Source organism: Pseudovibrio sp. M1P-2-3 (assembly GCF_031501865.1).
GTDB classification, from domain to species: Bacteria; Pseudomonadota; Alphaproteobacteria; order Rhizobiales; family Stappiaceae; genus Pseudovibrio; species Pseudovibrio corallicola.
This window is the reverse complement of the sequence record NZ_JARRCW010000001.1, coordinates 4,472,672-4,529,438: the sequence shown is the minus strand read 5'-3', so window position 1 is coordinate 4,529,438 and position 56,767 is coordinate 4,472,672. Positions and strand designations below refer to the sequence as shown.

The following is a 56,767-nucleotide window of genomic DNA, read 5'->3' as shown; positions in this document are numbered from 1 at the left end:
ACCCGTGCAGTTAACTCACGAGTTTTTTGCGGACCCGTACGACGATTTCAACTCGGGAAATCTCCATACCCTCAGGTGGTTCTGGTATATTATCCAATTGCAGGCCACTTACAGGTATATCAACAACGCGGTTTTCTTCTTCAAAAAAGAAGTGATGGTGGTCTGTTGTATTGGTGTCGAAATAGGTCTTGGTGCCTTCAACAGCCACTTCCCGCAAAAGTCCTACTTCTGTGAACTGGTGCAGTGTATTATAAACCGTTGCAAGAGAGACCGGTACACTCGCAACCATTGCCTCTTCGTGAAGCTCCTCAGCGGAAATATGACGATTTCCCTGCCCAAACAGAAGGTTAGCGAGCGCAACACGTTGGTTTGTTGGCCTTAAACCAGCATGTCTTAGCTTATCTTTTACACCCTGACCTAGGACCTCGCCGACGATACCCATCAATACCTTCACATATTCATTGCTTCTAAGAAGCATTATCATAAACAATTATAACCAGATTGTATAATTCTTTCTCTTAGTTCATAGGAAAACTCAAAGAGGCCCGCTTCTGCGACCAGTTTAACTTACGCATGAAAAATCATCAAATCCCCTTAAAGCTGACATAGCAACAATACTTAAACACCTTCAGAACTACTCGTTAAACACCTGCCGCTAGCGAGACCCTTTCAGTATGTTACAGCATGTGATAGGAGTTGCTCGACAGTTTATAATTGAAATCAAACATCTCATGGTTTTGTAACTGCTCACTATTGTTGCCAAGTCATGATGGTGTAAAACTTTGCGGAAAAAGAATGCACGAACAGCGTTCAAGTTATGATTATGAAGATCTCCTAGCCTGCGGTCGCGGCGAACTCTTCGGACAGGGAAACGCCCAGCTTCCAGTCCCCCCCATGCTCATGTTTGACCGTATCACCCAGATTTCCGAAGAAGGTGGTGAGTACGGAAAAGGTCACATGCGTTCCGAATTCGAGATCAAGCCTGACCTTTGGTTCTTCGAATGCCATTTCATTGGTGACCCGGTAATGCCTGGTTGTCTGGGCCTTGACGCTCTATGGCAAATGACAGGCTTCTACCTTGGGTGGCTAGGTGAGCCGGGTAAAGGTCGTGCCCTTTCTTCAGGCGAAGTTAAGTTCACAGGAATGGTTACTCCCTCCGTCAAAAAGCTGGAGTTTGGTGTAGACATGAAACGCGTTATGCGTTCGCGCCTGAAACTTGCAATTGCTGATGGCTGGGTAAAAGCAGACGGAGAAACAATCTTCACTGCAAAAGATCTACGTGTTGGGCTTTTCCAAGAAGAAGCCACATCCGAAACAAAATAATAGTACTCAAGATAACTTGAGAGATATCTGATAATTATAGGAAAGTTACCATACGTGACTTTCCGTAATCAACCACGGGAGTTCCTCATGAGGCGTGTGGTCGTTACCGGTATGGGTATTGTTTCCTCACTAGGAAACGATGTTGAAGAAGTTCAGGCAAGCCTGCGTGAAGGTAAATCGGGAATTGTGCGCGCTGATAAGTACGCAGAGCTCGGATTCCGCTGTCAGGTCCACGGACAACCCACTCTTGACCCTTTTGAAAAGCTCGATCGTCGTACGACACGCTTTATGGGCGAAGGGTCCGCTTGGGCCTATATTGCCATGGAGCAAGCCATTGTTGATGCTGGACTTTCCGAGGAGCTCGTTTCCAACGATCGCACAGGTCTCATCGTGGGATCAGGTGGCCCCTCTACCCAAGCAATCGTAGAAGCTGCCGACATCACCCGTGAAAAAGGTCCACGCCGCATTGGCCCAACAGCCGTTCCAAAGGCTATGAGCTCAACCAACTCGGCGACCCTTGCAACTCCCTTTAAAATTCATGGAGTAAATTACTCCATTTCAGCTGCTTGTGCGACAACGAATATCTGTATCGGAAACGCAGCCGAGCTGATCCAGTGGGGCAAACAGGACATTGTCTTTGCCGGTGGCGGAGAAGATCTGCACTGGTCACTATCCAACCTGTTTGATGCCATGGGCGCCATGTCCAGCAAGTATAACGATACTCCTGAGACAGCATCGCGTCCCTACGATAAAAACCGAGATGGCTTTGTAATTGCAGGCGGTGGCGGCATTCTGGTTCTTGAAGAGTTGGAGCATGCCAAAGCACGCGGAGCAACCATTTATGGTGAGGTTGTCGGCTATGGAGCCACATCAGACGGCCATGACATGGTTGCACCAAGCGGTGAGGGTGCTGCACGCTGTATGAAGTTGGCGCTTGAAACTGTGGACTGTGAAGTGGACTACATCAACCCACATGCCACATCCACTCCAGTTGGCGACGTGAAAGAAATCCAAGCGATTCGCGAAGTCTTTGGAGATAAAGTCCCTAAAATTTCTGCAACAAAATCCCTTTCCGGTCACTCTCTAGGGGCTGCTGGTGTTCATGAGGCAATCTACTCTCTTCTCATGATGCAAGGGGACTTCATTGCTTCTTCCGCCCATATTGAGGAAATTGACCCAGAATTCTCCGACTTGCCAATTGTTCGCGAACGGATTGACAATGCTGGTTTAAATTGCGTTCTCTCCAATGGCTTTGGCTTTGGTGGAACCAACGCAACCGTAGTTTTCAAACGTTACACTGATTAAGCAAGATTAAATGGAAATGGGAACACTACCGTTGTCTCTAGGAGAATTACTATGAGCGATTTGATGAAAGGTAAGCGTGGCCTTGTAATGGGTGTCGCAAACGACCATTCCATTGCTTGGAGCATTGCCAAATCGCTTGCTGATCAGGGTGCGGAAATGGCTTTCACCTATCAAGGGGAAGCCTTTGGCCGCCGTGTAAAACCCCTTGCGGACAGCATTGGTTGCGACACATTGATACCTTGCGACGTGGAAGATCTGGAAAGCGTCGATAATGTCTTCAATATATTAAAGGAAAAATGGGGCTCTATTGATTTCCTTGTCCATGCGATTGCGTTTTCAGACAAGAGTGAACTAAAGGGCCTTTACGCAGACACAACCAGAGAGAACTTCTCTCGTACCATGTTGATATCCTGCTTCTCCTTTACCGAAGTTGCAAAGCGTGCTGCCGAGCTGATGGTTGACGGTGGGTCCATGCTCACACTCACCTATGGTGGGTCTACACGAGTCATGCCTAACTATAATGTTATGGGCGTTGCAAAAGCCGCACTTGAAGCTTCTGTCCGTTATTTGGCGATGGATTATGGTGAGCGGGGGATTCGCGTCAATGCCATGTCAGCGGGTCCAGTACGCACCTTAGCCGGTGCGGGGATTGCTGATTCTCGCCAGATGTACAACTATCAACAGGTTAACTCACCACTGGCAGACACAGTTAGCACCGAGCAATTGGGAGGCTCAGGCCTTTATTTGCTGTCCAGCTTGTCTGGTGGGGTTACCGGAGAAATCCATTTTGTGGATTCGGGCTACAATATTGTTTCAATGCCCCGTCTTTCACAGCTGAAAGCTTTTGATCAGCTGCGCTAACTTCTTTCAAAAGATCAGAAAAACTGCGGCCTTAAACCGCAGTTTTTCTTAGTTTAATCAACATTTTCGTCGGGATAAACACCAAAGAGACGGGTTTGATCCACCCAACCTTCAAAATCTTTTCCAGACACCCGGCAATACCCGTCCTTACATTCCAAAACCCCAATAAGAACATAGGGTTCCAATTCAGCAACCACCTTTTCATTGGGTCCGGGCTTCTTGCGTAAGGGCGTGTTACCACTAGAGCCTTCCCATGGGCTAACTAAGGCCGAACGATATCCGGTAAGTAGTGTTCTAAAGACCCATCCGGTCTTTCCCTCCCAGTCTCTAATCCGTCTCCACTCGTCGTATTCTTGAATAATTTCAACGGGTAAGCGTTCACGAACGAATGTCCAAGCCACATCATGTTCTCGGCTTGGGCCAACACGAACATTCACACGATCCGACTTAAGACTCACATATCTTGGGAGTGGCAAACCGGAGGCTCCAATGGAAGCTGCCTGAGCAAACGCAGTGCCGTTAAAAGTCAAGAGAAAGGTGATAAGTGCTAGTCCGCCTAAAAAATTTCTGTGGGCGAGAAAACTGTTTTTTGCCATAGTAGTTTCGAATCTTTTCATGGGGCAGAATCGTATTTAGGTTATGTCTAAAAGACGGGCCAAAAACTCGTCGTTTAATGGGGCTTTGTTAAACACCATCTTGTTTGATCTAAAAGATTTGGCAAGAGTTGTTTAACACTTATTTGGTGCTTAAGGAGATTCTTAAGTTGTCCACCCCCTCCAGAGGTGAAAAACATAGGGTATATTAACCCTAAATGGAACGTTAGAAGGCGGGAAACATGCCCAAGAAAAAGCCCGTTGTGGTTGTAACACGCAAGCTGCCTGAAGCAGTTGAAACACGTATGCGTGAGTTATTTGATACGCGATTAAACGACAGCGATGTGCCGTTCAGCCAGGCGGAGCTTGTTGAGGCTGTTAAAACTGCCGATGTTTTGGTTCCCACTGTTACAGACCGAATAGATGCCTCTGTACTCGCTCAAGCTGGCCCGGACCTTAAAATAATCGCCAACTTCGGCAATGGTGTCGATAACATCGATGTGGTCTCGGCAAATAACCGCGGAATAGCTGTTACAAATACCGCTGGTGTTATGACCGAGGACACAGCGGATATGACAATGGCCCTCATTCTTGCTGTTCCACGCAGGCTTGTGGAAGGCATTGAGAAGCTGGAGGAAGGCGACTGGGCTGGCTGGGCTCCCAACTGGATGCTTGGCAGACGCATTTGGGGCAAGAGACTCGGAATTATTGGCTTTGGGCGCATTGGTCAAGCCGTCGCACGCCGCGCAAAAGCCTTTGGCATGTCCATTCACTATCACAACCGCATTCGTGAACAGGTTGAGATTGAAGAAGAAGTGGAAGCAACCTATTGGGAAAGCCTTGATCAAATGCTTGCCCGCATGGATGTTGTCTCCATTCACTGTCCCCACACACCTGCAACTTACCACCTCTTATCAGCCCGCCGCCTGAAGTTGATGAAGCCTGACGCTTATGTGGTGAATACAGCACGTGGTGAAATCGTCGATGAAAACGCTCTCATTCGTCAAATTGAAGCAGGGGAACTTGGTGGGGCCGCTTTGGATGTTTTCGAGCGCGAACCTGCCATTAATCCCCGTTTGATTGCCTCCAAAAAGGTGGTCCTTCTTCCACATATGGGGTCTTCCACACTAGAGGGGCGTGTGGATATGGGCGAGAAAGTTATCATAAACATCAAAGCCTTTATGGATGGACACTGTCCACCGGACCGCGTTCTGCCTTCAATGCTCTAAACAACAAGTGCCCGCTTCTTCAGCGGGCTTTTACGCGTATCTTTGAAAAAGTAGGTACCGTTTTTGGTAAAAGGTACACGCCCAAACAATAGTTTAAAGCAGTGAGCTGTTTCAATAAATGCTTCACTGCTCTAATTTTCTAATCTCGGTATTTGTTCCAGATTGGATCTGCCTTCATACCGCTGATAAATTCCAGATGCAGTCTCTTCTCATCATCGGATAAACTGATTGGCAAGGGGGCAGGGCGCTGCTTTGCAGGCGGTTGCTCACTTACACCTGCTGCTGCATGATCGGCGCTGGTGGAGCTCTCTTCACCAATTAGACCCAGATTTTTCTGCTTACCCCCATTGAGCTCAAGGTACACTTCCGCAAGAAGCTCCGCATCAAGAAGCGCCCCGTGTTTTGTACGTTTGGAGTTATCAATCCCGTAGCGCGAGCAAAGGGCATCCAGAGAGGCAGAGCCCGTCGGATGCTTGCGCCGTGCCATGGTCAGTGTATCCAGTACCTGATCATTGGATATGGGCGGGCGCCCACATCGACCCAGCTCCATATTGATAAAGCCCATATCAAACGGTGCATTGTGAATAACGAGACGGGCATCGCCTACAAATGCGAGAAACTCATCGGCAATATCGGCAAACAGTGGCTTATCCGAAAGGAATTCAGCAGATAGACCATGCACCCTAAATGCGCCCTCGGGCATATCTCTTTGCGGGTTACAATAGACGTGATAGATGCGGCCCGTCGGGATGAAATTAATTAATTCCACCCCTCCGATTTCAACAAGGCGGTCCCCATCTAGTGGATTAAGGCCAGTTGTTTCCGTATCGAAGGAAATTTCCCGCATTTTATATCATTCCATTTGTACTAGGAGATTGCAGATACAGCTTTCAATATGGAAGCTACAGATGCCTCAGCCGCTTCAAGTCCTCTTCCTGTATCAATAAGGAAGTGGGCTTTTCTACGTTTTTCTGCATCACTCATTTGTTTGGACACAATAGAGAGAAATTTCTCTTCATTCATCCCTTCACGGGCCAGAACTCTCTGCCTTTGCACAGCTTCACTGGCTGTTACAACAACAACGGCCTGTACACGCTTTTCAGCTTTTGTTTCGAAAAGCAGAGGAATATCCAAAACAGCAACCCTGCGCCGTTGTTCCAGTGCTCTTTCTATAAACAACCGCTCTTCTTCATGCACCAAAGGATGTACGATTTCCTCCAATCGTTTCATTTCCGAAACATTCGAAAGGACGATTTTTCCAAGGGCTGCGCGGTCCACAATACCGTTGTGTACGACCCCGTCAAATGCCTTCGCAATTAATGGTACGGCCTTTTCCCGGTAGAGTTTGTGCACGGCTGCATCCGCATCATAAACCGCCGCCCCTTGCGCAGCAAACATCTTCGCAGTTGTAGATTTCCCCATCCCGATGGAGCCGGTAAGCCCGAGTAAAATCATTACATACGCCCCATATCCTTTAGAATTATCTGCCGAAGTTCATCCGTAACTGTGGGCGTTATCCCAAACCATTTCTCAAAACCGGAAACAGCTTGATGCAACAGCATCCCGAGCCCATCAACCACAGTGTTTCCACGCTCGCGCGCCCGCACAAGCAAGTCTGTCATCAAGGGCGTATATACAATATCTGTAACGACGGCGTCGGTAGGCAAGTTCTGTAAATTTATTTCGAGAGCGTTCTGTCCCTCCATGCCTAAGGAGGTTGTATTCACTAATAAGTTGCAGTTATCCAGAATTTTGGAGCGGTTATCCCAATGCTCAACAAGGACTCGGGATCCGAAATGGTCACGCAGACTCTGACTTTTTTCCAGTGTCCGGTTCAATATATGCACTTCTGTGAATCCTCGCTGCAACAATGCCCACACAATTGCCCGCGAAGCGCCGCCCGCTCCCAGCACCACAGCCTTTTGATGGTTCTTGTCCCAACCGGGAGCGTTTTGATCCAGATTCGAAACGAAACCGATACCATCTGTGTTCGATCCGCAAAGCTTTCCATCCGGGTCAAGCCAGAGTGTATTCACAGCGCCGATAGCTTTGGCTGCCTCATCAACCACCTCGGCACACTCAAGAGCTTTTTCCTTGTTCGGAATGGTCACATTCACCCCAACCAGACCGTTTTCCTTCAGACTCTTGAAAAAATATGCAGCTTCATCCGGAGGCACATCCCGTTTTTCATAGGTCCCTTCAAGACCATAGGTTTTTAACCAGTGATTATGGATCAAAGGCGAGCGGGAATGTTTGACAGGGTGGCCTGTAACTGCCGCAATTTTCATGGAAGAACAACCTCGTTTTGGCGCAGAAACGATAGGAGAGGGAGCAGGGGCAATCCAAGAATTGTAAAGTAATCCCCTTCAATTTTCTCAAAGAGTTGAAGACCCACCGCTTCCAGCTGATAAGCTCCCACACTACTGAGAATGTCGTTTCCAGCAGCTTCAAGATACCAATCCAAAAAGTTCGCGGAGAGATCCCGAACGTGCAGGTCCGCATAGGTCACTGTTTCCCATAGAGTTTCACCATTTCTGACCACGCAAACAGCGGAGTAAAGACGGTGTGACTTTCCAGAAAACTTCTCAAGTTGAGACCGGGCAGCAGCCATATTCTCCGGTTTCGTCAGCCTGTTTCCCTCAAATGCGAGAATTTGGTCGGCCCCAATAACCATACTGCCTTCATTGCGGCTGGAAACTTCCAAAGCTTTTGCGCGGGCCAATGCCGCTGCAAGTCCTTCAGGCGAAGCATTTGCTTCCAGAAGGGGCTTTTCCAATTCTCTTTCATCAACCTGTGCAGGATCAGTTTTGAAGGTCAGGCCAGCGTTTTTTAAGAGTTCTCCGCGAATCTTGCTGGCGCTCGCCAAAATAAGGCTGGTCATAAATAAAGGTCCTGTGCTTTCAATCGCTCTTTCCTTCACACAGACATAGGGCCACCTAAAATTCAAGTTTTATGACTGGTTCCCAGTCAAGGGTTTATGCTTTTGCAACAAAGAAATAATTTCGGTTGAGGTTTCTTCTATGGAACGCCTCGTAACATCAATAAGAGGCCAACCGTTCTCATTTGCCATTGCCTTACAAGCTCTTATTTCCTCGGCAATGGCTTTGCGGCTTACATAACTCTCATTTCTCATGGATTCCGAGAGGCCAAGAACTCTGTTTTGCCTAATCTCGCGAATACGGCTGGCGGTTGCTACAAGGCAGACCACAAGTGGTGCGCGGAGCTTGAAGACATTGCGCGGTAGCTTTATTTCGGGGACGATAGGAATATTTGCCGCTTTAATGCCCCGATTAGCCAAATAGATACAAGTGGGGGTTTTTGAAGTCCGGCTTATACCCAAAAGCACAACATTAGCGTCTTCCAGATCCGCTGTCTGCTGGCCGTCATCATGCAGCATCGTATAGTTAAGCGCTTCCATTCGCTCAAAATATACTTCATTGAGAACATGTTGCCCCCCAACACGCCAAGTTTCCGCAATGTTCAAGTAGTTATGAAACGCATCATACACGGGCCGCAGAATGTTGACGCAAGGAACCCCCAATTCACCGCATTTGTTTCTCAGCGCACTCTCCAGTGCTTCCTCAACAAGCGTAAACAACACAATTCCCGGTGCCCCTTCAATTTCCGAGAGCACGCAATTCAGCTGCGCTTCTGAGCGGATGAGGGGATAGATATGCTCAATCGCTTCTGTACCTTGATATTGAACGCTTGCCGCACGGACAACAGTAATCAAAGTCTCACCAGTTGAGTCAGAAACCATGTGTAAATGGAAGTAGTTAGCATCGTTTCCCATGAAATAATCCCCAACAGGGCCGAGAATCTATGACAAGTGCTGATAACTGAGCCCCTCTTTGAAAACTGTACCACTAGACAGAAATTGATCAACAACTCACAGGCATGAGAAAACGGAATCCGAAACAATCTGCATTCTTTGGATTACACATATTTTTGTGAGTCTTTTCACAAATTAAATTGCAGAAAATCCAACAGATAATTTGTGATATATTATAGCTATATATATGTTTTAATTAGTTTTTTTAAGAGTTATCGACTCCTGTTAGAGACTCTATGCCAATAATAAAGTCCCAGTTTTTAAAATCTCACTAGTGGTTAGTGCATTGTGGAGTTTATTTGATCCATGTAATCCACTGCCTAATAGAAACAAAAACCAATATATAAGAATCTTTATATTAGAGTGATCGTGGAAAAGAGGTTCAGCAATGCAAGCTCATGAACGTAGTGTCATGCGGGTACTAAATGGCGAGAAGCTTGAGCGCCCTCCAATTTGGATGATGCGTCAGGCAGGAAGATATTTACCCGAGTACCGAGCTGAACGCGCAAAGGCTCCAAACTTTCTCGATTTCTGTTACAATCCAGATCTCACCACAGAAGTCACTCTTCAGCCGATCCGCCGTTATGGCTTTGATGCAGCCATTCTCTTTTCTGATATCTTCGTTGTCCCCGATGCACTTGGGTATCCTGTATGGTTTGAAGAGGGCAGAGGGCCTGTATTGGAACCACTCAGCTCTGAGCTCGTTGCAAAACTTGATCAGGCAAGGACAATGGTGCATTTGGCACCTGTTATCGAAACAGTGGAACGCCTGCGTGCACAGTTGCCTAATGAAACCACCCTTCTAGGCTTCTGCGGAGCTCCATGGACGGTTGCCTGCTATTCTGTAGCCGGACACACCACTCAAGATCAAACAGCGGCTAGAATCGGCTCCTATCAAGATCCTGAGCTTCTTGCAGCTTTCATCGACAACCTTGTCGAAGCTTCAATCACTTATTTGATCGCTCAATTGAAAGGCGGAGCCGACGCTCTCCAGATATTTGACACTTGGGCAGGTGTTCTCGATGACACCGGTTTCAAGCGCTGGTGCATTGAACCCACAAAAAAGATCGTAGAGGGCGTTAAAGCGGTCTACCCTGATGCCAAGATCATCGGCTTCCCAAAAGCCTCTGCAGCACGCTTAGAAAGCTATGTTCGGGAAACTAAAGTAGATGCAATTGGTCTGGATTGGACAGTACCCGCTGAAGTTGCCCAGAAAATCCAGAAGCTGGTTCCAGTTCAGGGTAATCTGGACCCAATGAGGCTTGTTGCCGGCGGTAAAGCTCTTGATGAGGGTATTGATTACACAATCGAGACACTGAAGTCCGGGCCACATATCTTTAACTTGGGTCACGGCGTCACACCGCAGACATCTCCGGATCATGTTATGCAGATGGTTAAGCGCGTTAAGGGGCTTTAACAGCAAAGGTAGGGGCAGAAAATGTGGGATGCATATAGCTGGGCAAAGTCCCTGCATATAATTTCAGTAATATCCTGGATGGCTGGAATCTTCTATCTACCCCGGCTTTTCGTATATCATTCCGGAGCCGAAACAGGCTCCCAGATGAGTGAAACCTTCAAGGTTATGGAGCGCCGCCTTCTGAAAGCGATTATGAATCCGGCGATGATGGCCAGCTGGATCTTCGGCTTGTGGACTGTGTATATCCTTGATGCCTATCATGACCTCTGGTTTATACTAAAGGTCTCTCTTGTTATCTGTATGACTGCCTATCACATGGTTTTAAGTGGACATGTGAAACGGTTTGCTGTTGATCAGAATAAAAAGAGTGAGAGATACTTCCGGATTATCAATGAAATTCCTACTCTTTTAATGATTGCCATTGTCTTTATTGTAATCTTCAAGCCCTAATTCTTGTGGCAGAGCTATAAAAATTGAGAAATCTGAGATTTCAGTGTGTTTTGCTACTTGCTGAACTCATCAGATTTCGTTATGTTTATGGCAATCCCACTTCAGCTGGATATATGTGAGCTTATATAACGAAGTCGTAAACGTAGAAGCCTGTCTGAAGTCCTTAATCCCTCCTCCAATTTAATCGATAGTTCTAGCATACAAAATTCAGCATAGAACCAGTAGAAAAGACGACCCCTATTCATGCGGGAAATGAAACTTAAAGACCTTAAATTAAAAACTCCTACAGAACTCCTCACTGTTGCAGAGGAGCATGATGTAGAAAACGCAAGCACAATGCGCAAACAAGAGTTGATGTTTGCAATTTTGAAAAGGCTTGCTGAACAAGATATTGAAATTATCGGTGAAGGCGTTGTTGAAGTCCTTCAAGATGGTTTTGGCTTCTTGCGCTCTCCAGATGCGAACTACCTGCCTGGGCCAGATGATATTTATGTCTCGCCATCGCAGATCCGCCGTTTCTCTTTGAGAACAGGCGACACTGTTGAAGGGCAGATTAGAAGTCCAAAAGAAGGGGAGCGTTACTTCGCACTTCTCAAGGTTAACAAGATTAACTTTGAAGATCCCGAAAAAGCCCGTCACAAAGTTCACTTCGATAACTTGACGCCGCTCTATCCAGATGAACGTTTTAACCTGGAAGTTGAAAGTCCTGCCTCCAAGGACCTATCTCCAAGAATTATCGATCTGGTTGCACCGTTGGGTAAAGGTCAGCGCGCTCTGATTACAGCGCCTCCAAGAACCGGTAAGACTGTTTTCCTTCAAAATATTGCCAAATCCATTACAACCAACCACCCGGAATGCTATCTCATCGTTCTCTTGATCGATGAACGTCCTGAAGAAGTGACGGACATGCAGCGCACGGTGAATGGTGAAGTTGTTTCTTCTACATTTGACGAACCTGCATCACGCCACGTTCAAGTTGCAGAAATGGTCATTGAAAAAGCCAAGAGGCTGGTTGAGCATGGACGCGATGTTGTAATCCTTCTGGATTCCATTACCCGTCTGGGCCGCGCGTATAACACCGTTGTGCCGTCCTCCGGTAAGGTGCTGACAGGTGGTGTGGATGCGAACGCGCTGCAACGTCCTAAACGCTTCTTTGGTGCTGCTCGTAACATTGAAGAGGGTGGCTCTTTAACAATCATCGCAACGGCTCTTATTGATACAGGTAGCCGTATGGATGAGGTTATCTTTGAAGAGTTCAAGGGAACCGGTAACTCTGAAATCATCCTTGACCGTAAGATCTCCGACAAGCGTATCTTCCCAGCTGTTGATATTCAACGCTCCGGTACACGTAAGGAAGAGTTGCTGGTATCCAAGGATAAGCTCAAGAAAACCTTTGTGCTGCGCCGTATTCTCAACCCAATGGGAACTGTCGATGCCGCCGAGTTCCTGCTGGATAAACTCCGGCAGACAAAATCCAATGAAGACTTCTTCGATTCAATGAATACCTAATTGAAGAATTAAAATTGTTGTATTGTCCACCGCACTCCAACTAACTGGAGTGCGGTTTTTATTTGGAATTTCCTATGAAGATACTTGATACACCTACGATAGAAACCGAACGCCTCATTCTTCGTAAATGGGAGAAGCGGGATCTGGAGGGGCTGATTGAACTTTGCTCTGACACGAAGGTTATGGAGTTTTTTCCATCAACCCTGTCTGAGCAAGAGGCAGCGGCCTTTCTTGAACGGTGCCTTGTGAGGCAAGAGGAATTTGGCTCTTGTTTTCCGGTGGTAGAAGATAAAACTTCCGGGGAGTTTCTTGGGTTTACCGGCCTTACTATACCTGCATATCAAGATAAGCTTGAGTTTGGACCTTGTGTGGAAATCGGTTGGCGCTTGTTACCAGGTTGCTGGGGCAGGGGCGTTGCATTGGAAGCGGCAACTGCATGGCTGGACTATGGTTTCAAGCAATGTGGCTTGCATGAAATAATTGCGTTTACGACAAAAGAAAATGTTAAGTCCAGACGAGTTATGGAAAAACTGCGCATGACATACAACAGTGCGGATGATTTTAATCACCCGAGCCTGTCTCCAGATCATCCGCTCGCCATGCATGTTCTTTACCGGATGAGAGCCAGTGACTGGTCTGCCATGAAGGCCTAGAGTACATTGCATTCACGCGTTGTACTCTAAAGCAATGAGGCGCAACGCTGAATCGATTGGGGATTCCCAATCAGGTTGATTTGTGATTCACTCCTTTTAGGGAGGAGATCACATGGGCCGGCCACTTTCACTTGATTTACGCCTTCGCTTTAAAAGGCTCATTTTATCCGGGATGAGCGGGCGTGAAGCAGCACGCCGCCTGCTGATCTCTCCAGCATCAGGATCTCGCTTGGCCCGTAAAGTTCGGGAGGGGCAGAGTTTAATCCCGGTCAGGACAGGGCGCCCAAAGGGAGGCGGAAAATTGGAGCCCTACCTCTCCTTCTTGCGCGAGCTGGTCAATCAAGACGGAGATATCACGTTGATGGAGTTATGTGATGCACTTTTCATGGCTGAGGGAGTGAGGGTTCACCATACTTCCGTCTCCAAGGCTTTGCGCCGTCTTGGCTACACCTATAAAAAAAATCGTTGGTGGCAACCGAGCGTGGCAAACTCCATGTACAAAATGCCAGAGATGAATGGCGCCACACCCGTCAGCCTATAATGCGTGATCTGCCTGAGAGACTGGTGTTTCTCGATGAAACCAGTGTTAAAACGAATTTAACCCGGCTGCGAGGCCGAGCCTTTAAAGGGGAACGAGCCCTTGACACAGCGCCGTTTGGACGCTGGCAGAACCAGACCTTTATCGCCGGTTTGACCCACGAGGGACTCATTGCGCCCTGGGTTCTGGACGGGGCCATGAATGGCAAGGCATTCACCACTTATATCACGACACAACTGGCTCCATGCTTGCACCCTAAAACGGTGGTCATTCTGGATAACCTGTCCACACACAAAGTTCCAGAAGCCGCAAGGGCCCTCAGACAAAGCGGGTGTTGGTTCCTTTTTCTGCCGCCCTATTCTCCTGATCTCAATCCTATCGAAATGGCGTTTTCCAAGCTCAAAGCACACCTACGCAGAATGAAAGCCAGAACCTTTGAGACCTTGATAAAGGCTCTGGGTGACATATGCGATCTGTTCACACCCCAAGAGTGTTGGAATTACTTCAAGGCAGCTGGATATGTTTCAGTATAAAGGCTCAAGACTATAGCTTATATATTTAGAGCAAATTCTACATTTGTGATTACACGTTGTTCTAGATCTTAAAGTGCAAGTCCTGAAGTCGAGTGATTGGCTGGGAACAGCCACGCTCTGAGCAAAGGTAGAGAGCTTCTTTTTCTTGCAATTCCTCATCCATGGGCAGGTAAGTAGTATTGCCTATATCAAGAAGAATTACGGGGTCGGCCTTTGAGAGGATCTCTTTCTTCAGAGCGCTATTCTCCTTGGGCATCAGGGCTCTTATAAAGCGCGACCTTGTATCCAGTGCGTTTAGCATGGCAGCTGTACCGTAGACATTCTTTACAATCTGTTTTGAAAAACTCTGGAATATCTTGTCTGCAATGGATTTACTGTGATCATCTCCTGTCAGAATCCAGTGTTCGGTGAAGGCAAGCGCTGCACTGCTGTTATAGTTTGGAACGGCTTCATCAAGGCAATGAAGTGGGCGTACTATGAGATTATCCGCATTGTGAGAGCTAAGATAAAATCCACCTGTCTCCGATTGGAATTCAGCAGTTAGCCTGTCCAGAAAACCTGATGCGTCCTTATAGAAGTTGCTCTTTGCCAGTTGGTTTTTTTCAGTTCGGCCAAGGGCAAGGGCTGCGCGCGCCATGGCTGCATAGTCTACCGCGAAATCGCATTTTGACCCAGTGCCCTCTCGCCAGGAATGACTTAAGCGCAGATCGCTTTGTGCGATTGTGTTCTTGATAAAGCGATAGCATTGCTCTGCAAGTTCTCGGAAACGAGTATGCTCTGTCACTTCACTGGCGCTGACCAGAGCAATAATCATGTAGCCATTCCAGTCCACCAGAACCTTGTTATCTTTTGCAGGTGGAGTTCTTGTTCTCTCTCTATGCTCCCGCAGCAACCGATGACATACGCCAAGTCTTTGCTCCTCTTCAGGGAAGCTGGCTTGTTTCAATGTAAGACTTTCCTGCGAAGGAGCTGAAAGGTCTATCCCATATATTTGTGTAAAGAACTCCCAATGCTCGTCTGGAAGAACCTGACGGAGTTCCTCACAAGTCCAGAGATAGTATTTACCTTCTTCCCCATCGCTATCAGCGTCAAGGGCAGACGCAAACCCGCCATCTGGTAAAAGCATTTCCCGTTCCAACCAGCTTACACAGTCCTTGATCTTTTCCAGATAAAAGGTGTTTTGGGTTGCGGCGAAAGCCCATGTGAGATGCTGGATGAAAAACGCATTGTCGTAGAGCATTTTTTCAAAGTGCGGCACCTCCCATTTTTCATCGGTGCTGTAGCGGGCAAGTCCGCCGCCCACATGATCATAGATTCCACCCAGACATAGAGCATCCACGGATTTTATAAACTGGTAGAGGAGGTGGTCATCCTCATCTCTCAAAGAGCTTCGATAAATGAGTTCCTGAACAGCTGCCTGAGGAAATTTTGGGGCACCAATGGTTCCACCATAAAGAGGGTCCTGCCGAGCCGATAGTGTTTTGCCAGCTTGGGAAATGAGGGCAGGGTCCAGCTCACCAGAGGAGGATGTTTTATTATGCTTGAGGCGGGTGACTATTGCCTCCCGATTGTTAGTGACCCCTTCTTTATTGTCGTTAAAGGCATCCGAGATGGAAACCAGAACGTCTTTAAATGAAGGCCTTCCATATTGCTGAGTGGGTGGGAAATAGGTGCCACCCCAGAATGGTTCAGCGTCAGGTGTCAGGAACATGGTCAACGGCCAGCCCCCTTGCTCTCCCAATATATTGAGTGCCCGCATATATATATGATCAATATCGGGACGCTCTTCTCGGTCCACTTTAATATTGATATAGAGTTGGTTCATGAGGTTGGCTGTTTGTGGGTCCTCGAAACTCTCATGGGCCATAACGTGGCACCAATGGCAAGCTGAGTAGCCCACAGACAATAAGATTGGACGGTTGGATTGACGTGCTGCTAAGAGGGCTTCTTCTCCCCATTCCCACCAGTGGACGGGATTGTCTTTGTGTTGGAGAAGGTAGGGGCTTGAAGCATCGGTCAAGCGGTTGTAGCTCATCATAGCCTCGTAAGCTGCTCGTACTTTTATGGAAGCATCATGGTAGGTGCTTTTTTGTTGAACGCAAGAAATGATTGGTTTTGAAAATGTCGGGAATGAATAGCGATACAATATATGCGGTTTCCAGTGGAGCTCTGCCTTCAGGTGTTGCTGTTATCCGGCTTTCAGGACCAATGAGCAAGGAGGCCTTAAGAGCATTAACCAAGGGCCGCTTTCCTGCTGCACGCGAGGCCGCGCTTAGAAAACTTTATGATCCGGCCGACGGGATCATTCTGGATGAAGTGCTTGTCCTTCGTTTTGATGGCCCCAATAGTTTTACCGGTGAAGACGTTGTTGAACTCCACTGTCATGGGGGGCGAGCAGTTGTCGCAAGCATATTAAAAGCGCTGTCCGGTTTCAAAGACTGCAGGCCAGCAGATCAAGGTGAGTTCACACGGCGGGCGTTTCATAACGAGAAGCTGGACCTTACCGAGGTTGAAGGGCTGGCGGATTTAATTGATGCGGAGACAGAAGCTCAACGGCGGCAGGCCCAAAGACAGATGGGCGGAGCGCTTGGAGAGCTTTATAGCAACTGGCGCAAAACGCTCATCCGCTGCCGCGCCTTGATTGAAGCCGAACTGGATTTTTCTGATGAAGAGGATGTACCCGATTCAGTGGCAACCGAGATCTGGAAGGAGCTTTCATCACTCAACGGCGAAATAGCATCTCACCTGAGTGATGCCCGCAGAGGGGAGAGATTACGCTCCGGACTGCAGGTCATTTTGCTTGGCCCTCCCAATGCCGGTAAATCAAGTTTAATGAACAAACTGGCGCAAAGAGACGTTGCGATTGTGACACCAGAAGCAGGCACCACGCGGGACGTTCTGGAAGTTCATCTGGATTTGGGTGGCTACCCAGTGACCTTGATTGACACGGCTGGCATACGAGAGGATGCAGGCTTGATCGAGAAAGAAGGGATCAGAAGAGCCATGCAGCATGCCGGTGAATCGGATCTTATTCTCTGGACTGTAGATAGTGATGAGGCACTTAATGCTGTGCCGGATGAGTTCCGCGACCAGTCCAATCTGTGGTTCTTGCACACCAAATCCGACCTTAACAAACACGCGCCCACGGTTGAGGATAACCACTCGGGGAAGGTTATTGAAACCTCTGTTATTGAAGCGGGTGGCATAGACGGCCTTCTGAAATCTCTTCGGGAATTTGCCGAGGAGAACATCGGGCTCATTGAAAGTCCTCTTATCACAAGAGAACGCTATCGGGTTTTATTGCAAAAATGTTTCGATGATATTCAAAGGGCCATTGAAGCGGTACAGCTGCCCATTGAGCTGAGAAGTGAAGATCTTCGGAGTGCGGCTGATAGCTTGGGCAGGATCACAGGGCGCATTGATGTTGAGGATCTGCTGGATGTTATTTTCAGGGATTTCTGTATTGGTAAATAGATAGTTATAGAATGTTTCACGTGAAACACTTTCTGTAGTGCGCTGAAAAATATAAAGAAAATATTTGGTTTAACACTCCTGTTGAAGCGCCCGCATGTGAGCGGCTTCATCAGGAGAGTTTGCTTTGACCCACTGGCATTCCTGATGTATTGAAGGGACAAAGATTTTACAAAAAGCCCCTCAGATAACATGAATGCTCAAACACAGCTCGGCTGGTTACAGTGAAGCTTTACTAGTGAGAGGGTAAATAGCGGATACAAGATGCCTGATAGTTTGAAGCAAAATTTCGATGTGATTGTCGTCGGTGGCGGTCATGCTGGATGCGAAGCTGCAGCTGCCTCAGCCCGTATGGGCGCGCGTACAGCCCTAGTCACTCACAAGTTCGATAGTGTTGGAGTTATGTCTTGTAATCCGGCCATCGGAGGTTTGGGCAAAGGGCATCTTGTTCGCGAGATCGATGCTCTGGATGGTTTGATGGGGCGCGTCGCAGATGCTGCCGGCATCCAGTTCCGTATGCTCAACCGCCGAAAGGGGCCAGCAGTACAAGGCCCTCGGGCACAAGCTGACAGGAAACTCTACAGAGAAGCGATGCAAAAAGAGATTGCTGCTATCGAGTTTCTGGATGTTATTGAGGGTGAAGCGGACAAACTCATTCTTGAAAGCGGTTTGCTCAAAGGTGTTACACTGAAGGACGGTACTGTCGTTTCCGCGCCATCTGTTGTCATAACCGCAGGCACCTTCCTAAGAGGGATGATCCATATCGGCATGGAAAAAATTCCTGCTGGCCGTGATGGTGATGCGCCTGCCATGGGCCTTTCCGGTTCACTGGAAGACCTTGGTCTGCGCTTGGGACGACTGAAAACCGGAACACCAGCACGCTTGGATGGACGCACAATCAAGTGGGACACATTGGCCGAGCAGCCCGGTGATGAAGAGCCAATTCCTTTTTCTTATCTGACAGAGAAAATCGAAGTCCCACAGGTCCCATGTCACATCACGCGAACGACCGCTGAGACACATACGATCATTCGCGACAATATTCAGTTCTCGGCCATGTACTCCGGAGAGATCAAGGGAAGGGGCCCAAGATACTGTCCTTCCATTGAAGACAAGGTTGTCCGCTTTGGTGATAGAGACGGCCATCAGGTATTCCTGGAGCCCGAAGGCTTGGATGACTACACCGTCTATCCCAATGGAATTTCCACGTCGCTGCCTGTTGATGTTCAGGAAAAATACATCCGCTCGATTCCCGGGTTGGAAGATGTGGTCATTCTGAAACCCGGATATGCCATTGAATATGATCATATCGATCCAACCGAACTGCTGCCCACACTGGAAACCAAAAAACAAAAGGGGCTCTTTCTGGCAGGGCAGATAAATGGAACGACGGGATATGAGGAAGCGGGTGCTCAAGGTCTTCTGGCCGGCCTAAACGCAGCACGTCACGCTTCTGGTGGTGAGGATATTATTATTAGCCGTGCAGCCGGTTATATCGGGGTGATGGTTGATGATCTGGTCACCCGCGGTGTTACCGAGCCCTACCGCATGTTTACTTCCCGCGCCGAATACAGGCTATCTCTACGGGCGGATAATGCGGATCAGCGGCTTACTCCACTTGGTATGGAATGGGGGTGTGTTGGCGCTGTTCGCGAAAATTCTTTTGAGAGGAAGCGCCAGCAGCTTGATGAAATTCGTGCGCTGATGCAGAGCCTGCGCATTAGCCCCAATGAGGGCCGCAAGCATGGATTGCCTATAAATCAGGACGGCGTAAAGCGCTCAGTTTTTGATTTGCTGTCCTACCCAAATATTACACTAGATAGCCTTCTCGAAGTTTTCGAGGAGCTTAAAGGTGTTGATCGCGCACTGGCCGAGCAGGTTGCCATTGATGCTTTATACGCTGTTTATCTGGAACGCCAGGCAGCTGATATTGAAGCGCTGAAGAGGGATGAAGAGCTACTTATTCCAAAGAATATCAATTATGACGATTTAGCTGGTCTCTCAAATGAAGTGAAGCAGAAGCTTCTTGATGTACGCCCGGCAACAATTGGGCAGGCAGGGCGTATTGACGGGGTGACCCCAGCCGCTCTGACTTTGCTTCTTTCTTATATCCGCCGTACTGCCATGAAGACAGCAGGAGCTGCCTAACCAATGACTACTTTGAGCAACTCTGATAGTGATCAGATCGAAATGCTTAAACGCATGTATCCAGATGTTTCACGTGAAACGATTGATTCCTTTTCAATCTATGTAGACCTGGTTCGCAAATGGCAACCGGCACAGAATTTGATTGCACCCTCCACAATGGGGGATATCTGGCTGCGGCATGTGGCAGATTCCATTCAAATCCAGAAGAGTCTGCCGTCTGCTTCCCAGTGGATTGATTTCGGGAGTGGGGCAGGCTTTCCGGGTCTTATCACAGCGATTCTTTTGAAGGATAAAGAAGGATCGCTTGTAAACCTGGTGGAGAGTAATCAAAGGAAAGCCTCTTTCCTGAGAACAGTTGCGCGTGAAACCGGCAGTAGGGTGAAGGTGCATGCGGGGCGAATAGAAGCCGTTACCAAGGACTGGGAAACCCCAATAGAGGGGGTATCCGCCCGCGCCTTGGCATCGCTGGATATGCTCTGTGGTTTTTCCAGTCAGTTTATTGAACGTGGAGCAACCGCTGTTTTCCACAAAGGGCAAGATTTTCGTAGGGAAATAGACGAGGCCTCTCAAAACTGGGAGCTGGATCTGGTAGAAAAAGATAGTCTTGTAGATCCGCAGAGTAAGGTGTTGTTGATTTCAAAAATGACAGCACGACAGGCCTAACGAGGTAAAGCCGGATGAGCAGTTTACCGCAGTCACCGAGAGTTCTAACCGTTGCCAATCAGAAGGGCGGCGTTGGAAAAACAACCACTGCTATCAATTTGGGTACTGCTCTGGCCGCTATTGGCGAGCGCGTTCTTGTTATTGATTTAGACCCACAAGGGAATGCCTCAACAGGATTGGGTATTGATAGGAAGGTGAGAGAGTTCACCACCTATGATGTCCTTTGTGGAGATTGTACTCTGGAAGAGGCGATTATTGGAACCGCAGTTCCACGGCTCTCCCTTGCACCATCCAACATGGATTTGCTCGGTGTAGAGCTGGAAATTTCCGGTGCTGCGGATCGGACTTTCCGGCTTCGCAATGCAATTTCGGGTCTGGCAAAAGCGGCTGAAAGAGGGGCTATAGAGGGCTATTCCTACGTTCTGGTAGATTGTCCACCATCGCTGAACCTTTTGACAATTAATGCTCTGTCAGCTTCACACTCCATCCTTGTTCCGTTGCAGTGTGAGTTTTTTGCGCTGGAAGGTTTGAGCCAGCTCCTCAGCACTGTTGAGCAGGTCAAGCAATCGCTCAATGAGGAATTAAGCATTCATGGCATTGTTTTGACAATGTATGACAGCAGAAACAACCTGTCGGCCCAAGTGGTGCAAGATGTAAGGGAAACCATGGGAGACGCTGTGTACGACACTGTGATTCCCCGCAATGTACGAGTTTCGGAAGCGCCTTCACATGGAAAACCCGCGCTTCTTTATGATCTGAAGTGCTCTGGTTCCCAGGCATATTTGCGCCTTGCATCGGAGATAATTCAAAGAGAACGTGACCTGCGCACTGTTGCTGTCTGAATTTTAGTTTTCAAATACTACTTTTAAATGTGGACGAACCTGCTGTCTATCTTTGCGGTTTTTCATAGGTCTATGTAAGCTAACCATCTGTTTGGAGTTCAAGTGAGGTTAGCTGGGGAATGGCAAAGTCAGAAGAAGGCGGACGCGGTAATAAGCGTCTGGGCCGTGGTTTGGCAGCTCTTATTGGTGATGTTAGCACCGAACCTGGCCCAAAACCCGAGCGACAGCGGGATAATAGAAAAGTTCCCATTGAGTATATTCGGCCGAATCCGCGCAATCCGAGGAAGGCTTTTGTGGAGGAGGACCTTCAAAGCCTGACCGAATCTGTTCGGGAAAAGGGAATTGTTCAACCGATTCTGGTTCGCCCCACTCCAAATGAACCGGGTCATTTTGAGATTATTGCAGGGGAGCGGCGCTGGAGGGCAGCTCAAAAAGCTGGCTTGCATGAAGCCCCTGTCATCATCAGAAATGTCACTGATCAAGAAGCTCTTGAGCTGGCGATTATTGAAAATGTTCAAAGAGCAGACCTCAACCCAATCGAAGAAGCATTAGGCTATGACCAGCTTATTGATGAGTTTTCCTATAGTCAGGCTGAACTCTCAAAGGTCATTGGTAAAAGCCGAAGCCATGTGGCAAATACCCTGCGCCTTCTGAAACTACCAAACGCGGTAAAAGACTATCTTGCGGAAGGGTTGCTGACAGCTGGCCATGCAAGGGCCCTGATTAACGCACCAGACCCCGCTGCCCTTGCTGATCTTATTGTCGAAAAGGGCCTAACGGTACGCGATGCCGAAAAACTTGCACAGAACCCAACGTCTTTGGAAAAGAAAACGGCAGCTCCAAAGCCACCCAAAGACGCCAATACAAAGGCACTGGAAAAGCGCCTTATGGATGGGCTCGGCCTCAAGGTAAATATCGCACATAAAGCGGAGAAGGGCGCAGGTGAGCTGAAAATCAAATACGCCTCTCTTGAGCAACTCGACGAAGTCTGCCGCTTGCTGGGTATTGAACAATAAGCTCTTTTATGACGGTTTTTGCTTTTAAGTAACGCGTTTATGAATATAAAATGGAAGTCAGGCTCTTCTAACAAGTCCAAAAGGTCTTTTGCCTAAGACAATTGGAATAGTAGAGGAAAGGTAAGACGTTTGCCTTCCAAACAATCACAGCGCATTTTGAGCTTTAGCGGGTTGGAGCGGGATTATGAGCAAAGCCGCCCATCCTATCCCGATGCAGCGCTGTCGCACCTTCATCAGGTAGTCTCCCCATTGCCATGCAATCGCATATTGGATGTGGGATGTGGCACAGGTAAATTCACGCGCCGGTTAGCCAGAAACTTCCCAGTTTGCAATGTATTCGGCTCGGATGTGAATGCGGATATGCTGGCACAAGCGCGCCGCTCATCAACTTCTAAGAAAATCCAATACCTGTCGTTTAGTGCCGAGAAAATTCCGCTTAAATCAAATAGTTTCGGATGTGTAACGACTGCTCAGGCCATTCACTGGTTCGATAAGGCAAAGTTCTTTGAAGAGGCTCAGCACCTACTTCAGCCCAAGGGCTGGGTTTGTGTTGCTGATAACGTGAGAAACTGGCGCATAAATGCGTTTTTGGAGGCCTATGAAGCTTTCTTGGAGCGTTATTCCCCAGACTACGACAGGGATTACAGGGACCTTAACTACCGCGAAATAATGGAGGCGTGCGGCTTTCATCCAAACCCTGATTTTACTTGTGAGTGGACACGGCCAATGACAGCAGACAGGTTTGTCCAGTTTTCATGCTCTTCCACACGAACCCAAAGCGCATTGAAAATACATGGAGATGGGATTTTAGAGGAGCTACGTGCGCTTATTAAGCAGCATTATGGAGAGGCAAATGTGGTGGTTCACTACACCACCCATCTTGCTATGGGCCAGAAAACGGGCTCTACTTGAGGCTTCGTAACATACCTTATCGCTTTTTCTGCGCCATACGGGCCGCTTGAGTAATGGCAAGAAGCGTGTGAGACAAAATTGCGATGGAAAGCGCAGGTTTCAGCCGTATATCCTTAACAGATTCCTGCAGTCGTATCATGGCCCGTTCCAGTTTTTCCGCGTTCCAGATTTCAATTTCCCTGATGAGTTTCGCTTTACGCTTCCAGAAAATAGGAGGGCGAAGACCACCTACAATAGATTCAGGGGAGACCCTGCGGTCTGCCTCCAGCCGGCATTTGTGGATTACCTGAAAGTGTTTGAGGGCCATGTTAGCAATCACACCTGCGTCCATTCCACTGGCCGAAAGGCGCTCAAGGCCATGATCCAGTGTTTTGATATCGCCAAGGGCGGCAGCATCAATCAGCTCATCTATGGCAAAGGCCGAGGCATCCCCAATAATTTCTTCAACGTGGCTGGATTCGATCCGTCCGCTACCCAATGCATAAAGGCAGAGCTTTTGCACTTCCCCGCGGCTGGCCAGACGATCGGCCCCTAAAAGGTCGTGGAGAGCCTTTCTCGCTTCCTTTGATATCTGGAGACCGGCAATCTGAGTTTCCTCGTCTATGAGCCTATCAACGTCTCTGGTGGTATCTGCAAAGCAAGGAATGGCGTAGGCTGTCTTGCTTGCTTCAATCTTCTTCCGCAGACCGGTCCCTTTTTTAAGATCTCCCGCCTCAATAACGATGAAAGCCTCGAAATCCGGGCTCTTCAGCAGTGCCTCAACAGCAGTGGTGACGGCCTTATTGCCTTCCTCACGAACCCAAATGGTCCGTCTGCCGCCAAATAAAGGGATGGTAAGTGCTTCATCAATCAGTCGATTTGGATCTGAGGCCAAATCAGATGCATCCAGTTTTACTTGAGAAAACGGATCATCATTTTCTTTTGCAACACCGTTAATCAGTTGCTTTGCACGTTCATTGACCAGCCCTCTATCAGGGCCATACACCAAAATCAGATTGACTGATTTTGGTGGGTTCGAGACAAAGCGCTCAATTTCATTATTTTTTAGGGCTACCATGGAGGCAAGACTATTGGTCTGTGGCGAAGTAGCCGGCAATGCGTGCCTGAATATCCGAGGCTACAATTTTTGTTGCACGGTTTTCGGCGTCCCGCTCGGCTCTTAAGTTTGCAAAGCGCTGATTTGAGAAGTCATAGGAAGCAGATCCGAAAGAACGTCCCACATAGAGCGTTTTTTCTGAAGATGCATCTGACAAAACAAAGCTGGCAGAGAGTGTAATGTTGTAGGCTGAAGGCACATCGGAGAGCTCTTCCACACCCACTTCGGTTTGAACAGTATCAATCAGAACTTCAAGGTCATACTTTTGTGCAAGACCGCTTCCCCCGCGACGGAAAAGGTATTGCAGTTCATTACTCATGTACTGATCGACGCGTTGTGAAGAATTGTTGCTGCCGATAAGGGAGACTTTTACGTCGATCGCGGCCAACTCGTCTTGCACAAGCGTTGTTTCGGATCCGTTACTATTTAGAATATTGGGAGATGTCCCATATAACGGGCGAACCTGACATCCTGAAAGAGCGAGAGTTCCTGCAAGAATCACGGCGCTGCCGAGCAAAGCTCGGCAGGCTGAAGCAGAAAGATTCGCTGTTAAGTTATACGACGACATTCACAATCCTTTGAGGAACAACGATAATTTTCCGTGGTTCCTTACCGTCCAGAGCTTTGATAACGACTTCTTGTTGTAGAATAGCCGCTTCGACCACCTCTTTGGAAGCGTCTCTTGCAATTGTTAACTCGCCTTTTTTCTTTCCGTTGATCTGGATCGGCAGTGTCACACTGTTTTCAACAAGCAGTTCTTCTTCAACTTCCGGCCATTCACTCTGCGAAATCAGCTTTTCAGAGCCCAGTAGCGACCAGCATTCCTCTGCAAGGTGAGGGGTGATCGGCTGCATCATCACCAGCATAAAGCTCGCTGCTTCACGCAAGGAGTAGGCCATATCTGGCTTGGAAAGGTCTGCCTGCAAAGCCTTGCTGATGGTGTTGGTGAACTCGTAAAGCCGTGCTACAGCACGGTTGAAGCCCAGCCCCTCAAAATCTTTGGAAACAGCGGAGAGTGTTTTATGGGCCGCGCGGCGCAGGCCCAGAGCTTCATCACTGAATTTCTCAGGCTTTGTGGCAACGGCTTCGCTGTGCTCGGCAATATCGCTCATGATGCGATAAATGCGCTGCACGTGACGCCATGCGCCAAGAACCCCATCCTCGCTCCAGATAATATCGCGCTCTGGCGGGCTGTCGGAAAGAACAAACCAACGGGCTGTATCAGCGCCATAAGTCTCAATAATATCCGTTGGATCAACAACGTTCTTCTTGGACTTGGACATTTTCTCGATGGAGCCGATAGCTACATCTTCGCCCGTATCCAGAAGGGTCGCCCGGCGCTTGCCGTCCACTTCTTCCAACTTGATATCAGCGGGGGAAACCCAGCGCCCGTCACTGGAAGCTTTATAGGTCTCGTGGTTCACCATGCCTTGGGTAAAGAGGCCCTTGAACGGCTCTTTAATGTCAAGGTGACCGGTGATTTGCATGGCGCGGGCAAAGAAGCGGGAATAAAGCAAATGCAGGATCGCATGCTCAATACCACCGATATACTGATCCACCGGCAGCCATTCGGTTGCAGCCTTCGGGTCTGTTGGGTTTGCGTTTTTCGGGTCGGTAAAGCGGGCGAAATACCAAGATGAATCCACGAAGGTATCCATCGTATCCGTTTCGCGCTGCGCATCAGCGCCGCAGCACGGACACTTTACATCACGCCATGTTGGATGGCGGTCCAGCGGGTTCCCGGGACGGTCGAATGAAACATCCTCCGGCAGTGTAATCGGCAGCGTTTCTTTTGGCGCTGGTTGTGGTCCGCAGCTTTCACAATGGATGATCGGAATAGGGCAGCCCCAGTAGCGCTGGCGTGAAAGACCCCAGTCACGCAGGCGATAATTGGTCTCGCGCGCTCCCTGTGGTTTTCCATCTACTTGCTGCGCTTCCAGACGCTCGCTCACGGCTTTTTTAGCATCGCCAATGGAAAGACCGTCCATGAACTGAGAATTGAAGATCTTGCCGTCGCCGGTATAGGCTTCAGTGCCAACTTCATAAGTCGCGGCATCTTCACCTTCAGGCAAAACAACGGCTGTTACAGGCAGATCGTATTTGCGGGCAAAATCCAGATCGCGCTGGTCATGGGCAGGGCAAGCGAAAATCGCGCCGGTGCCGTAGTCCATCAAAATGAAGTTAGCAACAAAAACAGGCAGTTCCCATGATGGGTCCAGAGGGTGTTTTACACGAAGGCCAGTATCGAAGCCCAGCTTTTCTGCTGTCTCGATAGCTTCTGCAGTCGTGCCGATCTTGCGGCATTCCTTGATGAATTCCTGCAGCTCGGAGTTGGTCTTGGCAAGCTCTTCTGTGATTGCATGATCTGGAGACAGACCTACAAACGACGCGCCGTACAAGGTATCAGGGCGTGTTGTGAACACTTCCAGTGTTTTATCACCGGTCGGTGCTGCCTCGGAAAACTCGAAGAGTACCTTTGTGCCCTCGGATTTGCCGATCCAGTTCTTCTGCATCAGGCGCACTTTTTCCGGCCACTTATCCAGCCCGTCAATAGCGCTCAGCAAGTCCTCGGAGTAATCTGAAATGCGGAAGAACCACTGGGTCAACTCACGCTGCTCAACCGTTGCACCAGAACGCCAGCCCTTGCCGTCAATAACCTGCTCGTTGGCCAGAACGGTCATGTCTACTGGGTCCCAGTTGACCTTGGACTTCTTGCGGTAAATGAGGCCAGCCTTCAGGAAGTCCAGAAACAGGCTCTGCTGTTTGCCGTAATAGTCTTCGTCACATGTCGCAAATTCGCGTGTCCAGTCGAAGGAAAGACCAAGCGTTTTCAGCTGGCCGCGCATGGCAGCAATGTTGTTGTAGGTCCATCCTTTCGGGTGGACGCCTTTCTCGGAGGCCGCGTTTTCCGCAGGCATACCAAAGGCATCCCAGCCCATCGGGTGCAACACGTTGAAGCCTTTAGAGCGCTTGTAGCGTGCAACAACATCCCCCATGGCGTAGTTGCGAACGTGCCCCATGTGCAAGCGGCCGGAAGGGTAAGGGAACATCTCAAGGACGTAGTATTTTTCCCTTGGGTCATCATTGTCTGTAATGAAGACGTCTTTTTCGTCCCATTGCTTTTGCCAGCGCGCTTCTGTTGCGCGTGCGTTGTAACGCTCCGTAGCCATCAATTCAATCCGTCGTAAATCTTGCGAGCCCATGCGGGTAAACTGTTTGAAAGGACTGTCATCAGAATTTGCTAGGTTGGTCAACCTTCAAACTGCGGAAAATGCGGAAATAATCGGCGACAAATCCCATTAAAGTCACTAACAGAAAAGCAAGATTAGGTTTCAAGAAGATATATATAGTCTTTCGATGAAGGATTTTGTGGAGGCAAGAATGCAAGAAGAAGCGGCAAAACGTTTGGAAGATGTGAAAGCAACTATCCGCAATGCTGAGGAAAACTCAGGTCGTGAAACTGGTGCAACGACATTGATTGCAGTCTCCAAAACCTTCGAGGTTAATGCAATCAAGCCAGTGCTGGATGCCGGACAACGGGTTTTTGGTGAAAACCGTGTTCAGGAGGCGTTTTCAAAGTGGCCGGAGCTTCGCAGTGCGTATGAGGGTGTAGAGCTGCACCTGATTGGCCCCTTGCAATCCAACAAATCCAAGGAAGCTGTGGAACTGTTTGATGTCATTCACACGGTTGACCGGGAAAAAATCGCCAAGACTTTGAAAGCGGAGATGGAAAAACAGCAGAAATTCCCGAAGCTGTTTATTCAGATCAATACGGGCGAAGAACCGCAAAAAGCTGGTATTGCGCCCAAAGAGGCCGATGCCTTTATCGCGAAATGCCGTGATGAACTAGGGCTACAAATTGAAGGACTGATGTGCATTCCGCCAGTCGATGAAGCACCGGGTATGCACTTTGCGTTGCTGGAGAAAATTGCACGGCGCAATGGCCTTGAAAAACTTTCCATGGGTATGTCCAGCGATTTTGAAATCGCGGTTCAGCATCATGCAAGCCACGTACGCGTTGGCTCTGCAATCTTCGGTCATCGGGATTACAGCGCCTAACAACAGCAGTACCTTAATGGAGTGCTGGCTGTGCAATAAACGCAAACAGGCTTCAGTTCTGGCATAAAGGCCAGCAAATACAATTTATAAAAGCCCATGTGCGTCCAAGAGAAAGCAGTTGGGCTTTTATTCTATTGTGCTTCCTCGGTCATAGCAGGGGGAGTAACCGGAGCAATTCCCAATTTTTCAAGCCATGAGATAGTGGTTTTGGTCACAAGGTCGTTATTGTTCGGGCTCTCTAAATCGCCAACAACTATGTGATTTTTCTCATTCTGCGAGTGCTGAATAATGAGCCTGTCTTTTTTGGCGCCCCAGTTTTCGTAGTATTGAGCTGTGACAGCTTCATCGGCTTCAGTGTCATTGGGACTGTATATGAATAAAGTTGGAATGGTGGCTGTGTCTGGCTCGGCTTTGCGGACCAATTGAACAAACTGGGCAAGCGGCAATAGGGCTGAACTTGGGTAACAGACCGTCCAAGCGTACAAAATCTCCATTGAGGCATGCGTACCAGAGCAACGTGTGGGCCCCAAGGCGATCCTGCTCATGAATTTGGCATAAGGGTAGGTGAGAAGGGACGAACCGAAATTGTTTATCCTGAGGACAGGGGAGACTAAAATTGCAGCCACCACGTCTGTGCCGATAGTGTCCCCCTCCAGAGCTGACCACGCAATAAGCGCTCCTCCCAACGAGGTTCCCATAACAATAACCTTGTCTCCGATCCGTCTCCCGATCTCATAGGCTTCGGCCAGATCATCGACCCATTGGTTATAGCTCATCTCTCCCATGGCGGCATTTGTGCGCCCGTGTCCGGTCAAACGCGTATAAAACAAGTTTGCCTCAAGGTGCTCCGCCAGATTGTCGGGTACGGGCCTGATTTCTTCCTTACTGGCTGAAAACCCATGAATATAGACAACAGAGTAAGGAGTTTTAGATTTCGTTTCGGTATCGTTCCAAATAATTTGCTTTTCCAGACCGGGCTTGATATCGCGGAACTGTGCCTCTTCATTGTGAAGATACGCCTCGACATCCACGGGTATCTGCGTGGGGGAGAAACTAAGTGAAATAGGGGGAAACTTGTTGGTGAGCCAACCGTAACCAGCAACTAGAATTATGAGTGCGATACAGAACTTGAGAAATTTCATTGGCTCGTCCTGTGAAATCTGGTTCGAATTGCCCAACACTAGGCAATTGAATAGCACTGAACAATTACAGAGATTTTATATATGGCAGGTGCGGCTACTATAATATTGAGCCACAATTTTATTGACTCAGGTGCCGTGAAGCTCTAAAAACAGGCGAAATTCTGAAAAGGTTTGTTTTTCGAGCCACTGACTGGGACCCGAGAAGGTATAAAGAGATCCCAGAGGTCAACATCCGACAGCGCGTTGCGCCCTCGGGTGCTTTTTTGCTATGTCCCTGCATTATTGCGCGGGACCCTAGTGGAAATCGGCGGTAACAGAACTTTCCTGATGCTGAGAGGCAAGGTTTGAAGTAGACTTTGCTCTCAACTGTTTCAGAAACACGAATTTGTAAAAGGAACGCTATGTTCGATAACCTGTCAGATCGCCTCGGCGGCATTCTCGATAAGCTCACCAAACGTGGTGCTCTTTCAGAAGCCGATGTTAATGAAGCGCTGCGCGAAGTTCGCCGCGCGCTCATTGAGGCTGATGTGGCATTGCCTATCGTGCGTTCCTTTACCGATAAGGTGAAAAACCGCGCTGTTGGCGCTGAGGTTGTTAAATCTATCAAGCCGGGCCAGATGGTGGTCAAAATCGTTCACGATCAACTCGTGGAGATGCTTGGAACTGAAGACAACCTGATCGACCTGAACGCACCTGCCCCTGTCTGTATCATGATGGTTGGTTTGCAAGGTGCTGGTAAAACAACAGCTTCCGGCAAAATTGCTCTGCGTCTCACACGCCGCGACAAGCGCAAAGTGTTGATGGCGTCTCTGGATACACGCCGTCCGGCAGCTCAAGAACAGCTGCGTGTTCTGGGTGAACAGAACGACGTTGATACCCTGCCGATCGTTGACGGTCAGATGCCTGTCGATATTGCCAACCGTGCAATGACAGCGGCCAAGCTTGGCGGTTACGATGTTGTTATCCTTGATACAGCGGGACGTACCCACATTGATGAGCCTCTCATGGTTGAGATGGCGGACATCAAAAAGGCGACCAACCCCCATGAGATCTTGCTTGTTGCCGATGCCCTGACCGGTCAAGACGCTGTTAATCTGGCAAAGAACTTCGATGAGCGCGTCGGGATTACCGGCATTATGCTGACCCGTATGGATGGTGATGGCCGTGGTGGTGCTGCTCTTTCCATGCGTGCGGTCACAGGCAAGCCGATCAAGCTCATTGGTACCGGTGAAAAAGCTGAAGAACTAGAAGATTTCTACCCTAAACGTATTGCCGACCGTATCTTGGGTATGGGCGATATCGTTTCCCTCGTGGAAAAAGCTGCCGAGGCAATTGATGCGGAAAAAGCCGCAGAGATGGCCAGAAAGATGCAGAAAGGTCACTTTGACCTGAATGATCTGAAAGACCAGCTTGGCCAGATGGAAAAAATGGGTGGCATGTCCGGTATGATGGGCATGATGCCCGGTATTGGCAAAATGAAAAAGCAGATTGAAGCTGCGAACATTGATGAGAAAATGTTCAAGCGTCAGGTTGCGATCATTGAATCCATGACCAAGCAGGAACGTTCTAAACCCGAACTGTTGAAGGCCAGCCGTAAAAAGCGTGTTGCCGCCGGTTCAGGTGTTTCCGTTGCTGATGTGAACAAGCTGCTTAAAATGCACCGCCAGATGGCCGACATGATGAAGGCCATGAGCAAAGGCAAGGGCAAAGGTATGCTGGGCAAGATGATGGGTGCCATGGGCGGCGGAATGCCGGGCATGGGCGGCATGCCTGGAATGGGCGGTATGCCCGACATCGACCCCAAAGCCCTTGAACAGATGGCAAAAGCTGGACAAATGCCAGGCGGCATGGAACTTCCTAAAGGTCTTCCGGGTATCGGCGGTCCTAAACTTCCCGGCCTAGGTGGCGGCCTGCCAGGTCTTGGCAAGGGGAAAAAATAATATGAGTGGCTCTGACAAGTCCGTACAGGCTCAGGCACTGCTTGGCTCCCTGCGCTCCAGTATCGACAATATTGATGCAGCGCTGGTTCACATGCTGGCCGAACGTTTTCGTTGTACGCAGGCTGTTGGCGAGTTGAAGGCAACCCATGACCTTCCCCCGGCAGACCTTGAGAGAGAAAAAAGACAAATTGAACGCCTCCGTCAGCTGGCGGCGGATTCGAACTTAGACCCTGACTTTGCTGAGAAATTTCTGAACTTCATTGTGAAGGAAGTTATTCGGCATCACGAAGCCATTGCCGCTGACCACAGCGCTAATTGAATTCTAGGAGAATAAACATGGCTACTAAAATCCGTCTCGCACGCGGTGGCGCAAAAAAGCGTCCATTCTACCGTATCGTAATTGCTGACGTTCGCTCCCCACGTGACGGTCGTTTCCTTGAAATCGTTGGTCGCTACAACCCAATGCTGCCAAAAGGCGACGAAAAGCGCGTTGAACTGGACGAAGAGCGCATCAAGCACTGGCTCTCCAACGGCGCACAGCCAACAGACCGTGTTCACCGCTTCCTCGACGAAGCTGGTCTCTTGAAGCGTGAAGCACGCAACAACCCGAACAAAGCGAAACTCGGCAAGAAAGCTCAAGAGCGTCTTGACGAAAAGCTGGCTGCTGAAGAAGAAGCAAAAGCTGCTGCTGCCGCTGCTGCTGAAGAAGCTGCTGCTGAATAATTTTTGCCGTGTATCACCTGAAAGTGCCTACGCGTTTTCAGGTTAGGGTACACGCAGAATTACAGTTTAAAGCGGTGAAGTATTTTGCTGCTTTAAACTGGTTTCCAGTCTGTGAAAGGGCTATTAAATGTCAGCTAAATCAGATGAACTCATCTTGATGGCACAGGTTGGAGCTGCCCACGGTATTCGTGGTGAGGTGCGGGTGAAACCCTTTGGCGATGATCCGCTCTCATTTGCTGATTATGGCAAGCTGGAAACAGCCGATGGCCAGCAAAAATTCAAGGTAAAGCGCGCCCGTGTGCAAAAGACCGTGGTTGTTACCAAGTTCGAAGGCATTAACGATCGCAACGCGGCCGAAGCTCTGAACGGCACCAAGCTTTACATCGCCCGCCATAAACTTCCCGAAACAGAAGACGAAGACGAGTTCTACCACTCAGACCTCATCGGCCTCTCCGTTATTGACGGAGCAGGGGAACCTTTAGGCAAAGTGGTCTCGCTGGAAAACTTCGGCGCTGGCGAACTGCTGGAAGTAAAGCCACAAAGCGGCGGAACAGTCTATTTCCCGTTTACCAAGGCAGTGGTTCCGGCTATCGATCTGGAAGCTGGCAAAGTGACCGTCATCCCACCGGAAGGCTTTTTTGCAGCAGGTGAAAAAGAGCCTGAAACCGGCGGTGAAGACGGGTAAGCTGTCTGCTTACTTTTAATCTCCAATAGATAACAATAGAATCTAAAAACTATCCCGCTCACCCTTCGCCTGAGTATAGCATTTGCATGTTATATTTTGGAAAACTTGTCACGGGATCAGGAGATCTGACTGGATTTCTTAGTTACATGAGACTTCTGGACGATGGATCTCCTGCTGATACTGCTTTATGGGAAGAGTGGTTATCGGCCCTGCAAAAGCAACAGAGGCATAGCAATTTTATTGGGTTTTTGCTTGCTTGATCGAGGAATGGTATGAATATTGGTTATCTATTTCTAGCTGTCATTGCTGGCTTTGCTCTTCCTCTGCAAGGTGCTCTTGGTGGAAAATTGGGTGCTCTCCTTGAAAACCCTATGCATTCGACGTTTATTTCATACCTAGGCGGGCTGATTAGCTGTTTTGTGGTCATTCTGGTGCTTCGTATGCCTGCGCCCTCTCTAAAGTCTTTAGCGGTAGTAGACTGGTATCTCTTTCTTCCCGGAGTGCTTGGAGCTATTTTTGTAAGCGCGATGATGTTTTTGATGCCTAAAATCGGGATCGCCAATGTCTTGATCGCTGCAATAGTGGGACAGACAATAATGTCCATCGCGCTGGATCATTTTGGCGCATTCGGAAATCCTGAAATAAGAGTATCAGGGATCAGAGTTCTTGGAGCTCTTCTTTTAATGGCGGGGTTGTTCTGTATTCAGTATTCGTCAGCACCCGCAAACGAGCAGAGTTTTCCTGAAGCTTCTGAAACAGCCGCCTAGTTTTAACAAATACTGAGCGTTTGGGGTTCCTGTTTGCGGCTTGATCTAGTAATTGCAGGGCCAATGAATTCTTTAACCTCACGACGAGACCTATGACCTTTAGAGCCAGCATCCTCACTCTTTATCCTGAAATGTTTCCTGCAAATCTGGGCCTGAGCCTTTCGGGGAAAGCGCTGGAGCGGGGGGACTGGACGCTGAACGCCCACAACATCCGCGATTACGCCACCGACAAGCACCGCTCGGTTGATGATACGCCTTCAGGCGGCGGGGCAGGGATGGTGCTCAAGCCGGATATCCTTGCAAAGGCCATTGATGATGTGACGGAGGAAAATGATCCCCGTCCAAGGTTTCTTATGAGCCCACGCGGCAAGCCGTTAACGCAGGAAATGGCGCGGGATCTGGCCGAGGGGCCGGGGGCGATTATCGTGTGTGGCCGCTTTGAGGGCGTGGACCAGCGGGTGATTGAAGCGCGGAACCTGCAAGAGGTCTCCATCGGCGATTACATTCTCTCAGGCGGTGAAATGGCCGCCACCATCCTTCTGGATGCGGTTGTGCGCCTGCTTCCCGGTGTTATGGGCAACAAGGAAAGCGGTGACAGCGAGAGCTTTGAAAACGGTCTGCTGGAGCATCCCCACTACACACGCCCCGTTGAATTCGAGGGCCGACCGATTCCCGATATCCTCACAGGCGGGAATCACAAGTTGATCGATAAATGGCGTCTGGAGCAATCACAGGAGCTGACAAAACAGCGCCGTCCGGACCTCTGGAAAGCTTATTTAGACGGTAAAAAGGGCTAGACAGTCCCTGCGGTATTTTTCCGGTGACAAACGGGCAAAAACCGTTTATTACCGCGCCAACCGGAGTCTGGAACACTTGCTGCAATCTTAATGATTTGAAGCTGTTCCACTCTTACTTCCCGGTCTTGAGAAGGTTTGGTGTATACGTCCCTACAGCTGGACTGTTTGCGGACGCTCTGACCAATTGCAGAAAATGGATTACTGCTATGAATATTATTGAGCAGCTCGATGCTGAAGAAATGGCTCGCATCGAAGAGAACCGCAAGCTTCCTGAATTCTCCCCTGGTGACACTGTTCGTGTTTTGGTTCGCGTAACCGAAGGCACACGTACACGTGTACAGGCTTATGAAGGCGTTTGTATTGCTCGCTCCGGCGGTGGCATCAACGAAAGCTTCACTGTTCGTAAGATTTCTTACGGTGAAGGCGTTGAGCGTGTATTCCCGATCTTCAGCCCAATGGTTGAAGGCGTGGAAGTTATTCGTCGCGGCCGTGTACGTCGTGCGAAACTGTACTACCTGCGTGAGCGTCGCGGTAAGTCTGCACGTATCGTTGAAGCAACTAACGCACGTGCAAAGCGTCTTAACGAAAAAGCTCGTGAAGCTGCTGCTGCTGTTAAAGCTGCAAAAGAAGCTGAAAAAGCCGCTGCAAAAGAAGCCGCTGCTGAATAAGCTAAGTTTCTGTACTTTCAGTACAAAAGAACCTGCTGCCTTTCACAGGCAGCAGGTTTTTTATTGTGTTAGGCGCTTAAGGCCATTGCAAACTTAAATTTTTACAGCTTGGCTAATGAGAATGCTCTCTGATCATTAAGTAGTCCCATCTTCTTGAGCTTAATTTCAATCGCTTGCTCAGAAACCTTAAAATGCAATTTTAACTGCGTTAGAAAAAGTTTGTAGATTGTATAATTGCAAGGTTGATCATCAACATAGATGTAACCGTGGCCTCTGTTTTTGATATCTAGACCTGCCCTATATTCTTCAATTTTTCTCAGGAAGCTCTTTTCGGGAAGGAGTAGGCACGAAGCGAAAGTATTGGCTTGATACTCAAGGCGCTCATAATGAAATTCGTTTTCTCTATCACTATCTAATAAAAGATCATTCTCTATATGGGTTTCAGAGCGTAAGTAGCGATCATGTTGCATATAAAAATGCCCGATTTCATGCGCGATGGTGAATCTTTTTCGTTCCTTATTTTTATGAAAATTAATCTTAATAGTTTTCTGATCGAAGTTTGCTGATCCTAATATTGGATTACCGTAATTGTTGGTTATTTTTTCTTTAGAGCACTGAAGATCAATATTAAGTGTAGCGCAGATTTTTTTTAGATCAACGTCACCATCAAAATAATCAATTACTTCCAGAAGATATTGAGCTGACGTATTTAAATCATCAAAAGAGACATATGGGATATTTATCCGCTTGCTCTCAAGCCCGTCGTCTATGGGCTTATTTGAAATAATAGCTCCCAAAAAATGATTGAGTGAACCAAAAAAACTTCCGCCATAATATGCTGAAAATTTTAAGGGGTTGGGTTGGTTCACGTTGCTAAAGATTTGTGACCCTACATAACCACGTTCTAAACATGTGTTACCTGTGCGATCAGAGACGACTTCAAAGCCATGTTCATCATATTTGACAATTCCAATACGGCTATTTCTTACGACGTGCTCAGCCCCGGATTGCAGTCGAGTTGATACAACAAAAACACCTTTGACTGCGTGCTTGAATATTCGCTCTAACTTATGTGAAAAATCATTAACTTCGATTTCGGGAATACTGTTTCCATAATTTTTACATTCAAAAACCACGTATATTTGTGGTGAAGTTCTTCCTTTGGCATAAATCTCGAGAACAACATCAAATTCAACTTCGCCTCCGCGAAAATTACAGAGGTACTTTTTCTTTTTATGAATCTTACAAAGTTCACCAGGATATGCTCCATAGACTAAATCCCCTCGATCTTGTTGGTCTCGGAGGTATTTATAGAACTTGTTTTCGAGTTCATTTCCCTTTGCTACAGTACTCGTCATTCAATATAATTACTCTATGCCTATTTAATGTAACTCCATGTAACGACTATCCTCCACTTTTTAGCTCATGCGTATCCGCGAAAACTTCCCACCTGTCTTTGGTAGATACTTCTCATAGAATCTTATCCCCCTCTGCCTCACCTCCTCTACACTTGCTTCGTGCCCATGAAAGCGGGCCTTCGGTGGACCGTCCGCCGGGGCGTTATGGGCCGGGTTGGGCTAACGGGGAGAGGTAACGTATCTTTCCGGATGGTTCGTGCATGCGGGTTCTTACCGGAGCGAGGCCACAGGTCTCCTTTAAGACATGCATATCCTTGGGTGGCGTACAGTGGTGACAGGAAACTGTCTTATGGCGCCTATCCGGGGCAATGTGCCTGCGCTGCAAAAAAAGACCCGGGCAAGGCGACAGGCCAAAGCCGAAGAAACATTTTATGAATTACTGCGCAGGCTTGGGCCTGTTTGCCTTGCCACTCCCGTTCCTCGGGGTCTTGATTTCCAATCTGCCCGGGAAGCCGTGTGGTGCTGCTTTGCAGTGCGTGCCCAAAACCTTACGAAATCGGCAGGTTGCGATTACTACCACTTTAACGTTGAGAGAAATTCAATTTTTGACACGTTGCTATTTTAGGCCCATTCAGACAAAACATAGGGAGTGTTCGCACGCTTTGAACGTTTCAGGAGAATGAGTTATGCCGCAGGCAAAGACCCTCTATGACAAGATTTGGGATCATCATGTTGTAAGTACGCAGGATGATGGTACCTGCCTACTATACATTGATCGCCATCTCGTTCATGAGGTGACGAGTCCGCAGGCATTTGAAGGCTTGCGCATGGCAGGCCGCAAGGTGCGCCACCCGAAAAGAACGCTGGCTGTGGTGGACCATAACGTTCCAACAACAGACCGTTCCAAAGGGATTGACGACCCTGAAAGCGCCTTGCAGGTGAATACGCTTGCAAAGAACGCTGCCGAGTTCGGCGTTGAATATTATTCTGAAATGGACAAGCGTCAGGGCGTTGTGCATATCGTTGGCCCAGAGCAGGGCTTCACGCTGCCGGGTATGACCATTGTGTGCGGCGATAGCCACACCTCTACTCACGGCGCATTCGGCTCGCTCGCCCATGGCATCGGAACGTCGGAAGTTGAGCATGTGCTTGCTTCCCAAACCTTGATCCAGCAAAAAGCAAAGAACCTGCGTGTTCTTGTGAAAGGCAAAGCGCCTGTCGGCGTCACCGCCAAAGATATCGTTCTGGCGATCATTGGTGAGCTGGGCACTGCTGGCGGCACCGGATATGTGATTGAATATGCAGGTGAGGCGATTACGGACCTGTCTATGGAAGGTCGTATGACCGTGTGCAACATGTCCATTGAGGCTGGCGCGCGTGCTGGTCTTATCGCGCCAGATGAAAAAACATATGCCTACCTGAAAGGCCGTCCAAAAGCGCCGAAGGACGAGCAGTGGGATCAGGCCGTTGAGTACTGGTCCAGCCTGTTCACCGATGAAGAAGCGGCTTTTGACCATGAAATCGTTATTGAAGCGGCATCTTTGAAGCCCAACGTCACATGGGGCTCTTCCCCGGAAGATGTTATTTCGATTGATGGGATCGTTCCTGACCCAAGCAAGATTGCAGATGAAAACCGCCGTCACTCAAAAGAACGTGCGTTGGAATACATGGGGCTGGAAGCTGGCACCAAGGTGACAGACATTGCCATCGACCGCGTGTTTATCGGCTCCTGTACAAACGGACGTATTGAAGACCTGCGCGAAGCTGCAAGCGTTGCCAAAGGTAAACATGTGGCAAGCTCTGTCAATGCCATGGTGGTTCCCGGTTCCGGCCTTGTGAAGGCACAGGCAGAAGCGGAAGGTCTGGACGAGATTTTCAAGGCCGCTGGCTTTGAGTGGCGTGAGCCTGGTTGTTCCATGTGTCTGGCCATGAACGCGGATAAGCTGAAGCCGGGTGAGCGTTGCGCCTCCACATCAAACCGCAACTTCGAAGGCCGTCAGGGCTTCAAGGGCAGAACCCATCTCGTTTCCCCGGGCATGGCCGCCGCCGCTGCAATTGCAGGCCGGTTTGTGGATGTGAGAGAGTTCCAGTAAAAGCGAAATAAATCCCTATTGGATATCGGGCATTCTTTTTGAGTGCCCGTTTTTATTTGTAGTGCTCCTATGAATAGTCTTTTTCATTTCATGGGCTTAAGAGTTTTGAACTCGGATTTTACAATAAACAAAAAGTAATTATTAATCTTCACTCTTCACAACAGTGTCATTTAATGCCTACACTATCTTAAGTGCCCAAGACTTTTCCAGCGCAGAAGTGCAAGTGATTTCTGCAATGAAATCAAGGAGTAGGCTGTGACTATTTCGGTATCCTCGGGCTCCAATCCTGCATTGGTCCTAAATGCGGATTACCGGCCCTTATCCTATTACCCCTTGTCACTGTGGTCGTGGCAAGAGACTGTTAAAGCTGTTTTTCTGGAACGGGTGAATATCGTATCTGAATACGAGGCTTGTGTGCGCAGCCCAAGCTTTACCCTTCGCCTGCCAAGTGTTGTGGCCCTGAAATATTTCGTGCCCACCAACAGGCATCCGGCATTTACCCGCTTTAATGTTTTCCTGCGCGATAAATTCGAATGCCAATACTGTGGTTCAAGGAATGATTTGACGTTTGACCACCTCATTCCCCGCTCCAAAGGCGGGCAGACCACATGGCAAAACGTGATTACAGCTTGTTCGCCTTGTAACTTGAGAAAGTCAAACCGCTTGTGGCAAGAAATGCAAATGAGGCCACGGCAGATGCCCTACCTGCCAAAAGTAACTGATCTGCACCGAAACGGACGCCAGTTCCCGCCCAACTACCTGCACGAAAGCTGGATGGACTTTCTTTACTGGGATACGGAGCTGGAGCCGTAATAGGGCGTTAAGGCATCATTAACCTTAATCCCCTTGAAGCAAATATACCCTAAGCTTCTCCGGTGGAATCATACAATCTATGATATATTTAAGTAAATTTTACTAAATTTATCACAGGTTGAGGTAAGGAATGCGCAGTCCGAAATCGACCCTAATCAAAAGATTTCTAAAGTCCAACGACGGAGCCATTGCTGTAATTACCGGCTTAATGATGGTCGTTCTTATTATCATGGCCGGTGCAGCGATAGATCTGGCCCGAACCATCAAAACCAAACAAACAATCAGCAATGCGATCGACAATGCGGTTTTGGCGGTGGCGTATAAAGCGACGACAGTTGAGTTGAAAGAAGGGGAAGCCGAGACAGAATTTGAGCAATTCTTCCTCGCAAACATCAATAGAAAAGCCCTGAATTCCGCAAATGGTGACAATGGAAGCAGTGGGCTTTATCGGGATATCAAACTGGCGAGCCCTAGTCTCAGCTTTTCAGATGACAAAGACAAAATCAATGTATCGGTGACGGCGCAGGTTCCAACTTTCTTTCTAAAGCTTCTTCCATTACTTGGAGGCAGCTCCCTAGAAACCCTAAGCGTCACGTCAAGTGCTCAGGCAACGTTGCCTACGAAAAAAGTAGAGATTGCACTGGTTTTGGATACAACTTATTCGATGAATGATCCTGCGGATCTCACTCAATCAAAAATAGCAGCGCTTCGCTCTGCAGCAGAAGATCTTGTAAAGACAGTAATGCCACCGGATGACAATTCGGCTGATAGCAAAGTACGGGTATCTGTCATACCTTACAGTTCTGGTGTTAATCTTGGTAGCAATGCAGCGATTGTATCGCGGGGAACATCAAACAAAGGCTGTGTTACAGAACGGGTCGGAGATAGTCAGTATACAGATGATTACTATGATGCTGACTCCGCTAGTTTTTCTAGTTATTATGGTGGTGGAAGTGGAGATGACAACGGGATTTATGGTATCAATTGCCCTAATGCTGAACTTCTTCCCCTAACAACAAAACGTAGTGATGTTACTAGTAAAATTAGTACATTAGCTCCAATGGGCGGAACTGCTGGCCAAAGTGGTTTGTCATGGGGCTGGAATTCAATCTCACCTGACTGGGGAACTTTTTTAGGGTCAAGCACCGCTGCGAGTTCATATACATCAGAAGATACCTTGAAGTTCATAGTCTTTATGACTGACGGTGTATTTAACCAAGTCTTTAGAAAAGAAGACAAAATCAAAAAAGATTATAGGCCGTATGAATGTTTTGATACAGAGCCGTCAAATAATTGGAATAGTTTTTATGAGGAAGAGTGTAAAAAGGATGCAGTAGACTTGGCAAATAATACAGTAGAAAATTTATGTAAAAATATAAAAGCAAAAGATATTAAAATTTATTCTATTTACTTTGATAAATGTGAGAAAGTTGAGGTTGAAAAGGAAGACGGTAGCAAGAATGGTAAACGAAATGGAAGAGGAAAGGGAGGCGGTAAAGGCGGAGACGACAAAGAGTATGTATGTACCTATAAGAATCAAAATACGGAAACCATAAAAAAATGTGCCTCATCTCCTGCAGACTTTTATAATGCAGAAGGTGCTGCTGGCCTTAATCAAGCCTTTTCAAAAATAGCAAACGACATCCAAAGCATATTCCTTTCCAAGTAACTCGGGACCCATGAGGGGACTTATGCCCCCTCAAAGCTTATCTGCTACTCTTAGGCTCACCGGTTTTGCCGGTTGTCAATCAACTCGCCAACCACTGTGGGGTCGGCAAGGGTTGAGGTGTCTCCTAAGTTTTCAAAGGAGTCCTCGGCAATCTTGCGCAGGATGCGGCGCATAATTTTGCCGGAGCGGGTTTTTGGCAGGCCCGGAGAGAACTGGATCAAATCGGGCGAGGCGATAGGACCGATTTCCGAGCGGACATGTTTCACAAGGGCTAGTCTTAGCTCCTCCGTTGGCTCTTCGCCCTCCATAAGGGTCACATAGGCATAAATTCCCTGTCCCTTCAGGTCATGGGGGTAGCCCACCACAGCGGCTTCGGAGACCTTGTCATGGGCTACAAGGGCGCTTTCCACCTCGGCGGTGCCCATACGGTGACCGGAGACGTTGATCACATCGTCCACGCGGCCTGTGATCCAGTAATAACCGTCCTCGTCCCGCCGGCAGCCATCTCCGGTGAAGTAGAGCCCCTTGTAGGAGGAAAAGTAAGTCTGCACAAAGCGTTCATGATCCCCGTAAACAGAGCGCATTTGTCCCGGCCAGCTGTCGGTGATCACCAGATTGCCTTCACAGGCGCCCTCCAGAAAGTTGCCAGCGCCATCAACAATGGCGGGCTGAACGCCAAAGAAGGGCCGTGTGGCAGAGCCGGGTTTCAAATCCGTCGCGCCGGGCAGGGGAGAAATGAGGATGCCGCCGGTTTCCGTCTGCCACCATGTGTCCACAATAGGACAGCGCCCTTCGCCAACCACATTGTAATACCACATCCAGGCTTCCGGATTGATAGGCTCGCCCACAGAGCCCAAAATACGCAGGGAGTCACGGGAGGTTTGCTTTACCAGATCATCGCCCGCCCCCATGAGGGCACGAATAGCAGTTGGAGCAGTGTAGAAGATATTGACCTTGTGCTTGTCACATACTTCCCAGAGTCTTGCGGAAGTGGGGTAGTTTGGCACGCCTTCAAACATCAAGGTTGTGGCACCGTTGGCCAGTGGCCCATAAACAATATAGCTGTGGCCCGTCACCCAGCCCACATCGGCGGTGCACCAGTAAACCTCACCGGGTTTATAGTCGAAGACATACTGATGGGTCATGGATGCATACACCAGATACCCGCCACTGGTGTGCAGCACACCCTTCGGCTGTCCAGTGGAGCCGGAAGTGTAGAGAATAAACAGCGGATCTTCCGCATTCATTTCAGCAGGTGGGCAATCTGCCGAGGCCTTCTCAACTTCTTCGTGATACCAGACATCACGGCCATCAACCATGTTAACAGGCTCGCCAGTGCGCTGGACCACAAAAACCTTGTCAACACCGCCGCACTTTTCAATTGCGGCATCTGTGTTGGCTTTGAGAGGGACCTTACGCCCGCCGCGTATCCCTTCGTCAGCAGTAATCACAAAACGGGATTGGCACCCCTCAATACGCCCCGCGAGGCTTTCGGGGGAAAACCCACCAAATACGATGGAGTGAATAGCCCCAATTCTGGCACATGCCAGCATGGCATAGGCAGCCTCGGGTATCATCGGCATATAGATGGTGACACGCTCTCCCTTGGTGACACCGTTTGCCAAAAGCGCATTTGCAAAGCGGTTTACGGCAATGCCCAGCTCTTTATAGGTGATAGTTTTATGCTCGGAAGGGTCATCTCCTTCCCAGATAATCGCAGCCTGATCGCCGCGCTCGCTCAAATGCCTGTCAATGCAGTTGGCCGCCACATTCAAGGTGCCATCCTCAAACCATTTGATAGACACATTATGGGGATCATAACTGGTGTTTTTCACCCGAGTGTAAGGCTTGATCCAATCAATGCGCTGGCCATGCTCCCCCCAAAACTCTTCGGGGTCAGAAACCGATTTTTGATAGAGCTCCAAGTATTTCTCGTTATCGAGCAAAGCATTATCAGCAATATTTTCAGGAACTGGAAAAACTTCTCCTGCCATTATTATCCTCCCTTAAAGGTGTGCTAGAGCTTTACAGCACATTTCCTCTCCAAGGGTATTATGGGCATGCTTTTTGAATGAGGTCTAGCGTCCACCTCTCAAACTTTGGTTGTTCCACCATAGTTCAATTGGTCTGGAACAGGTGCAGCTTGAAAGAGGGTCACTTTGAATAAAGTTTGGAAAGGCTTTTCGTTCTCTCTAATGTTAACCGGATAAGGCATTCTGCAGTCTCGGGTTTCTTTATGACTGCGTTGGTCCCAATCTCACCATATGATTTGCAAGTCTTGTTACGGTGAAGTATCCAGGCCTGTTGAGAGTCCTCAAGCGCTGAAAACGCGTCATTCGTGCCGTTGGTTTCATCAATTAATTTTACTCGCGCAGCTGCTTTTTCATAGGAGTTGGACAAGTCCACAGTGGTAATGAGGTAGTTTCTATTGAAACAGGCCAGTACTTCATTTTCTGATGTTTTTTGCTGGCAATCATCAAGAACGATATTGTGTGTTTCCTCTCCAAAAGAGGCCATCACCAAGGAGATATAAAAAAGAATACTCAAGGGTAGGAAACGCATTCAGTTCACCTGTATTTTACGTTGTAGGGCCTTCGGGCCAATTCGAATACTGATTATGCTCAAAGTTCTCGAATCTGACGTTAATCGGGTAAGATGGGCTTTCGCACTTCTGAGCGTCCTTAAATCCTTAAGAAGCCACTGTATAAAAACTTATGGAAAGCCGTATAATTGTGAGGGACGTTGCGTATCAAAGTCATGATTGTCCATCATGATAAGCTTGTAACTCGAAAGTCGTTTGAGATTTTGATATTGGGCGCCTCTGTCTAGAAATGTCATTTTTTAAATATTGTGTAAGAGGGGACTGATATTTTTATTCACTCTGGACCATCAAATTATAGATCAAATTGGCTATACCCGTGATTTTTGGATTTATGAAAAAATTTAGGACCATTGTTTTGGCTGCTCTGCTGGCTTTGGCTACCGGAGCTCTTCCTGCAAATGCTGATGTGGCGGCATGGATCGTTGTGGACGCGAAGGATGGAACAGTTCTTGAACAGCATGAGGCTTTTCAAAAATGGTATCCAGCCTCTCTCACTAAAATGATGACAGCCTATGTGGTCTTTAGCCAAATTGGGCAGAGCCAGCTTACGCTGCAAAGCCCGGTCCGGATTTCACAGCGGGCTCTTAACCAGCCTCCCAGCAAAATGGGTTTCAAGGTTGGTACACTTATGACCCTTGATAGCGCTTTGAATATGCTGCTTGTAAAGTCTGCAAATGATATTGCAGTGGCGATTAGCGAAGCTGCTGGTGGGAGTGAACAAGAGTTTGTTCGCATGATGAACAAAACCGCCAGAAAAATGGGTTTAACACATACACAGTTTGTGAACCCCCACGGTTTGCCTGACAATAGGCAGGTATCGTCAGCTAGAGATCTTGCTATTCTTGCACGGGCTTTGTGGACCGAATTCCCGCAACACCGAAACTATATGAAACAAGCGGGTATTCGTTTCGGTAAGCGCACAATGAGGTCTGGGAACAAGGATTACCTTCTGCGTGTGGAAGGCGCCAATGGACTGAAAACAGGGTACATATGTAACTCCGGTTACAATGTGGCAACGTCGGCAACTCGTCGTGGCAGAACCTTGATAGCCGTTGTATTAGGCGCGGCCTCAGGCCTTGAAAGAGCGGCATTTGCAAAAAAACTCATTGATAACGGGTTTAAAAACAGCACTGGCCCGTCACTTTATCACTTAGCCCCTCAAAAAGTTAAAAGTCCGCCAGCAGATCAATACTGTAAACGGAATGAGAAGCCGACAGCTCAAGAGCTTGTCGATAGATTTGGTACAAAACGAGCAGAGCTGCCTACGCTCTCCTATGCAAACTCAGAGCTTCCACGTTCCGAAGGGATAAAGGTTGTCAGTGCAAACAACAAAGTAAACTGGTCGCGGGTCTATGAGGAAATTCTGGGCCCTCAGATAAAGTCCTACGCGCCTATAAAAGTCAGTGTGGGTGTGGCAGGCATCAAAGAACATAAGGGTGTGCCTTTGGCCGAGAATATACCACTGCCAACAGCAAAGCCGGTTGCCCGTAAATCTCTTCATAACGCTGTAATTCCCAAGAATGCACCCGGAAATGGATGAAGGAAATAGACACCACAAAAACCAGAGGGAAGCACAGGCAAAAACTACTGCATATTGCGCAGGAGGAAATAAGCTATAATAAGGATGAAAAGGTATAATCGTGAGCAACTTCGAAAATGCAAAAGACGCCTAAACCCCCCATCCCATTGACCATTATTACGGGCTTCCTTGGTTCGGGAAAAACAACGCTCCTAAATAGTGTTCTAAAAGAGCCTGCTTTGGAAGATACTGCTGTTATCATCAATGAGTTTGGTGAAATTGGGCTGGATCATTTGCTCGTAGATACCATTGAAGACGGCATAATCGAGCTGTCTGCTGGCTGCCTGTGCTGTACCATTCGCGGAGATCTGATTAATACTCTGGAAGACATTCTCCGGCGTATAGACAACGGCCGTATTAAGCCAATCAATCGGGTTATTATTGAAACAACAGGGCTGGCCGATCCTGCCCCTGTCCTTCACAGCGTCATGCTGCACCCGTATCTGGTCATGCGTTTCAGGCTCGATGGAGTGGTCACACTTGTTGATGCTGTCAATGGTTTTCAGACAGTTCAAGAACATGAAGAATCAGTCAAACAAATCGCAGTGGCTGATCGAGTTGTTCTAACGAAAACGGATCTTCTGGACACCAAAGAGCGTCAAGATGCCTATGAAAGACTGCTAGTAGAGCTGAAAACCCTGAACCCGGCGGCAGAAGTTCTCAACTCGCAAAATGGTGAGGCAGCTGCCAAAGCCCTAATCAATTGCGGGCTTTATAATCCTGAAACAAAAATTCCAGATGTCCAACGCTGGCTGAAAGAAGAAGCTTTCAAAGAAGCGCACAGCCATGATCATTCTCACCACGAACACAATCCAAATAGGCACTCAGATGCCATACGAGCTTTCACCATTTCTACAAATCAAGCGGTCTCTGAAAGCGTCGTAGACATGTTTCTTGATTTGCTTCGCTCAACGCAAGGTGAGAAGCTTCTACGGGTGAAGGGGATCATCAAAGTTGAGAATGATCCGGAACGTCCACTTGTCATCCACGGTGTTCAACATGTGTTCCATCCACCTGTACGCTTGGATCAGTGGCCGGATGAGGATGAACGCACTCGGCTCGTGTTCATCACTAACGGGCTATCTGAGGGCTATGTGAAGCGTATGTTTGGTGCATTCACAGGGGGGCTTTCTTCAGATACGCCAGATAAAGAAGGCATAATGAATAACCCGCTTTCCATAGGCGGCTTCTCAGGATCGTTTAAATAGCATTGATGGAAAGGCAAAAATAAACCCGCCGGTATGGCGGGTTTAAGTCGGATGCGAACAATACAATTTACGCACATAGGATGTAAATCCTATTGAGCGAGTATTAGCGTGTAGGCTTTGGAATCTCTCCGCGGTAGTCATAGAAGCCGCGTTTTGTTTTGCGACCAAGCCATCCGGCTTCCACGTACTTCACAAGCAGCGGGCAGGGGCGGTACTTGGTATCCGCCAGACCTTCATAAAGCGTCTGCATAATGGAAAGGCATGTATCCAAACCAATGAAATCAGCGAGCTGCAAAGGACCCATTGGATGGTTGGCTCCAAGGCGCATAGCCGTATCAATAGCTTCAACCGAGCCAACGCCTTCATAAAGCGTATAGATAGCTTCATTGATCATTGGCAGTAGAATACGGTTCACCATAAATGCCGGGAAGTCTTCGGAAACAGCAACTGTTTTACCTAGTGACTTAACAAAGTTACGGCTGGTCTCGAATGTTTCATCACCCGTTGCAATACCGCGGACCAACTCAACCAAATCCATAACCGGCACGGGATTCATAAAATGAATTCCAATGAACTGCTCAGGGCGATCAGTTGTGGAGGCAAGGCGGGTAATTGATATGGAGGACGTATTGGTTCCCAGAATTGTTTCCGGCTTAAGAATCGGGCAAATGCTATTGAAAACTTTACGCTTGATCTGCTCGTTTTCGCTTACAGCCTCAATGACGAGATCTGTATCTGACAAGCAGTTCACATCATCAAATGTCTTGATCAGGTTAAATGCTTTATTTTCCTGTTCAGTCGTAATCAGGCCTTTGGAGGCCTGACGAGCCAGATTACTCTTAATGACATTCAGGGAGTTTTGAAGGTTTTCCGAGTTAATATCGTATAAAATAACATCGTAACCAGCCAAAGCACAGACATGGGCAATACCATTCCCCATTTGGCCAGCGCCAATAACACCAATATTTTTTAGTTCGACCACCATCGTCCGATCCGAGTTTTTACTGAAGCAAGCATAGATGCCTTGCAAGACAAATTGTTAGTTTTATACATTGCAAGTCTTGCACTAAACAGCAAGAACCCCGAAGCGAAATATTTCACTTCGGGGTTCTAATTTTAAACTTTACGTGGAATTAGAGTGTTTTTTCTAACTCAGGGAGAGCTTCAAAGAGATCAGCTACAAGGCCGTAATCAGCAACCTGGAAAATTGGTGCTTCTTCGTCCTTGTTGATAGCAACAATCACTTTTGAGTCTTTCATGCCTGCCAGATGCTGGATAGCACCGGAGATACCACAAGCGATGTAGAGATCTGGAGCTACAACTTTACCTGTCTGACCAACCTGCCAGTCATTAGGAGCGTAGCCGGCATCAACAGCAGCGCGAGATGCGCCGATAGCTGCACCAAGTTTGTCAGCCACAGGTGTGATGACTTTCTGGAACTGCTCTTCAGAACCAAGTGCACGGCCACCGGAGATAATGATTTTCGCAGAAGTCAGTTCTGGGCGGTCGGATTCAGCAATTTCTGCACCTACAAAGGTAGAGAGGTCAGAAGTTGGTGATACAGAAACAGTCTCGATGCTGGCAGAACCGTCGGTACCTGCTGCTGCAAAGGAAGCTGTACGAACTGTCAGAACCTTTTTAGCGTCGGTGGACTGTACAGTTTGAATAGCATTACCTGCATAGATAGGACGCTCAAATGTGTCAGCTGAAACAACAGCGATCACATCTGAAATCTGCATGACATCAAGCTTTGCCGCTACTCTTGGAAGAGTGTTCTTACCAGAGGTTGTAGCTGCCGCAATAATTGCATCATAGTCACTTGCAAGGCCCAGAATTAGCTCTGCAGTTGCTTCTGCCAGTTGGTGCTCATAGGCGGCGTTGTCAGCAACGATAACCTTGGAGACACCGGAAATTTTGGCAGCAGATTCAGCAACAGCGCCACAATCTTTACCCGCAACGAGAACATGGATGTCACCACCCATTGCAGCAGCAGCTGCTGCTGCTTTTAATGTTGCGTCATTCAGTTCTGTATTTGTGTGTTCAGCCACAAGAAGCGTGGTCATTTCAATACTCCTCTTGTCTGGCTTTAAAGGACACTTGCTTCGTTTTTAAGCTTGTCAACAAGCTCAGCAACGGAGGCAACTTTTACACCAGCCTGACGGCTAGCAGGTTCAGCGGTTTTAAGAACCTTGAGGCGCGGAGCCAAATCAACACCAAAATCTGCAGGTGTTTTTTCGTCGATCGGCTTCTTCTTTGCTTTCATGATGTTCGGCAAAGATGCGTAGCGAGGCTCATTAAGACGGAGATCGGTAGTCACAATTGCTGGTAGCTTCAGCTTTACGGTCTGTAGACCACCGTCGATTTCGCGAGTCACGTCAACTGTTTCATCTTCCAAGCTTACCTTGGAAGCGAAAGTACCTTGAGACCAGTCGAGGAGGGCTGCGAGCATCTGACCTGTTTGGTTACAGTCATCATCAATCGCCTGTTTACCAAGAATAACCAAGCCAGGTTCTTCGGCTTCAACAATACCTTTGAGAATCTTGGCAACTGCCAGAGGCTCAGCGGTTTCATCTGATTTAACGAGAATGCCGCGGTCAGCGCCCATTGCAAGGCCAGTACGGATTGTTTCTGTAGCTTGCTGAGGGCCAACGGATACAACGATGATTTCAGTCGCTTTTCCGGCCTCTTTCAAGCGCAGAGCTTCTTCTACCGCGATTTCATCAAACGGGTTCATGGACATTTTTACGTTAGCAAGTTCGACGCCAGAACCATCGGATTTGACGCGGACTTTTACGTTATAGTCAACGACCCTTTTTACGGGTACGATTATTTTCATTCTAACAAAACCTCCAAATGAAAAAGCTGGAACAGTTTTACTGCCTAGCCACCTCAGGTCGACTGCACATTGAGCAACGACTATGAGAGATCTTTTATGCGAAGCAATTTGCGGGTGACCGTAGCTAGCTGCCTATAAACTGTCAACGCAGGTACATTGTAAATTATGGCTGCAGTTCAACCAATGTATAATTCCTGTTGCGATACATGCGGGCATATGACGCGATTTCAACCCTTGGTGACAGGTTTTCAAACAAAAATTTAGAAACGGAGTTATTATCTATTGTGACCTGCCACCCATAAGACATCACTTTCCCCTTTGTCATTGGCATACCGTGATGCAACAAACAGTAGGTCTGATAGACGATTTAGATAAAGCAAGGCTTGATGATTAATTGATTCCTGTTCTTTAAGGGCACTAACGACCCTCTCAGCACGCCGTGTAACAGTTCTGGCATGGTGCAAATGTACTGCTAGTGGGGTCCCGCCTGGTAAAACGAAAGAGCGTAGGGTGGAAAGGTCTGCATTCATTTCATCGATTAGCTCTTCTAAGGATTCAACCTGTTTTTTTGTTATGCGTAAAGGCTCGTATCCCAAGTCTTCACCACTTTCCGGCGTTGCCAAATCGGCACCCAAATCAAACAGGTCATGCTGAAGCAAGGCCAAACGTTGTTCAAAGGCGGGGAGCTCTGTTTTGGCATGAAGACGAACAATCCCAATAATGGAGTTGACTTCATCAACAGTTCCATAGGCATCAATACGAAGGTCGTGTTTCACACGCCGCTCGCCACTTCCTAAAGCTGTTGTGCCATCATCCCCGGTGCGCGTGTAAATCTTATTTAAGATAACCATTGAAATTCACCTTTAGAGGCTAATTGTTGGTGCTAGCTAGGTAAACGCTAGCCATTACAAGCAAAATTACAACGAACTGAATTAGGATTCGCCAGCGCATGAGCTTTTGGGAGCGGTCTGTACTTCCGCCACGCATCATATTCCAAAGTCCTAGAGCAAGCACGAGGGCGAGCGCCAGCAGAGCTACTGGAATTAGGGTGGAGAGGACTCCGCTCATAGAAAACTCCTGATTAGATAGATTCTCTGAAGGCTTAGTTTAGATAGACAATTGCAGCATTCAAGGTGGCTGCGAAAAACAACCAGAAAAGATAGGGGAGTAAAAACCACGCGGCAATTGGTTGTCTTGCTCGAAAAACGATGAGGGTACACACAACAAAAAAGATAATGGAGATGAGTACGCCAAGAGCTGGAAGGGGAGCTTGTAATTTGAAAAAGACCCACGACCACACACCATTTAGGGCTAGCTGTATTAAGAAAAGGAATTGAGCAGAAAACTTTGAGGGCGCATTTGCTGAATTACTTTGCTGCGGCTGTTCGAATTCTTGAGCTAACCAGACAGAGAATGCCATCATGGTGTATAGAACGGTCCAAACAGGTGCAAACACCCAGTCAGGAGGAGAGAAGAAAGGCTTTGTTAATTGAGCATACCACGTTGGAATTGCTGGAGCCGTAACAATACCGCCAAAGCTGGCTATTGCGTAACACAGTAATGCCCAGCCAAAGAGCCTGCTCCAGACAGTCCTATTTTTCAATTTCTTCTTGTGGTGTTCGCTTAAGAGCACAAAGCTCTCCTTTCCTCTTGCTATTCTTCAGAGTCCGATGCTTTGAGCAGTACTCTGTCCAGAACAGCATAAGGCAATACCCGCCGCAAAGTTCCCATAAGGCTCGTTGGAACCGTGACATAATACCTTGGGCGCGCTTTATTGGCTTCAAGAGCATGAATTAGTTTTTGAACAACCGCGTCTGGCTCCAGTTTAAAGCGACTAGCTCCGCCTTTAGACATGTGTTTGAGGCGCTTGTCATAAATTTGCGCGAAGTGAGAAGCTTTCATGCGTTCTTCGCCAACATCCCGATAGAAAGCCGCTATAGCGTTTTGGGTAAATTGGGTCCTAATTGGACCGGGCTCAATCAGAGAGACTTGGATTCCTGATCCTGCGAGTTCAAGGCGAAGCGTGTCTGTATATCCCTCAAGAGCAAATTTAGAGGCATTGTAAGCCCCTCGATATTTCATTGCTACAAGACCGAGCACTGAAGAGCACTGTACAATGCGCCCATATTTTTGTTGCCTCATTACAGGAATTACCTGAGTCGTCAGATCGTGCCATCCAAAGAAGTTTGCTTCGAACTGCTCTCGTAGCGCATGAACTGGTAAATCTTCTATAGCTCCAGGTAGGCCATAGGCACCGTTATTAAAAAGAGCGTCCAACCGTCCATCTGCTTTAGATAGAATATGCGATAGAGCGTTCTTGATGGAATTGCTGTTCTGATAATCTAGTTTATATGCTTCAAAACCGTCTTCTCGTAACCGGTCAACATCCTTAGAGTTCCGACAAGTGGGAAAGACTTGCCAGTTGAGTTTTTTCAATATGTGAGCGGCATGAAGGCCAATACCACTGGAACACCCTGTTATAAGAATAGAACGGTCAGCCTTGGTTGCCTGCATGAGTAAACCTATACTTTCTTGAGCTTCAATTTAGAGCGGGTGTCCCATTAGAAGCTTTGGAGAAGGTCCGCTCATTGCGGCTGCTTCGCCAATAAAGTGCTGTTTCAACTGTGGCATGCGCTCCACGAGGCTTAGTCCAAAGTCACGAAGAGCCCGAACAGGTCCAATATCATTGGAAAATAAGCGATTTAGAACGTCTGTTGTCACACCCATCTGATAGGTATCAAAACGCCGCCAGCGTTGATACCTTTCCAAAATATGCTCAGCGCCGATATCAAGGCCCAACCTGTGGGTGTCTACCAGAACCTCACTTAAGGCAGCAACGTCTTTAAATCCAAAGTTTAAACCCTGACCTGCAATAGGGTGAATGCCATGTGCAGCATCTCCAGCTAGAGCGAAGCGGTTACTGATAAACGTTCGTGCCAGTGTAAGGCTTAAAGGGAATGCTTTTCTTGGGCCATCTATATGAATTTTTCCAAGGTGGTGACCAAAGCGACGTTCTAGTTCAATTTCGAACGTGAAGTCATCTCCGTTCACAAGTCTTTCTGCCTCGGTGGTTTTTTCACTCCAAACTATGGACGAGCGGTTGCCTGTGAGAGGTAACATTGCAAAAGGCCCTGAGGGGAGAAAGTGCTCCTCTGCCCGGCCGTTGTGAGGACGTTCATGTGCGACAGTGGTCACGATACCGGACTGGTTGTAGTTCCAGTGGTTGCAATGGATACCTGCCAAGGCCCTGAGTTTAGACTGTACACCATCGGCAGCAACCAGAAGGCGCGCTTCTAAAGTGTTTCCAGACCCGAGCTCAATTCTGGCGCAGCTTGCTTCAATGGAGAAATCGGCGACACTATCGGGAGAGAAAATGTCAACTCCTGCATTTTCAGCTTTGTCATAGAGTGCTGCAACCATTTTACCGTTGGGGACCATATGGGCGAATGGTTCTCCCTCTTCCACTTCTCCTGCAAAGTTCAGGAATACCGGGCGAACGCTATCATGCAGTTTACTGTCGGTAACGATCATTTCATTTATAGGTTGAGCATACTCGATTAAATCATCCCAGATGCCCAGTTGGTCCAACATTCTGCTTGCTCCTGCAGCAATTGCAGATGCACGTGGATCTTTTTCAATGGCCGAACGTGGTCGTAAGTCAACAAGAGCTACTTCCAGTGATGGTTCAGACTGCTTGAGTGCAAGAGCTAAAGACAGGCCTACATAACCTCCTCCGCCGATCGCAACATCATAAAATTTTTGTCGATCGACTAGCCCAGTTGCATTCATTCTCTTTTGTCCCGTAACTCATGCCTATTCAAAAGGCCCGTTGACTGTTGTAGGTAACCCTGATTTACACGCCAGACGACCTATATCATCAAAAAACCGGATTTGTCTCCAATGTCGAATGCTGTAGATAGCCTTTTAGATATTCTAAGTCTCGAGAAGCTTGAGGAAAACCTGTTTCGTGGGCGTAGTCCACAAGCCATGTGGCAGCGGGTTTTTGGTGGTCAAGTTATTGCGCAAGCATTAATGGCAGCAACACAAACTGTCGCCAAGGATAGGCGGATACATTCCTTACATGGATATTTTATGCGTTTGGGTGATGCAACTGTTCCGATACATTACGAAGTAGAACGGATTCGTGATGGTGGGAGTTTTAATACGCGGCGTGTTGTCGCCATTCAGAAGGAGAAGGCGATATTCTCCATGTCTGCATCCTATCAAATTGTAGAGGAGGGAATGTCCCACCAAATAGAGATGCCAGATATTCCGATGCCAGAAGACTTAATGTCAGAATCGGAATTTAAAGAGAAACATCTAAACGACGTTCCTGATGTTCTGAGGCTTTTTTGGAAAAAAGAACGCCCGTTGGAGCTTAGGCCGGTAGATACCAGACATTTCCTTACACGCGACAAACTACCTCCCTATCAAAATGTTTGGGTCAAGGCTGCATCTGCATTGCCAGAAGATCCGCATATCCATCAAAGTGTTTTAGCTTATGCGTCCGATATGACGTTGCTCGATACTTCTTTGTTCAGCCATGGCCGCCAGTTCTATAACCCTGACCTGCAAGTAGCTAGTCTCGATCATTCTATGTGGTTTCACCGCAGTTTTAAGGCTGATGAGTGGCTGCTTTATACGCAAGATAGCCCTGTAACTAGCGGAGCAAGAGGGTTCACAAGAGGGAGCCTTTACACCCGTGATGGAACACTAGTTGCCTCAACAGCGCAGGAGGGGCTCATCCGCTTGCGGGGCAAAAAAGCGAACTAGCTTTTTTGCCTTACTATTCATTGCGTTAACAGGAAAACACAGAAATTACCTATGTGCCTTGTTGGGCTCTGATAGCGGTTTCAATCAATGTCTTGGCTTCTGGAGAATCCCAATCTGCTGGGCCAAACATTGAGCCAATTTCGCAACCATCATTTCCAATTAGAACAGTAGTAGGAAGGCCAGGTGCTCGCCCTATCTGTCTGAGGTCCTGATATACCTTCATGGTGTGATCACTGTAGTACGTGAGTTTCTGAACGCCTATATCTCGCAGAAACTGCTTTGGTTTTGGGTTGTCTTGGCCCCGGTCAACGTTAATAGCGAGAACTTCGAAGTTCTTACTACCTAACTGTTCTTGTAGGCGATCAAGATCAGGCATTTCTTTTCTGCAAGGCGCACACCAGGTTGCCCACAAATTTAGCAGACGGGTTGAATTGCCTGCTGCTATAGTTTGTTGTTCCCCGTTTGGCCTCTTAAAGGCAATATCAGCAAGTGATGTCGCATTTTGAGTTGGGAGAAAACCGGCTACTTCCCCTATTAGAGTTGTCCGGACTGCGTTCGCCGCAGCTTTGGAAGTTGTACACTGTTTTGCCAGAGAAGTTTCCGTATCTGTCGTCAAATAGGCGAAATAACCGGCTCCAGATGCAATTATTACGAAAAAACTGGCAAAAATTGCTTTGCGAAGTTTCAAGTTTCCGTTAGTGATCGACTTCTTCATAGTTTATTCCAATAGTACGAGGGCAAGACATGAGCAACCGCATGTGGGGTGGCCGATTTGCAGAGGGTCCTGATGCAATCATGGAGGAAATCAATGCCTCTATCGATTTTGATCGGAAATTGTATAAACAAGATATTCTCGGCTCAAAAGCTCATGTCCGAATGTTGGCAAAACAAGGAATCGTTTCGTCAGAAGATGCCGAAAAAATTGTTGAAGGTCTAGAGACCATTCTGGCAGAAATTGAAGCAGGCACATTTGTTTTCTCTCGTGCTTTAGAAGATATTCACATGAATATCGAAGCGCGATTGGCGGAGTTGATTGGACCTGTGGCTGGGCGTCTACATACTGCTCGGTCTAGAAATGATCAGGTAGCGACCGATTTCCGGTTGTGGGTTCGCGATACTCTTGATGGGCTGGATGAGCAGTTGACGGAACTTCTGAAAGCTCTGGCAACAAAAGCGGAAGCACATGCTGGCGATGTAATGCCGGGCTTTACGCACCTGCAAACTGCTCAGCCAGTTACTTTCGGTCACCATTTGATGGCCTATGTCGAAATGTTTGCTCGTGATCGATCACGAGTTCGTGATGCTCGTGTTCGTATGAATGAAAGCCCTCTTGGAAGCGCTGCTCTTGCAGGAACATCTTTTCCCATAGATCGAGAGATGACCGCGTTAGCCCTTGGCTTTGACCGACCTGCTGCCAACTCTCTTGATGGTGTGTCTGACCGTGATTTTGTGCTTGAGGCTTTGGCTGATGCTTCGATTTGCGCCATGCATCTGTCTCGTCTTGCGGAGGAGATCGTAATCTGGTGTTCTGCCCAGTTCAACTTCATCAAGCTCTCCGATAAATTTTCAACCGGCTCCTCTATTATGCCGCAGAAGAAAAACCCTGATGCAGCAGAGTTAGTCAGAGCTAAAACAGGCCGGATTTACGGTGCACTCAATGCTCTACTGGTAATGATGAAAGGTCTTCCGTTAGCCTACTCAAAGGATATGCAGGAAGATAAAGAGCAAGCTTTTGATGCTTTACCTAATCTTTCTCTGGCTTTGGCAGCAATGACTGGAATGATTGACGACCTTGAACCTAATTCAGATGAATTGATGAAAGCTGCAGGGTCTGGGTACTCAACTGCGACTGATCTAGCCGATTGGTGTGTACGTGTTCTTAATGTTCCTTTCCGCGATGCCCATCATATTACAGGCTCTCTTGTTGGGAAGGCAGTGGAAAAGAACATTGAGTTGGAACAGTTGACGCTTGAAGAAATGAAAAGTGTTGAATCGCGAATCACAGATGATGTCTACAATGTTCTTTCTGTCAGTAATTCAGTTAAGAGCCGAGTGAGTTATGGGGGAACTAGTCCAGACAATGTGCGGGAACAAGCCCAACGTTGGTTGGAAAAACTAGAGGCTGAGGCGCTCTGATATTTAGATATATGATAACACTGGCCTTGCGAATAAGGTAAATACAGTGCAGAAAATCAAAGTTGCCTTATTCTTACGAGAAATAAGGCAACTAACAAAGGTTAATCGGGATCTGTGTCCCCGCAAGAAACTGACGATGGAACAATGAAAGTGTTTGCACGTTCTTCCAAAAAGCTGATGGCCGGACTTCTGGTAATCTCGGCAGCGTTTATATTGTCTTCTTGCGGCCGCAAGGGAAATCTGGATCCTGTCGTTCCAGGTCAGACTGTTCAGCAAGAAGGTCAGGAAACTCAGCTGGAAGGGGCAAAGCCTTTGAGTACGGTTGAAGGCAAGAGCTTTATTCTTGATCCACTGATCTAAAGCTCCAATCCCTCTTGTTGAAATTCTATCAAACTAAAAGGAAGCGACAGTGCATCACTTCGACTATAAACATGGCGTTTTGCATGCGGAAGATATCTCCATCAAAAAATTGGCGGAGACTGTCGAAACCCCATTCTATTGTTATTCCCGCGCTACATTAGAGCGTCA

57 protein-coding genes (1 of these 57 only partly in view) are annotated in these 56,767 nt (G+C 48.0%); 33 read left to right on the top strand and 24 right to left on the bottom strand.

Features of this window, described 5'->3' with window-relative positions; all coding sequences use genetic code 11:
- Positions 1-10: 10 nt before the first annotated feature.
- The gene (gene irrA / locus P6574_RS20005; protein ID WP_310622209.1) at positions 11-442 is read right to left on the bottom strand and encodes an iron response transcriptional regulator IrrA; all 432 of its coding nucleotides are present in this window, start codon (positions 440-442) and stop codon (positions 11-13) included.
- Positions 443-795: 353 nt separating this feature from the next.
- On the opposite strand from irrA, the gene fabA reads away from it, so the two are divergent.
- The 3 genes from fabA (at position 796) to fabI (ending at position 3,489) form a co-directional block, all read left to right on the top strand.
- Entirely contained in the window at positions 796-1,323 is a 528-nt protein-coding gene (fabA, locus tag P6574_RS20000; protein ID WP_310621962.1) for a 3-hydroxyacyl-[acyl-carrier-protein] dehydratase FabA, read from the top strand.
- An 87-nt stretch (positions 1,324-1,410) separates the two neighbouring features.
- A complete protein-coding gene (gene fabB / locus P6574_RS19995) occupies positions 1,411-2,628 on the top strand; it encodes a beta-ketoacyl-ACP synthase I (protein WP_310621961.1) in 1,218 nt (405 codons plus the stop codon).
- Positions 2,629-2,679: 51 nt separating this feature from the next.
- On the top strand, positions 2,680-3,489 hold the full coding sequence (gene fabI / locus P6574_RS19990) for an enoyl-ACP reductase FabI (protein WP_310621960.1): 810 nt from the start codon (positions 2,680-2,682) through the stop codon (positions 3,487-3,489).
- A 53-nt stretch (positions 3,490-3,542) separates the two neighbouring features.
- On the opposite strand, the gene P6574_RS19985 is transcribed toward fabI, so the two are convergent.
- The gene (locus tag P6574_RS19985; RefSeq protein ID WP_310621959.1) at positions 3,543-4,085 is read right to left on the bottom strand and encodes an SH3 domain-containing protein; all 543 of its coding nucleotides are present in this window, start codon (positions 4,083-4,085) and stop codon (positions 3,543-3,545) included.
- 239 nt (positions 4,086-4,324) lie between these two features.
- Here P6574_RS19985 and P6574_RS19980 point away from each other — a divergent pair, with 239 nt between their 5' ends.
- Positions 4,325-5,311 (top strand): 2-hydroxyacid dehydrogenase, encoded by a 987-nt coding sequence (locus P6574_RS19980; protein WP_310621958.1) that lies wholly within the window; start codon positions 4,325-4,327, stop codon positions 5,309-5,311.
- 139 nt (positions 5,312-5,450) lie between these two features.
- On the opposite strand, the gene dnaQ is transcribed toward P6574_RS19980, so the two are convergent.
- The 5 genes from dnaQ to P6574_RS19955 form a co-directional block, all read right to left on the bottom strand.
- Entirely contained in the window at positions 5,451-6,158 is a 708-nt protein-coding gene (gene dnaQ, locus P6574_RS19975) for a DNA polymerase III subunit epsilon (RefSeq protein ID WP_310621957.1), read from the bottom strand.
- Positions 6,159-6,178: 20 nt separating this feature from the next.
- Entirely contained in the window at positions 6,179-6,766 is a 588-nt protein-coding gene (coaE, locus tag P6574_RS19970) for a dephospho-CoA kinase (RefSeq protein ID WP_310621956.1), read from the bottom strand.
- On the bottom strand, positions 6,766-7,599 hold the full coding sequence (locus P6574_RS19965; protein ID WP_310621955.1) for a shikimate dehydrogenase: 834 nt from the start codon (positions 7,597-7,599) through the stop codon (positions 6,766-6,768). Before P6574_RS19965 ends, coaE begins: the two co-directional genes overlap by 1 nt.
- Complete coding sequence (locus tag P6574_RS19960; protein ID WP_310621954.1) at positions 7,596-8,192, bottom strand: Maf family nucleotide pyrophosphatase; 597 nt, start codon at positions 8,190-8,192, stop codon at positions 7,596-7,598. The genes P6574_RS19965 and P6574_RS19960 overlap by 4 nt, the downstream gene beginning before the upstream one ends.
- 69 nt (positions 8,193-8,261) lie before the next feature.
- Positions 8,262-9,104 carry a pyruvate, water dikinase regulatory protein gene (locus tag P6574_RS19955; RefSeq protein WP_310621953.1) on the bottom strand — a complete coding sequence of 281 codons (843 nt, stop codon included), beginning with the start codon at positions 9,102-9,104 and terminating at the stop codon, positions 8,262-8,264.
- Between the two features lie 427 nt (positions 9,105-9,531).
- Here P6574_RS19955 and hemE point away from each other — a divergent pair, with 427 nt between their 5' ends.
- From hemE to P6574_RS19930, 5 genes are all read left to right on the top strand, one after another.
- The gene (gene hemE, locus P6574_RS19950) at positions 9,532-10,560 is read left to right on the top strand and encodes a uroporphyrinogen decarboxylase (protein WP_310621952.1); all 1,029 of its coding nucleotides are present in this window, start codon (positions 9,532-9,534) and stop codon (positions 10,558-10,560) included.
- A gap of 21 nt (positions 10,561-10,581) precedes the next feature.
- Positions 10,582-11,010: a protoporphyrinogen oxidase HemJ gene (hemJ, locus tag P6574_RS19945; protein WP_310621951.1), complete on the top strand. Its 429-nt coding sequence runs from the start codon at positions 10,582-10,584 to the stop codon at positions 11,008-11,010.
- Between the two features lie 243 nt (positions 11,011-11,253).
- The gene (gene rho, locus P6574_RS19940; RefSeq protein ID WP_310621950.1) at positions 11,254-12,519 is read left to right on the top strand and encodes a transcription termination factor Rho; all 1,266 of its coding nucleotides are present in this window, start codon (positions 11,254-11,256) and stop codon (positions 12,517-12,519) included.
- Between the two features lie 74 nt (positions 12,520-12,593).
- Complete coding sequence (locus P6574_RS19935) at positions 12,594-13,172, top strand: GNAT family N-acetyltransferase (protein ID WP_310621949.1); 579 nt, start codon at positions 12,594-12,596, stop codon at positions 13,170-13,172.
- Between the two features lie 112 nt (positions 13,173-13,284).
- Positions 13,285-14,243 (top strand): IS630 family transposase gene (locus tag P6574_RS19930; RefSeq protein WP_310619020.1). Its coding sequence is split into 2 segments (ribosomal slippage): positions 13,285-13,626 and positions 13,629-14,243, totalling 957 coding nucleotides; the frame shifts between segments, so codons are not numbered across the junction.
- Between the two features lie 61 nt (positions 14,244-14,304).
- On the opposite strand, the gene P6574_RS19925 is transcribed toward P6574_RS19930, so the two are convergent.
- Positions 14,305-16,278, bottom strand: a complete 1,974-nt coding sequence (locus P6574_RS19925; protein WP_310621948.1) for a thioredoxin domain-containing protein — start codon at positions 16,276-16,278, stop codon at positions 14,305-14,307.
- 86 nt (positions 16,279-16,364) lie between these two features.
- Here P6574_RS19925 and mnmE point away from each other — a divergent pair, with 86 nt between their 5' ends.
- The 6 genes from mnmE to P6574_RS19895 all read left to right on the top strand — a co-directional run bounded on the left by mnmE (position 16,365) and on the right by P6574_RS19895 (position 23,295).
- Positions 16,365-17,717, top strand: a complete 1,353-nt coding sequence (gene mnmE / locus P6574_RS19920; protein ID WP_310621947.1) for a tRNA uridine-5-carboxymethylaminomethyl(34) synthesis GTPase MnmE — start codon at positions 16,365-16,367, stop codon at positions 17,715-17,717.
- A 261-nt stretch (positions 17,718-17,978) separates the two neighbouring features.
- Positions 17,979-19,862 (top strand): tRNA uridine-5-carboxymethylaminomethyl(34) synthesis enzyme MnmG, encoded by a 1,884-nt coding sequence (gene mnmG / locus P6574_RS19915; RefSeq protein WP_310621946.1) that lies wholly within the window; start codon positions 17,979-17,981, stop codon positions 19,860-19,862.
- Positions 19,863-19,865: 3 nt separating this feature from the next.
- Positions 19,866-20,525 (top strand): 16S rRNA (guanine(527)-N(7))-methyltransferase RsmG, encoded by a 660-nt coding sequence (rsmG, locus tag P6574_RS19910; RefSeq protein WP_310621945.1) that lies wholly within the window; start codon positions 19,866-19,868, stop codon positions 20,523-20,525.
- A 14-nt stretch (positions 20,526-20,539) separates the two neighbouring features.
- Positions 20,540-21,367 carry a ParA family protein gene (locus tag P6574_RS19905; protein WP_310621944.1) on the top strand — a complete coding sequence of 276 codons (828 nt, stop codon included), beginning with the start codon at positions 20,540-20,542 and terminating at the stop codon, positions 21,365-21,367.
- 119 nt (positions 21,368-21,486) lie between these two features.
- Positions 21,487-22,383: a ParB/RepB/Spo0J family partition protein gene (locus P6574_RS19900; RefSeq protein WP_310621943.1), complete on the top strand. Its 897-nt coding sequence runs from the start codon at positions 21,487-21,489 to the stop codon at positions 22,381-22,383.
- Positions 22,384-22,512: 129 nt separating this feature from the next.
- The gene (locus tag P6574_RS19895; protein ID WP_310621942.1) at positions 22,513-23,295 is read left to right on the top strand and encodes a class I SAM-dependent methyltransferase; all 783 of its coding nucleotides are present in this window, start codon (positions 22,513-22,515) and stop codon (positions 23,293-23,295) included.
- Between the two features lie 16 nt (positions 23,296-23,311).
- Here the strand turns inward: P6574_RS19895 and holA are convergent, their stop codons facing one another.
- The 3 genes from holA to leuS are packed head-to-tail and all read right to left on the bottom strand — an operon-like array spanning position 23,312 to position 27,561.
- On the bottom strand, positions 23,312-24,352 hold the full coding sequence (gene holA, locus P6574_RS19890) for a DNA polymerase III subunit delta (protein WP_310621941.1): 1,041 nt from the start codon (positions 24,350-24,352) through the stop codon (positions 23,312-23,314).
- A gap of 10 nt (positions 24,353-24,362) precedes the next feature.
- On the bottom strand, positions 24,363-24,959 hold the full coding sequence (gene lptE / locus P6574_RS19885; RefSeq protein WP_310621940.1) for an LPS assembly lipoprotein LptE: 597 nt from the start codon (positions 24,957-24,959) through the stop codon (positions 24,363-24,365).
- On the bottom strand, positions 24,946-27,561 hold the full coding sequence (gene leuS, locus P6574_RS19880; RefSeq protein WP_310622208.1) for a leucine--tRNA ligase: 2,616 nt from the start codon (positions 27,559-27,561) through the stop codon (positions 24,946-24,948). Before leuS ends, lptE begins: the two co-directional genes overlap by 14 nt.
- A 211-nt stretch (positions 27,562-27,772) precedes the next feature.
- Between leuS and P6574_RS19875 the strand changes: the two genes are divergently transcribed.
- Complete coding sequence (locus P6574_RS19875; RefSeq protein WP_310621939.1) at positions 27,773-28,450, top strand: YggS family pyridoxal phosphate-dependent enzyme; 678 nt, start codon at positions 27,773-27,775, stop codon at positions 28,448-28,450.
- A 131-nt stretch (positions 28,451-28,581) separates the two neighbouring features.
- On the opposite strand, the gene P6574_RS19870 is transcribed toward P6574_RS19875, so the two are convergent.
- A complete protein-coding gene (locus tag P6574_RS19870; protein WP_310621938.1) occupies positions 28,582-29,592 on the bottom strand; it encodes an alpha/beta hydrolase in 1,011 nt (336 codons plus the stop codon).
- 401 nt (positions 29,593-29,993) lie between these two features.
- Between P6574_RS19870 and ffh the strand changes: the two genes are divergently transcribed.
- The 7 genes from ffh to rplS all read left to right on the top strand — a co-directional run bounded on the left by ffh (position 29,994) and on the right by rplS (position 35,172).
- The gene (gene ffh, locus P6574_RS19865; RefSeq protein ID WP_310621937.1) at positions 29,994-31,532 is read left to right on the top strand and encodes a signal recognition particle protein; all 1,539 of its coding nucleotides are present in this window, start codon (positions 29,994-29,996) and stop codon (positions 31,530-31,532) included.
- Position 31,533: 1 nt separating this feature from the next.
- Positions 31,534-31,851: a chorismate mutase gene (locus tag P6574_RS19860; RefSeq protein WP_310621936.1), complete on the top strand. Its 318-nt coding sequence runs from the start codon at positions 31,534-31,536 to the stop codon at positions 31,849-31,851.
- A 17-nt stretch (positions 31,852-31,868) separates the two neighbouring features.
- Positions 31,869-32,255: a 30S ribosomal protein S16 gene (gene rpsP, locus P6574_RS19855; RefSeq protein ID WP_310621935.1), complete on the top strand. Its 387-nt coding sequence runs from the start codon at positions 31,869-31,871 to the stop codon at positions 32,253-32,255.
- A 127-nt stretch (positions 32,256-32,382) separates the two neighbouring features.
- Positions 32,383-32,940 carry a ribosome maturation factor RimM gene (gene rimM / locus P6574_RS19850; protein ID WP_310621934.1) on the top strand — a complete coding sequence of 186 codons (558 nt, stop codon included), beginning with the start codon at positions 32,383-32,385 and terminating at the stop codon, positions 32,938-32,940.
- Positions 32,941-33,212: 272 nt separating this feature from the next.
- Positions 33,213-33,707 carry a DMT family transporter gene (locus P6574_RS19845; RefSeq protein ID WP_310621933.1) on the top strand — a complete coding sequence of 165 codons (495 nt, stop codon included), beginning with the start codon at positions 33,213-33,215 and terminating at the stop codon, positions 33,705-33,707.
- A 92-nt stretch (positions 33,708-33,799) separates the two neighbouring features.
- Positions 33,800-34,504: a tRNA (guanosine(37)-N1)-methyltransferase TrmD gene (gene trmD, locus P6574_RS19840; protein ID WP_310621932.1), complete on the top strand. Its 705-nt coding sequence runs from the start codon at positions 33,800-33,802 to the stop codon at positions 34,502-34,504.
- Positions 34,505-34,710: 206 nt separating this feature from the next.
- The gene (gene rplS, locus P6574_RS19835) at positions 34,711-35,172 is read left to right on the top strand and encodes a 50S ribosomal protein L19 (RefSeq protein ID WP_310621931.1); all 462 of its coding nucleotides are present in this window, start codon (positions 34,711-34,713) and stop codon (positions 35,170-35,172) included.
- A gap of 101 nt (positions 35,173-35,273) precedes the next feature.
- On the opposite strand, the gene P6574_RS19830 is transcribed toward rplS, so the two are convergent.
- On the bottom strand, positions 35,274-36,530 hold the full coding sequence (locus tag P6574_RS19830; RefSeq protein ID WP_310621930.1) for an ImmA/IrrE family metallo-endopeptidase: 1,257 nt from the start codon (positions 36,528-36,530) through the stop codon (positions 35,274-35,276).
- Positions 36,531-36,879: 349 nt separating this feature from the next.
- Here P6574_RS19830 and P6574_RS19825 point away from each other — a divergent pair, with 349 nt between their 5' ends.
- The 4 genes from P6574_RS19825 (at position 36,880) to P6574_RS19810 (ending at position 41,105) form a co-directional block, all read left to right on the top strand.
- The gene (locus P6574_RS19825; protein ID WP_310621929.1) at positions 36,880-37,155 is read left to right on the top strand and encodes a hypothetical protein; all 276 of its coding nucleotides are present in this window, start codon (positions 36,880-36,882) and stop codon (positions 37,153-37,155) included.
- 61 nt (positions 37,156-37,216) lie between these two features.
- A complete protein-coding gene (leuC, locus tag P6574_RS19820; RefSeq protein WP_310621928.1) occupies positions 37,217-38,623 on the top strand; it encodes a 3-isopropylmalate dehydratase large subunit in 1,407 nt (468 codons plus the stop codon).
- Between the two features lie 255 nt (positions 38,624-38,878).
- Positions 38,879-39,436 (top strand): HNH endonuclease, encoded by a 558-nt coding sequence (locus tag P6574_RS19815; RefSeq protein ID WP_310621927.1) that lies wholly within the window; start codon positions 38,879-38,881, stop codon positions 39,434-39,436.
- Positions 39,437-39,566: 130 nt separating this feature from the next.
- Positions 39,567-41,105: a pilus assembly protein gene (locus P6574_RS19810; RefSeq protein ID WP_310621926.1), complete on the top strand. Its 1,539-nt coding sequence runs from the start codon at positions 39,567-39,569 to the stop codon at positions 41,103-41,105.
- A 56-nt stretch (positions 41,106-41,161) separates the two neighbouring features.
- Here the strand turns inward: P6574_RS19810 and acs are convergent, their stop codons facing one another.
- Positions 41,162-43,099, bottom strand: coding sequence for an acetate--CoA ligase (gene acs / locus P6574_RS19805; RefSeq protein ID WP_310621925.1), 1,938 nt, complete (start codon positions 43,097-43,099; stop codon positions 41,162-41,164).
- 160 nt (positions 43,100-43,259) lie between these two features.
- A complete protein-coding gene (locus P6574_RS19800) occupies positions 43,260-43,667 on the bottom strand; it encodes a lysozyme inhibitor LprI family protein (protein ID WP_310621924.1) in 408 nt (135 codons plus the stop codon).
- Between the two features lie 371 nt (positions 43,668-44,038).
- Between P6574_RS19800 and P6574_RS19795 the strand changes: the two genes are divergently transcribed.
- Both P6574_RS19795 and P6574_RS19790 read left to right on the top strand, forming a co-directional pair.
- Positions 44,039-45,247, top strand: a complete 1,209-nt coding sequence (locus tag P6574_RS19795; RefSeq protein WP_310621923.1) for a D-alanyl-D-alanine carboxypeptidase family protein — start codon at positions 44,039-44,041, stop codon at positions 45,245-45,247.
- Between the two features lie 146 nt (positions 45,248-45,393).
- A complete protein-coding gene (locus P6574_RS19790; RefSeq protein ID WP_310621922.1) occupies positions 45,394-46,494 on the top strand; it encodes a CobW family GTP-binding protein in 1,101 nt (366 codons plus the stop codon).
- 103 nt (positions 46,495-46,597) lie between these two features.
- Here P6574_RS19790 and P6574_RS19785 read toward each other — a convergent pair whose 3' ends face one another.
- From P6574_RS19785 to P6574_RS19750, 8 genes are all read right to left on the bottom strand, one after another.
- Positions 46,598-47,479 carry a 3-hydroxybutyryl-CoA dehydrogenase gene (locus tag P6574_RS19785; RefSeq protein ID WP_310621921.1) on the bottom strand — a complete coding sequence of 294 codons (882 nt, stop codon included), beginning with the start codon at positions 47,477-47,479 and terminating at the stop codon, positions 46,598-46,600.
- A 148-nt stretch (positions 47,480-47,627) separates the two neighbouring features.
- Positions 47,628-48,557, bottom strand: coding sequence for an electron transfer flavoprotein subunit alpha/FixB family protein (locus tag P6574_RS19780; protein WP_310621920.1), 930 nt, complete (start codon positions 48,555-48,557; stop codon positions 47,628-47,630).
- 23 nt (positions 48,558-48,580) lie between these two features.
- Positions 48,581-49,330, bottom strand: coding sequence for an electron transfer flavoprotein subunit beta/FixA family protein (locus P6574_RS19775; protein WP_310621919.1), 750 nt, complete (start codon positions 49,328-49,330; stop codon positions 48,581-48,583).
- Positions 49,331-49,605: 275 nt separating this feature from the next.
- Positions 49,606-50,181, bottom strand: coding sequence for a cob(I)yrinic acid a,c-diamide adenosyltransferase (locus tag P6574_RS19770; protein WP_310621918.1), 576 nt, complete (start codon positions 50,179-50,181; stop codon positions 49,606-49,608).
- Between the two features lie 19 nt (positions 50,182-50,200).
- Positions 50,201-50,398 (bottom strand): twin transmembrane helix small protein, encoded by a 198-nt coding sequence (locus tag P6574_RS19765; protein ID WP_310621917.1) that lies wholly within the window; start codon positions 50,396-50,398, stop codon positions 50,201-50,203.
- A 34-nt stretch (positions 50,399-50,432) separates the two neighbouring features.
- Positions 50,433-50,963, bottom strand: coding sequence for a TspO/MBR family protein (locus P6574_RS19760; RefSeq protein WP_310621916.1), 531 nt, complete (start codon positions 50,961-50,963; stop codon positions 50,433-50,435).
- Positions 50,964-50,983: 20 nt separating this feature from the next.
- Complete coding sequence (locus tag P6574_RS19755) at positions 50,984-51,844, bottom strand: SDR family oxidoreductase (protein WP_310621915.1); 861 nt, start codon at positions 51,842-51,844, stop codon at positions 50,984-50,986.
- 30 nt (positions 51,845-51,874) lie between these two features.
- Positions 51,875-53,119, bottom strand: coding sequence for a ubiquinone biosynthesis hydroxylase (locus P6574_RS19750; protein ID WP_310621914.1), 1,245 nt, complete (start codon positions 53,117-53,119; stop codon positions 51,875-51,877).
- 111 nt (positions 53,120-53,230) lie between these two features.
- On the opposite strand from P6574_RS19750, the gene tesB reads away from it, so the two are divergent.
- Positions 53,231-54,103 carry an acyl-CoA thioesterase II gene (gene tesB / locus P6574_RS19745; RefSeq protein ID WP_310621913.1) on the top strand — a complete coding sequence of 291 codons (873 nt, stop codon included), beginning with the start codon at positions 53,231-53,233 and terminating at the stop codon, positions 54,101-54,103.
- Positions 54,104-54,152: 49 nt separating this feature from the next.
- On the opposite strand, the gene tlpA is transcribed toward tesB, so the two are convergent.
- Positions 54,153-54,818, bottom strand: a complete 666-nt coding sequence (gene tlpA, locus P6574_RS19740) for a thiol:disulfide interchange protein TlpA (protein WP_310621912.1) — start codon at positions 54,816-54,818, stop codon at positions 54,153-54,155.
- A gap of 29 nt (positions 54,819-54,847) precedes the next feature.
- Here tlpA and argH point away from each other — a divergent pair, with 29 nt between their 5' ends.
- The 3 genes from argH to lysA form a co-directional block, all read left to right on the top strand.
- Positions 54,848-56,239 (top strand): argininosuccinate lyase, encoded by a 1,392-nt coding sequence (gene argH / locus P6574_RS19735; protein WP_310621911.1) that lies wholly within the window; start codon positions 54,848-54,850, stop codon positions 56,237-56,239.
- Positions 56,240-56,353: 114 nt separating this feature from the next.
- Entirely contained in the window at positions 56,354-56,599 is a 246-nt protein-coding gene (locus P6574_RS19730) for a lipoprotein (RefSeq protein ID WP_310621910.1), read from the top strand.
- A gap of 49 nt (positions 56,600-56,648) precedes the next feature.
- Positions 56,649-56,767: the 5' portion of a diaminopimelate decarboxylase gene (gene lysA, locus P6574_RS19725; RefSeq protein ID WP_310621909.1), read on the top strand. Its footprint extends 1,153 nt past the window's final position; 119 of the gene's 1,272 nt are visible here — the first part of the coding sequence; it begins with the start codon at positions 56,649-56,651; its stop codon lies beyond the right edge, outside the window.

Bases quoted from the DNA above. Each gene is read 5' to 3' on its own strand.
- hemE (WP_310621952.1), top strand. From the start codon at position 9,532: ATGCAAGCTCATGAACGTAGTGTCATGCGGGTACTAAATGGCGAGAAG.
- P6574_RS19755 (WP_310621915.1), bottom strand. From the start codon at position 51,844: ATGCAGGCAACCAAGGCTGACCGTTCTATTCTTATAACAGGGTGTTCC.
- P6574_RS19830 (WP_310621930.1), bottom strand. From the start codon at position 36,530: ATGACGAGTACTGTAGCAAAGGGAAATGAACTCGAAAACAAGTTCTAT.
- P6574_RS19795 (WP_310621923.1), top strand. From the start codon at position 44,039: ATGAAAAAATTTAGGACCATTGTTTTGGCTGCTCTGCTGGCTTTGGCT.
- P6574_RS19765 (WP_310621917.1), bottom strand. From the start codon at position 50,398: ATGAGCGGAGTCCTCTCCACCCTAATTCCAGTAGCTCTGCTGGCGCTC.
- P6574_RS19845 (WP_310621933.1), top strand. From the start codon at position 33,213: ATGAATATTGGTTATCTATTTCTAGCTGTCATTGCTGGCTTTGCTCTT.
- leuS (WP_310622208.1), bottom strand. From the start codon at position 27,561: ATGGCTACGGAGCGTTACAACGCACGCGCAACAGAAGCGCGCTGGCAA.
- P6574_RS19770 (WP_310621918.1), bottom strand. From the start codon at position 50,181: ATGGTTATCTTAAATAAGATTTACACGCGCACCGGGGATGATGGCACA.
- fabB (WP_310621961.1), top strand. From the start codon at position 1,411: ATGAGGCGTGTGGTCGTTACCGGTATGGGTATTGTTTCCTCACTAGGA.
- rpsP (WP_310621935.1), top strand. From the start codon at position 31,869: ATGGCTACTAAAATCCGTCTCGCACGCGGTGGCGCAAAAAAGCGTCCA.
- P6574_RS19810 (WP_310621926.1), top strand. From the start codon at position 39,567: ATGCGCAGTCCGAAATCGACCCTAATCAAAAGATTTCTAAAGTCCAAC.
- acs (WP_310621925.1), bottom strand. From the start codon at position 43,099: ATGGCAGGAGAAGTTTTTCCAGTTCCTGAAAATATTGCTGATAATGCT.
- rho (WP_310621950.1), top strand. From the start codon at position 11,254: ATGCGGGAAATGAAACTTAAAGACCTTAAATTAAAAACTCCTACAGAA.
- P6574_RS19960 (WP_310621954.1), bottom strand. From the start codon at position 8,192: ATGACCAGCCTTATTTTGGCGAGCGCCAGCAAGATTCGCGGAGAACTC.
- P6574_RS19985 (WP_310621959.1), bottom strand. From the start codon at position 4,085: ATGGCAAAAAACAGTTTTCTCGCCCACAGAAATTTTTTAGGCGGACTA.
- lptE (WP_310621940.1), bottom strand. From the start codon at position 24,959: ATGTCGTCGTATAACTTAACAGCGAATCTTTCTGCTTCAGCCTGCCGA.
- leuC (WP_310621928.1), top strand. From the start codon at position 37,217: ATGCCGCAGGCAAAGACCCTCTATGACAAGATTTGGGATCATCATGTT.
- tesB (WP_310621913.1), top strand. From the start codon at position 53,231: ATGTCGAATGCTGTAGATAGCCTTTTAGATATTCTAAGTCTCGAGAAG.
- rimM (WP_310621934.1), top strand. From the start codon at position 32,383: ATGTCAGCTAAATCAGATGAACTCATCTTGATGGCACAGGTTGGAGCT.
- fabA (WP_310621962.1), top strand. From the start codon at position 796: ATGCACGAACAGCGTTCAAGTTATGATTATGAAGATCTCCTAGCCTGC.
- P6574_RS19965 (WP_310621955.1), bottom strand. From the start codon at position 7,599: ATGAAAATTGCGGCAGTTACAGGCCACCCTGTCAAACATTCCCGCTCG.
- coaE (WP_310621956.1), bottom strand. From the start codon at position 6,766: ATGATTTTACTCGGGCTTACCGGCTCCATCGGGATGGGGAAATCTACA.
- P6574_RS19900 (WP_310621943.1), top strand. From the start codon at position 21,487: ATGGCAAAGTCAGAAGAAGGCGGACGCGGTAATAAGCGTCTGGGCCGT.
- argH (WP_310621911.1), top strand. From the start codon at position 54,848: ATGAGCAACCGCATGTGGGGTGGCCGATTTGCAGAGGGTCCTGATGCA.
- tlpA (WP_310621912.1), bottom strand. From the start codon at position 54,818: ATGAAGAAGTCGATCACTAACGGAAACTTGAAACTTCGCAAAGCAATT.
- rsmG (WP_310621945.1), top strand. From the start codon at position 19,866: ATGACTACTTTGAGCAACTCTGATAGTGATCAGATCGAAATGCTTAAA.
- P6574_RS19825 (WP_310621929.1), top strand. From the start codon at position 36,880: ATGGCGCCTATCCGGGGCAATGTGCCTGCGCTGCAAAAAAAGACCCGG.
- P6574_RS19980 (WP_310621958.1), top strand. From the start codon at position 4,325: ATGCCCAAGAAAAAGCCCGTTGTGGTTGTAACACGCAAGCTGCCTGAA.
- P6574_RS19860 (WP_310621936.1), top strand. From the start codon at position 31,534: ATGAGTGGCTCTGACAAGTCCGTACAGGCTCAGGCACTGCTTGGCTCC.
- holA (WP_310621941.1), bottom strand. From the start codon at position 24,352: ATGGTAGCCCTAAAAAATAATGAAATTGAGCGCTTTGTCTCGAACCCA.
- mnmE (WP_310621947.1), top strand. From the start codon at position 16,365: ATGTCGGGAATGAATAGCGATACAATATATGCGGTTTCCAGTGGAGCT.
- P6574_RS19800 (WP_310621924.1), bottom strand. From the start codon at position 43,667: ATGCGTTTCCTACCCTTGAGTATTCTTTTTTATATCTCCTTGGTGATG.
- ffh (WP_310621937.1), top strand. From the start codon at position 29,994: ATGTTCGATAACCTGTCAGATCGCCTCGGCGGCATTCTCGATAAGCTC.
- P6574_RS19875 (WP_310621939.1), top strand. From the start codon at position 27,773: ATGCAAGAAGAAGCGGCAAAACGTTTGGAAGATGTGAAAGCAACTATC.
- mnmG (WP_310621946.1), top strand. From the start codon at position 17,979: ATGCCTGATAGTTTGAAGCAAAATTTCGATGTGATTGTCGTCGGTGGC.
- dnaQ (WP_310621957.1), bottom strand. From the start codon at position 6,158: ATGCGGGAAATTTCCTTCGATACGGAAACAACTGGCCTTAATCCACTA.
- irrA (WP_310622209.1), bottom strand. From the start codon at position 442: ATGGGTATCGTCGGCGAGGTCCTAGGTCAGGGTGTAAAAGATAAGCTA.
- P6574_RS19935 (WP_310621949.1), top strand. From the start codon at position 12,594: ATGAAGATACTTGATACACCTACGATAGAAACCGAACGCCTCATTCTT.
- P6574_RS19870 (WP_310621938.1), bottom strand. From the start codon at position 29,592: ATGAAATTTCTCAAGTTCTGTATCGCACTCATAATTCTAGTTGCTGGT.
- trmD (WP_310621932.1), top strand. From the start codon at position 33,800: ATGACCTTTAGAGCCAGCATCCTCACTCTTTATCCTGAAATGTTTCCT.
- P6574_RS19775 (WP_310621919.1), bottom strand. From the start codon at position 49,330: ATGAAAATAATCGTACCCGTAAAAAGGGTCGTTGACTATAACGTAAAA.
- P6574_RS19780 (WP_310621920.1), bottom strand. From the start codon at position 48,557: ATGACCACGCTTCTTGTGGCTGAACACACAAATACAGAACTGAATGAC.
- P6574_RS19955 (WP_310621953.1), bottom strand. From the start codon at position 9,104: ATGGGAAACGATGCTAACTACTTCCATTTACACATGGTTTCTGACTCA.
- P6574_RS19785 (WP_310621921.1), bottom strand. From the start codon at position 47,479: ATGGTGGTCGAACTAAAAAATATTGGTGTTATTGGCGCTGGCCAAATG.
- rplS (WP_310621931.1), top strand. From the start codon at position 34,711: ATGAATATTATTGAGCAGCTCGATGCTGAAGAAATGGCTCGCATCGAA.
- fabI (WP_310621960.1), top strand. From the start codon at position 2,680: ATGAGCGATTTGATGAAAGGTAAGCGTGGCCTTGTAATGGGTGTCGCA.
- P6574_RS19905 (WP_310621944.1), top strand. From the start codon at position 20,540: ATGAGCAGTTTACCGCAGTCACCGAGAGTTCTAACCGTTGCCAATCAG.
- P6574_RS19925 (WP_310621948.1), bottom strand. From the start codon at position 16,278: ATGAGCTACAACCGCTTGACCGATGCTTCAAGCCCCTACCTTCTCCAA.
- P6574_RS19750 (WP_310621914.1), bottom strand. From the start codon at position 53,119: ATGAATGCAACTGGGCTAGTCGATCGACAAAAATTTTATGATGTTGCG.
- hemJ (WP_310621951.1), top strand. From the start codon at position 10,582: ATGTGGGATGCATATAGCTGGGCAAAGTCCCTGCATATAATTTCAGTA.